Below are 56,725 nucleotides of genomic sequence, written 5' to 3' on the forward strand. Positions count from 1 at the left end.
CAGGATCGTCTCGTTGATCTTCTCGGTGCCGATCCGGATCTGCGCGCCGAGGCCGGACAGGCGGTGCAGATGCCCCGCGGACCGCTCGGTCAGCAGGACGCCGGGCCGGTACAGCTTGCGGATCCGTTTGTCGCGCACCAGCCGTTCGCCCTGCCGGGTGAGCGACGGCCGGGACAGGGCCCAGGTGTAGAGGTCATCGGCCGCGCACGCGATGTCGGTCGCCGCGACGAACAGATGAGCCGTCCGGTCGAACAGCTCTTCTTCTCCGCGAATCAGGGAGATGTCACTGACGAGTTCCACGGCGACAGTGTCCCAACATGCCCCGGCCGCCGTGACGGGAACTTCGCTATTCGCCGGCAGGTGGCAGGGGCGGTCCGGATAATCACGACGAAAGTCGGGATCCGGGCATTAGTCCCCGATGATGTCCCCGTATCGGGTGACTCGCCCCACCCAGGAGGTCTCGGTCAGGGGTCGAGCACGTGAACGGGGTCTGACCTGCGGGCGAACAGGGCGTCCGCAGGTGTCATAGGCATCACGAGTACGCGGCCGGGACTAGGCCAAAAGACTACCCACGCCCTTACGATTCCCCTGTGACCACGCCTGTTGCACTCGCCCTGGCCGTCGGCGGACTGATCGTCGGTGTGGTTTTCGGTTTCCTGATCGCGAGGAGCCGCACCCGCCGCGAAGAGCGGCGACCCGCCGGGCCCACCGTGGCCGAACTGCTCGAACGCCTCGTGCGGTCCAGCAACAACGGCGTCGTCGTGCTCAACAAGTTCGGCGACATGGTCCTGCACAACCCCCGTGCCTACGAGCTGGGACTGGTGAAGGTCAACCAGGCCGATCCACGGGCCCGCAAGGCCGCCGAGCAGGTGGTCGAGACCGACGAGCCGATGGAGATCGACCTCTCGCCGCTGGAGGCGAGGGGCCGTCAGCCCGAGGCCGTCCTCGGTGAGGTCCGCCCGCTCGGCGACGGGTTCACCGTGGTCGAAGCCGTCGACCACTCCGAGGCGGCCCGCCTCGAAGCCGTCCGGCGGGACTTCGTCGCGAACGTCAGCCACGAACTGAAGACGCCGGTGGGCGCGATCGCGCTGCTCACCGAGGCCATCCTCGACGCCGCGGAAGACACGGAGGAGGTGCGCCGCTTCGGCGGCAAGATCCTCCGCGAATCGACGCGGCTCGGCCAGCTCGTCACCGAGCTGATCGCGCTGTCGCGGCTGCAGGGCGCCGAGCGGCTGCCCGATCTGAACGTGGTCGAGGTCGACGCCGTGGTCCGCGAGGCGCTCGGCCGGACGACGCTTTCGGCGGAATCCGCCGAGATCACCATCACCACCGACGCGGCCAGCGGCCTGCTCATCGAGGGCGACCGGACGCTGATGGTGACCGCGTTGTCGAATCTGCTGGAGAACGCCGTCGCGTACTCGCAGGCGGGCAGCCCGGTGTCGATCAGCAGACGGCTGGTCGACGGGAAGGTCGAGATCGCGGTGACCGACCGCGGCATCGGCATCGCCGAGGACGAGCAGCAGCGTGTCTTCGAGCGGTTCTACCGCGCCGACAAGGCACGGTCGCGGGCGACCGGCGGCACCGGGCTGGGCCTGGCGATCGTCAAGCACGTGGCCGCCAACCACGGCGGTTCGGTCGGTCTCTGGAGCCGTCCCGGCACCGGATCGACCTTCACCTTGCGGATCCCCGCGCACATCCCCGCCGAACCGGCCGCGACCGTGAAACAGATTCCGCCGGCGTCCCGGCCGGAGAAGACCCCCGAGCGGACACCCCGTCTCGTGGCAACAGGGCAAGAAAGCCCCGACCATGGAGGAAACCTGTGACGAGGGTTCTCATCGTCGAGGACGAAGAGTCGTTCGCCGATCCGCTCGCGTTCTTGCTCCGCAAGGAGGGCTTCACCGCCGCCGTCGCCGTGACGGGGCAGCAGGCGCTCGAGGAGTTCGACCGCAACGGCGCCGACATCGTCCTGCTCGATCTCATGCTCCCCGGCATGAGCGGCACCGACGTCTGCAAGCAGCTCAGGCAGCGTTCCGCGGTGCCGGTGATCATGGTGACCGCACGAGACAGCGAGATCGACAAGGTCGTCGGGCTGGAACTCGGCGCCGACGACTACGTCACCAAGCCGTACTCGGCCCGTGAGCTCATCGCGCGGGTGCGTGCGGTGCTGCGCCGCGGCGGCGAGCCGGGCTCCGAAGGCGATCTGGCACCGCTCGTGCTGGCCGCCGGGCCGGTGCGCATGGACGTCGAACGGCACGTCGTGACCGTCGACGGCGAGGAGGTCTCCTTGCCGCTGAAGGAGTTCGACCTGCTCGAATACCTGCTGCGCAACGTGGGCCGCGTGCTCACCCGCGGGCAGCTGATCGACCGGGTGTGGGGCGCGGACTACGTCGGCGACACCAAGACGCTCGACGTCCACGTGAAGCGCCTGCGGTCGAAGATCGAACCGGACCCTGGATCGCCCCGGCACCTGGTCACGGTGCGTGGCCTCGGCTACAAGTTCGAGACGTGATCCCTCTGTCGCGCTGACGAAGATTTCGCCGAGGGGGCGTCCTGCACTCGCCCCGTCACGTGGGTGGGCAGGCGCCCCCTTCGTCGAAATTCCCGTGGGTCTTCGGCCCGAAAAGGCGCGCGACGGTGAAGTCTCCGTCCGGCGCGGGACGCCCGTGGCGAGACCGCGTCGACGGTTGTTGCGATACAGATCACGGTTACGGTTTCGTGACCTGACGTGGGGACGGGTACCGTAGTCGCTCGTGCGCCTAGGGGTCCTCGACGTCGGTTCCAACACCGTCCACCTGCTCGTGGTCGACGCCCACCGTGGCGCCCACCCGACCCCGATGCATTCCGAGAAAGCCGTCCTCCGGCTCGCGGAGCAGATCACCCGCAACGGCGACCTGAGCCGTACGGGTGCGGACAGTCTCGTGCGGGCGGTCGAATCGGCGAAGGCGGCCGCGGTCCGGCTCGGCTGCGAAGAGGTCATGGCGTTCGCGACCTCCGCGGTCCGCGAAGCCAAGAACGCCCCGAAGGTGCTGGCGAAGGTCCAGGAACAGACCGGCGTCGAACTGAAGGTGCTTTCCGGGATCGACGAATCCCGGCTCACCTTCCTCGCCGTCCGCCGCTGGTTCGGCTGGTCGGCGGGAAAACTGCTCGTACTCGACATCGGCGGCGGCTCGCTGGAGATCGCGATGGGCCGCGACGAGGAGCCGGATCTGGCCGAATCGCTGCCCTTGGGCGCCGGCCGGACCACCAGGACCCGGTTCCAGCACGACCCGCCGACCCGCTCGGAGCTCATCGCGACTTCGGCGTGGCTCGAAGAACAACTCGCCCCGCTCGCGAAGAAGGTCGCCAAATTGGGTGAACCCGATCGTGTCGTGGCGACGTCGAAGACGTTCCGGTCGCTCGCCCGGCTGACCGGAGCGGCGCCGTCGGCCAGCGGGCCGCATGTGCGCCGTACCCTGACCGACACCGCGTTGCGCCAGCTCATCGCGTTCATCTCCCGGATGACCGCCCATGACCTGGCTCAACTGGAGGGGGTCAGTACGGGCAGGGCGCATCAGCTGGTGGCCGGCGCGCTCGTCGCGCAAGCCACCATGCGGGCGCTTTCCCTGGAAGAACTGGAGATTTGTCCGTGGGCGCTGCGAGAAGGTGTCATCCTTCGACGGCTGGACCATTCGAACGGTGCGGACGAGACTGTGGGCGGCAGCGCCCGACTGGACTTAGTCGACGGAGAACGGGCACGGTGAAGAGGTGACGGAAATGCGGATGACGGTGGATAGCGCGCGCGACGCCGCCGATGCTCCGTCGCGTGCCGGTTCGCAACGGCCGGAGCGCGCATTGGACAGCACGGTATGACGGACGAGACAGAGAGCGGCCGGCCACAGAAGACCGTGGCGGAGCTGCTCGCGCAGCACGGAGCCCAGCCGGAAGGCGGGCGCCGCAGGCGACGCCGTGCGGCCGACGACGAGGACGAGGCCCCCGAGCCCACTCGCGGAAGGCGCGCGCCGTCGGTGAGCGACACCGCGCCGCAGGCGATCATCGACCGGGTGTCCGGCGACACCCCGCCGCCGCCCAACCGTCCGCCGCGTCGTACGCGCCCCCAAGATTCGGGCGGGCGACCGGTTCCGCAGCCGCAGCAGGACTCCGGCGCACGTCCGGTCCCGCCGCCGCACCAGGACTCCGCGCCGCTGCCGGTGCCGCCGGACGTCGCGTCCACCCCGACCCGGCAGACGGCGCCGGTGCGCCCGCCGCAGGAGCAGAGCGGCTATCAGCAGCGGCCGCCGCAACCGCCGCAGCAATCCGGTCAGTTCGCGCGGCCCACCCCGCCGCAGGAGCAAAGCGGTTACCAGCAGCGGCCGCCGCAACAGTCGGGTCAATTCGTCCGGCCGGCTCCGCCGCAGGAGCAGTCCGGCTACCAGCAGCGCCCGCCGGACTCCGAGGGCCTGCCCCCGCGTGGCCGACCCCGCCCGGCGGGCCCGGAGGAGACCCGCGGCGTGGTGCCGCCGGTCCGTCGTCGCCCCGAGCCGACGGCCGGACCCCCGGCAGCACCCCCGTCGGGACTGTCCGCGAGACTCGACGGCGGCCTTGATGGTCCCGGTGGCCTCGATGGTCCCGGTGGTCCCGATGCCCCCTCCGAAGACGTGCAGGATCAGCCGGGCCCGATGGCAGGCGGCGGTTTCGCGACGCCGCCCGCCCAGCCGGCGCGACGCCGACGTCCGCCGGCGCGGCCCGCCCAGCCCAAGGCCGAGCCGAGCACCGAGCAGTTCGCCGCGGTCGGCGACGAACCCGCGCCCGAACCCGAGGCGCCCGCGCCCGTCGAGCCGGCGGCGCCGCCCGCCGGGCTCGCCGGATGGCGCAAGCGCAGGCAGAAGGTGCAGTCCGAGGAGACCGAGATCGGCGGGATCCCGCCGGTACCGCCCCCGGTCGCGCCCGTCGGACCGGACGCCGGCCCCGAGCCGGACCCGTTCGACGGGGGCCCGCCCACCATGGGTTCTTCCCACCCGCCCCACCCCGCGCCGATGCCGTTCGTGCCGCCCCACTCGCTGGACGACCGCGAGCGGCAGGACAACCTCGACGACTACGAGCGCGAGTTCGCCGACCCGGCGTACCCGGACGGCGGCCCCGACTTCGAGCGCGACGACTACAGCTACCGTGCCGACGACTACGAGGACGACTACGAAGACGATCCGGTCGAGGACGTCGAGCGCGTCGAGCACGTTGAGGACGACGAGCCCGCGGCACCGGCCGAGAAGGTCTCGCCGGGCAAGCAGTGGCTGGCGTTGGCCGGTCAGCTCGCCCTCGGCGTGGTCGGTGGCGCGGGCGTCTGGCTGGGCTTCAACTGGCTGTGGGTCGCCCTCCCCGCCGCCGCGCTGGCCGCCGCGGTGCTGGTGATCGTCGCGCTGGTGTGGATCGTCCGGAGGATCCGCAAGGCGGAGGATCTCCAGACCCTGGTGCTCGCGGTGCTGGTCGGACTGGTGGTGACGGTCTCACCGGCCGCACTCCTCTTGGTCGCGCGTTAGCGGCCTCGGGAAGAATGCCGGAATGGCTCAGCAGGTTCCGGTCGGCCTTTCGACGGCGTCCGTCTGGCCGTTGCGGGCGGGCACGGCTTTCGAACTGGCCGCCGACCTCGGCTACGACGGCGTCGAGGTGATGGTCTGGGCCGACCCGGTCAGCCAGGACATCTCCGCGCTGCGCCGGTGGTCGCGCCGCACCGGGGTGCCGGTGCTGTCGATCCACTCGCCGTCGCTGCTGATCACCCAGCGCGTGTGGTCGCCGGATCCCGAAGTGCGCCTGCGGATGTCCGTGGACGCGGCCCAGGAGCTGGGCGCGCGCACGGTCGTGGTGCATCCGCCGTTCCGATGGCAGCGCCGCTACGGCGACGCGTTCGGCGACCTCGTCGACGAACTCGAGGAGACCAGCGGCGTCGCGATCGCGGTCGAGAACATGTTCAAGGTCCGGCCGCCCGGTGGCTCGCGGACGTCACGCGTCTCGGCCTTCCGGCCCTCGATCGACCCTACGGACGTAGGGTTTCGCCACTACACGCTCGACCTGTCCCATACAGCGGCAGCCGGGATGGACGCCCTCGCCCTCGCCGATCGGATGGGTTCCGGGCTCGCGCACGTCCATCTGGCGGACGGCACCGGACTCCCGAAGGACGAGCATCTGGTACCCGGACGCGGGATCGAACCCTGCGCCGAACTCCTCGAAAAGCTCGTGAACAGTGATTTTTCCGGACAGGTCGTACTGGAGATCAACACCCGCCGGTCGCCGGGCGCGGCGCAACGCTCGCGAGACCTCGCGGAGTCACTCTTGTTCGCGAGGCTGCACCTAGGCCAGTGACAAAGATCGTCCCCGGGTGCGGAGATTCATTCCTCCCTGCGCCCGAGGCGCTGGTACACGTAAAGTTCCGACCGTGAACCAGCTGCGTTTGTTGATCTCCCGCACCCCCATGGATCGGCTCGTGGCCTGGGTCAGTGCTCGGTGAGCGCGGCCGACGAAACGAGCACCTCCTTCGACGCGGCCTGCGCGACGAGATCACTGGGTGACGGTACTTTCACGGCGGTACTCCGTACCGAATGGTCGATCGGCGGACATCCGCACGGCGGCTTCCTGATGGCCCTGATGGCCAAGGCCGCCCTCACGTTCCTCCACGAACGCGGCGAGCCGCCGTCCGAGCCGCTGGCGATCAGCGCGGAGTTCCTGCATCCGCCCGCGGTGGGGCCGGTGTTGCTGCGCATGGACGTCCGGAAGGTCGGAAGGCGCGCCTCCGTCGTCGCGGTCCTGCTGGAGCAGCGGGGCCGCAGCTGCGTGGAGGCCAGGGTGACCACGGGGCGCCTGCCGATGCGGCGGCCGGAGTGGACCGAGGTCCCGGCCATGCCCGTGGAGCCGCCGCCCGGCGCGGCACCCATGACCGGTGAGACTTCCGAAGGCCTGTTCAACCTCGCGAAGGGCTGCGAGGTCCGGCTCGATCCGGCGAGTGTCGGCTACCTGCACGGCCGGATCGGGGACCCGCCGAAGATCCGGCTGTGGGTCCGGCCGCGGCACGGGCTCCCGGATCCGTTCTTCGCGCTGCTCGCGAGCGACGTGAACCCGCCGGTGGTCTACAACCTCGGCCGGGTCGGCTGGGCGCCGACCGTGCAGCTGACCGCGTTGCTGCGCACCCGGCCGGCGCCGGGCTGGCTGCGGGTGATCGTCGAGAGCCGGTCGGTGCACGAGGCCTGGTTCGACTCGGACGCGCTCGTCGTGGACTCGCAGGGCAGGCTGGTCTGTCAGGCGCGGCAGCTGGCGCTCGCCCCGGCGCCCGGCGGTTGACGGCGGTTTGGCACGCTGGGCGGCATGAGCGAGCTTGCGGGGCGAATCATCGGCACAGTGCCCGCTCATACGACGGAAAGTGACCCGGCACGGGAAGAAGGCATGAGTGTGATCGCGGTTCTGGGTGCCGGGAAGATCGGGGAGGCCCTGCTCTCGGGTCTGCTGCAGGGCGGGCACAGCCCCGCCGACCTGCTGTTCACCGAACGCTATCCGGCACGCGTGGCGGAGCTGACCGAACGCTACGGCGTGCACGGGGTCACCGTCGCCGACGCCGCGCGGCGGGCCGACGTGCTGGTCGTCGCGGTCAAACCGCAGGACATCGAACCGGTGCTGGACGAACTCGCGCCGCTGCTCGGCAAGGAGTCGCTGGTGGTCTCGCTGTGCGCGGGCCTGCCGACGGCCCTGTACGAGCGCAGGCTGGCCGAGGGCGTCCCGGTGGTGCGGGTCATGCCGAACACCCCGATGCTGGTCGGAGAGGCGATGAGCGCGGTCTCCGCGGGCGCGCACGCCACCGCCGAGCACATCGCGGTGGTGAAGGACCTGCTCTCGCACGTCGGGCAGGTCGTCGAGGTGCCGGAGTCGCAGCAGGACGCCGTCACGGCGCTGTCCGGATCCGGACCCGCGTACTTCTTCTACCTGGTCGAGGCCATGATCGACGCCGGGATCCTGCTCGGCCTGCCCCGCGCGCTCGCCGGGCAGCTGATCATCCAGTCCGCGGTCGGGGCGGCGAAGATGCTCGCCGAGTCCGACGAACACCCGGTGCTGCTGCGCGAAGCCGTCACCTCGCCCGCCGGGACCACCATCAACGCCATCCGCGAGCTGGAGAAGCATGGCGTCCGCGCGGCGCTTTTGGCCGCCATCGAGGCCGCCAAGGATCGCTCGACCGAGTTGGGTACCGCCCACGAACCCCGCAATCAGTCACCTACTCGTGCGTCGGTGGAGGACTCGTTCGGGCAGGTTCCCCGCAAGTAGGTGACTGATTGCGGGAGGTCGTGCAGGCCCATCTCGGTGACTCGCGTCGCTTTGACCACATGTGTCCCGCTACTCTCAGGAGAGCACGTGCGTGTCGATACCACAGGTGGGGAAGCCTCGTGGCGCGACACGTGTCGAAGGACACGGTGAATCATGCCGCCGAACAAGAAAGACGACCCGCCTTCAGTGGGTCAAGTCCAGTTCCTGACCGTTGCCGAGGTGGCCACGCTGATGCGGGTCTCCAAGATGACCGTCTACCGCCTCGTTCACTCGGGCGAGCTGCCCGCGGTACGCGTCGGGAAGTCGTTCAGAGTGCCCGAAAAGGCCGTCCACGAATATCTCCAAGGCGCGTACTTCGACGTGGGCTGAGGCCCGCTTCACGGAGCACAACGTGCCCGCCCGAGGGCGTCTTCCGGGGCGCGAGTACCCTGGAAGACCGCTCGTGCCTGTGCGCTCCACCCGTTGGACGCTGCGCCGGGCAGCGTGACCGACGACGAAGGAAGGAGCGCTCACGATGGGCTCTGTGATCAAGAAGCGCCGTAAGCGCATGTCGAAGAAGAAGCACCGCAAGTTGCTGCGCCGGACGCGTGTTCAGCGTAGGAAGGCCGGCAAGTAAGACACAGCCGGTGAATGGCCCGTCCAGTTCCTGGACGGGCCATTCCCATTCGGTGGACGGTTTCCGTCCGTTCGAGTGAGACGTGCGTCCCCTCCGCGAGCGGCTGGTTAATAGCATGTAAGCGCTGCGTCGACCACCCCTGATGAGCGGTAACATCTCAAGGGCAGCCGCGCGATGCTTCCCTTGAGTGCAGGTAGGCGCACACTCGGTGGATCACCTCGCGTTCAAGGTCATCAGGACCCCGTGATCGAAGTCCGAGAACCGCCCAACGCCGCAGGGAGTCCTATGTCGTCGAACATCGTGCTCGTGACCGGGGTCGGGGGAGACCTCGGCGGGAAGCTGCTCGCGAGACTCGGCAACAATCCGGAGTTCGAGCGGGTGCTCGGCGTCGACACCACGCCTCCGCAGAAGTCGGTCCTGCAGCGGATGGGCCACGCCGAATACGTCCGTGCCGACATCCGCAACCCGCTGATCGCCAAGGTGATCAGCACGGCCAAGGTCGACACCGTGGTCCACGCCTCGTGCACCGCGCATCCGGCCGGTCCCGCCCGCCGGACGGCGCTCAAAGAGGTCAACGTCATCGGCACGATGCGGTTGCTGGCGGCCTGCCAGCGCTCGCCACTCGTGCGCAAGCTCGTGGTGAAGTCGACGGCCGCGGTGTACGGCGCCGGAGCGCGCTCCCAGGCCGTCTTCACCGAGGATTCCGAGCTCATCCCCACCTCCACCAGCGGCTACGCGAAGGACGCCGTCGAGATGGAGGGGTACGTCCGCGGGCTCATGCGCCGCCGTCCCGACATCACGACGACGCTGTTCCGGTTCGCCCATATCATCAGCCCCGACATCGACACCGTGCTCTCGCGCTACTTCGCGCTGCCGGTGGTCCCGACCGTCTTCGGCTACGACGCGCGGATCCAGCTGCTGCACGCTTCCGACGCGCTGGCCGTGTTGGAGCAGGCGACGCTGAACGACGCACCCGGCGTGTTCAATGTCGGCTCGGAAGGGGTACTCACCCTTTCTCAGGCGATCCGGCGGGCCGGTCGGATCGAGCTGCCGATGCCCAGCGGGGTCGTGCCGTCGGTCGGCAAGGTGCTGCGCGGCGCCAGGGTGGTCGACTTCTCCGCCGACCAGGTGCGGCTGCTGAACTTCGGCCGCGTCGTGGACGTCACGAAGCTCAAGAAGGACTTCGGCTACACCCCGCGCTGGACGACGCGGGAAGCGTTCGACGACTACATCACCGGCCGCGGGCTCCGTCCCGTGGTGGACGGAGGCAAGCTGGCCGGGCTCGCCGGCAAGGTGCTGCTGGCCGCGGCGACCGGACAGGCGACGCACCGATGAGCAGGCCGCACGAGAACGATCCCGAAAACTCTCACGAAGGCGAGGCGGAAGACGTGAGCGGCGCTGAAGCGCAGATCATCCCGTTGCACGGCCCCGGCAGAGAGAAGCCGGACCCGGCCGTCGAAGCGGATCGGGATCTTCGCGAGTCCGAAGTGGCACAAGAGCGGCTGCGGCAGGACCGCCGGGCGGACGCGCCCGTCGTCGAGTTCCCCGGGACGGCGCGGGTCTCGCCCGCCCGGACCCGCCCGGCCGACGCGGACCTCCTCCCGGCCTCGCTCAGGACGGCGCTGGGCTTCCTGCGTGACCGGTTGACCGGTGACTACACCGTCGACGAGTTCGGCTTCGACGCCGAGCTCACCGAAACCCTGCTGTTGCCGCCGCTGCGCGCGCTGTACGAGAAGTGGTTCCGGGTCGACACCTTCGGCGTCGAGAACCTGCCCGCCGACGGCGGCGCGCTGCTGGTGTCGAACCACTCCGGCACGTTGCCGCTCGACGCGCTGATGACCGCCGTCGCCGTGCACGACCACGTCCCCGGCGGCAGGCATCTGCGCGGCCTCGGCGCGGATCTGGTGTTCCAGCTACCGCTGATCGGCTCCTTCGCCCGCAAGTCCGGGCAGACGCTCGCCTGCAACGCGGACGCGGAACGCCTGCTGCGCAAGGGAGAACTCGTCGGCGTCTGGCCGGAAGGGTTCAAGGGCATCGGGAAGCCGTTCTCCTCGCGGTACAAACTGCAGCGGTTCGGCCGCGGTGGGTTCGTGTCCGCCGCGCTGCGGACCGGGGTGCCGATCATTCCCGTGTCGGTCGTCGGCGCGGAGGAGATCTACCCGAAGGTCGGCGACCTCAAGCTGCTCGCGCGGGTGCTGGGCCTGCCGTACTTCCCGGTGACGCCGTTCTTCCCGCTGCTGGGCCCGCTCGGCGCGATCCCGCTGCCGACGAAGTGGAGCATCGAGTTCGGCGAGCCCTTCCGCACCGACACCTACGACGCGGACGCCGTCGACGACCCGATGCTGGTCTTCACGCTGACCGATCAGGTGCGGGAGTCGATCCAGCAGTCGCTCTACAAACGCCTTTCGCAGCGGAAGAGCGTGTTCAAGGGCTAGGCACTGATTACGCCGAAAACCGTGAGTCGCGCTTCAGGGTCATCGAGGGTTGGGCGAACATGGCGCGATGGAGTCGGCGCCGGAAGCGAACTCGCCCGCGGCACGGGGTGCTCGACTGTCCATAAGGGACAAGTGTCGAGCTGAGAGCGCACTCGCGTGATCAGACTCGTAACTCGCGTGATCAGGGCCGGAACTCGCGTGATCAGACTCGTAACTCGCGTGATCAGGGCCGGAACTCGTGTGATCAGGGCCGGAACTCTCGAGTTCCGGCCCGAGGCAAGTTTCGACGAGGGCTGACGCCCGCCGCAATTAGTCACCTACTTGCGGGGGCACGGGCGCGGGCGGGGCCGCGATCACCGCAAGCAGGTGACTAAGTGCGAAGAGGGGGTCAGCGGCGCCGGTACGCCATGCCGGCCGCGACGGCGCCGGCCACGGCGCCGACGCCCAGTACCGAAGGCACGCCGATCTTCGCCGCCTTCCGGCCGGTCCGGAAGTCGCGGATCTCCCAGCCGCGTGCCCGCGCGACGTCGCGGAGACCGCCGTCGGGGTTCACCGCCACCGCGGTTCCGGCGACCGACAGCATCGGGACGTCGTTCTGCGAGTCCGAGTACGCGGTGCAGCGCTTGAGATTCAGCCCTTCGCGTGACGCCAGTGCCCGCACGGCGTGGGCTTTCGCGCGGCCGTGCAGCAGGTCGCCGACGAGACGGCCGGTGTAGACGCCGTCCTTGGTCTCCGCGACGGTACCCAGCGCGCCGGTGAGGCCCAGGCGCCGCGAGATGATGGCCGCGAGTTCGATCGGGGTCGCGGTGACGAGCCAGACGCGCTGCCCGGCGTCGAGGTGCATCTGCGCGAGCGCGCGGGTGCCGGACCAGATCTTGTCCGCCATCAGCTCGTCGTAGATCTCTTCGCTGATGTCGGTCAGTTCCCGCACGGTGCGACCGGCCACAAAGGACAGTGCGCGCTCGCGGTGGGTTTTGATGTCCTCTTTGTTCTCACGGCCGCCGAGCCGGAATTTCACTTGCTGCCAAACGAATCCGGCCAGATCGGCGGAGGTGAAGAACTTGCGTGCGGCCAGCCCGCGGGCGAAGTAGAAGATCGACGCGCCCATCATCATGGTGTTGTCGACGTCGAAGAACGCGGCCGCCGTCAGGTCCGGCGGAGCGGGCGGCGCGGGCGGTTCGAGGGCTTCGGCGGACGCGGTGGCCATGGCGGCCTCGGCCGACGCCTCACCCGCGAGCTCGGCCAGCCGTTCGAGCTCTTGACTCTTGTCCCTGCCCCGCCAAACTGACACGCACACCGCCTCCGGAATCCCAGGTGCCTATGCACAGCGTAGCGAGCGCTCGACCGGTTCGTACCAGGTGTGGCGCCTCCCTCGTCTACAGAGCGTCAGCCGATGACTATCGGCGGTAACCCCGGGATGAGCGGCGGAATCGAGAGCAGCGGCGGCTGCGGGGTGACGGTCGGCGTCGGCACGGACGGCGGATTCGTGGGGCCGGGGGTGGGCACCACGGGTGGCGGCGTGCCGCCGGTGGACGGCGCGAGCGGTCCGGTCGGGGCGGCGGTGTCCGCGGCGGACGACGGCGGCACCGACGTCGGCGATGGCGACGAACCGGCCGGGGCGGACGACGGCGGGGGCGGCGACACCGGCGGCACGACCGCGTGGGGCGAACCGGGATCGCGTACGCAGTCGCCGTCGGCCGGGACGGCGCCCAGTTCGTCGGCGGAGCCCGTGGTGATCGTGTAGCAGACCAATCGCGAGCCGAGATCCGTCGTGCGCTCCTGGACCTTGTCGAGGAGGCTTCGTGCCGCGGCGAACTTGTCGCGGGCTTCGGCGGGCGCCTGCCCGACCTGGACACCGAGCCGATCGGACTGCTGCTGCGCCCAAGAGCGGAGTTCGGTCAGCCGCGTCTGGCCGCCCTGGTCGGTGACGATCGCCGTCAGTTGCGAGACCCCGGCCCGCAGATCCGTCTCGAAATCGGCGAGTCCGGTGAAATACGCGTCGGTGGGCGCGGCCTGCCGGGTCAGTTCGGCGAGCTCGCCGACGCGGCCCGCGGCGAACTCCAGATGCTTCTTCGCCTTGTCCTGCTCGTCGAAGGTGAGCCCGAGCGCGGCCGATTCACCCGTTCGCTTGATGCCGTAGAGCGGGTCGCCCGGCAACGCGTCCTTGGACAACAGCAGCGTGATGCCGCCCAGCACCAGTACGAGCGCGGCGGCGGCCGCGGCGAGGTTGGCGACGACGTGACCGCGACGCTTCGGCGCGGCCTCGGCCTCGGCTTCGGCGAGCCGTCCGGCGATCTCGTCGCGGATGCGTTGCCGGGTTTCGGCGTCGGGAGCGCCGCCGGCGCCCAGTTCGCGCAGGCCACCGACGAGGGCGAGCTCGTGGGCGAACTCGTCGTCCGCCGGGGACGCGGTGCCGTCGACAAGGTCGGCGAAGCGGTCACCGTCCGCCCGCTCCCGCGCGAACCATCCCGGCACGCCCACGGCGAAGTCTCCATCTGCTCAGCCCGGTCCTGACACCGGTCTGGCTGGGAAAACGAGCGGGGACGCCCAAGGGTTACGGCAAGGCCCGGTGGGGGATGAATATTAGCCCGATGCCACAACGCGAAGCGTTTCCGGTGAGAGGGTGGTGAGTATATCGGCGGGTCAACGCAGTCCCGTGGGCAGAAGTTGCGCCAAACGGCGTACCGCGCGGTGCTGAAGGGCCTTGATGGCGCCTTCGTTGCGTTTCATGATCGCCGCGGTCTCGGCGACCGAGAGTCCCTGCATGAACCGCAGCACGATGCACTCGCGCTGGTCCTCGCCGAGTTCGGCGACGCACCGCAACAACTCGGCGCGGGTCGCGCGGCTGATGGCCTGCTGCTCCGGCCCGGCGACGGCCTGCACGCCGACGTTGCCGATCGGGGCCCCGTTCGGCTCGGCGACCTCGTCGGTGACGACCTCGAGGCGGAACCGGCTCGACTTCACGTGGTCGAGGATGATGTTGCGCGCGATCGTGACGAACCAGGCGCCGACGTCCCGCCCCTGGTAGCTCACCGACGTGATGCGGCGCAGGGCGCGAAGGAAGGTCTCGCTGGTGACGTCCTCGGCGAGATCCCGGTCGCCGAGGCGGAACAGGACATAGCGGTAGACGACGTCGACGTAGCGGTCGTAGAGCCGTCCGAAAGCGGAGGTGTCGCCGCCCTGCGCGGCGCTGACCAGTTCCCAGGCCTCGGCCTTCGCGGCTTCGGCGGCGGCGTCCGGAATTTCGCCGTCCTTGGGCCGGGCGGACGGAGCCGCAGGGAAACCGGCCCGGCGGAGTATGTGGCCCGCCACCATGGAGACGGGGTTCGGCACGGGAAAGGTCACGGTGCACCTCCCGTTCCGGACAGGGAGTACCGGCCCGCATGTCCCACCGCCGCGTGGGCCTGCAAGATCTGCACGTCCGGACTCCCTTTCTCACCATCGAGTGATCAACACCACTCGACGATGTCCAGCAGCATACGTGTAGTTACCGCGAAGTAGGTAGCGGTGCCGGGGTCACGGAACCGCGACGAAGGCGAGTGCCCCCCATGACGGTGGCCGAGATGACAAACTGGCAACGCCGTTCATCCCAGGGAAGAGGTTCGCAGTTGAGTGCGGAGCAGGTTGCCGAAGGAAGCGTGCCCACCTTGCTCGTCGAGGCCGCCCGCCAGTGGCCCGGCAAAGCGGCGGTCAGGGAGACCGGGGGTGGGGCCGCACTGACTTGGGCGCAACTCGACAACGCCGCCCACGCGCTGGCCCGCGCCCTGCTCGACGCGGGAATCGAGCGGGGGGACAGGGTGGCGTTGCGGCTGCCGACGTCGGCCGCGTTCGCCGTCTCCCTGTTCGGCGCGCTCCGGGCGGGCGCGGTGGTCGTCCCGATGTCGCCGCAGACTCCCGCGGCGGAGCTGAACGGACTGCTGGAGCACAGCGGCACGCGGCTCGTCCTCGAACGTGAAACGACCGAAGAACTCCCCGAGGGAGTGACGAGCCTCTCACCCCCTGTTACCTCGGATGGAGTAGCCGAACCGGTCGACGCCGCCGGGTCCGGAGAGGACATAGCGGTCATCTCATACACCTCCGGTACGACCGGCCCCCCGCGCGGCGTCATGCTGTCGCACCGTGCGCTGTTGGCGAACCTCGACCAGCTGAGCCGGATCGTCCCGCCGCCGCTCGCGCACGGCGACCGCGTGCTCATCACCATCCCGTTGTTCCACGTCTACGGACTGGGGCCGGGCCTGCTGCAGACCACGGCGGTCGGTGCGACGGCGATCCTGTCCGAACGGTTCCTCGCCGAGCGGACGCTGGCCGACTGCGCCGAGTACCGGGTGACCTCTATCGCCGGGGTACCCACGATGTACGCCGAGTTCGCCGCGATGGATCCCGAAGAGCTCGGGCGGGGCCTCTCCACCGTCCGGCGGATGACCTCGGGCGCGGCGCCGCTGCACCCCAAGATCCTCACCGCGCTCCGCGGCGCCACCGGACTCGACGTCTACGAGGGCTACGGCCTCACCGAATGCGCGCCCGTGGTCACCACGACGCTGGTCACGGGCTACCCGAAACCGGGTTCGGTCGGGCGGCCGCTGCCCGGCGTCGAGCTCCGGCTGGTCGACAGCGACGGCGGCACAGGATCCGTTCCGCTGGACCCGGACGACCTCGGCGACGCCTTCGACTCCGGCGGCGGCACCGGTCTGGTGTCGATCCGCGGTGCGAACCTGTTCTCCGGCTACTGGCCCGACGGCTCGCACGGTCCCGGCGAGGACGGCTGGTTCCGCACCGGCGACGTCGGCTACCTCGACACCGACGGCGACCTGCACCTGGTGGACCGCGCCAACGACCTGATCATCGTCAACGGCTTCAACGTCTTCCCGCACGAGGTCGAGAACGTGATCTCCATGCTGGACGAGGTCATCGAGGCGGGCGTCGTCGGCGTCGTCGACGAGCGGACCGGCGAAGCGGTGAAGGCCGTCGTCGTCCCCGCGCCCGGCGCTTCGCTCTCGGAGCAGCAGGTCGTCGAGCACTGCGCGGAACACCTGGCCGGGTACAAGGTGCCGCACACCGTCGAGTTCGCCGAGTCCCTGCCGCATTCGGCCACCGGGAAGCTGCGCAGAATGCGACTGCGCTGATGAGCCCCCGGCGGGAAAGCGTGCTTCGGACCGGGTAAGGATGGACGTATGGCGCACTACGTGACCGTCATGACCCGCACGGGTTGCCATCTGTGCGAGGTCGCGGAACAGGACATCGAACGGATCTGCGGTGAGCTGGGCGTCGCCTGGTCGGCGCAGGACGTCGACAGCGACCCCGAATGGCGGGCCGAGTACGGCGACCGCGTGCCGGTGATCCTGATCGACGACGCCGAACACGGCTACTGGCGGGTCGAAGAGGACAGGCTCCGGAAGGCACTGGCGTAACACACTCGTAAGGGGCGATCGGCCGACCTTCCGGCCCTTCGGCTCCGAAGATGGAGACGTGGACGACGAACGCAGGCTCAGCTTCCCGCAAGCCGCACTGACCGGGCTCCTGGCACTGGCGGCCGCCCTCGGCGTGGGACACCTCATGGCGGGCTTCGTCGGGTACACGGCTTCGCCGTTCGTCGCGGTGGCGAACTTCGTCATCGACCACAGCCCGCACGCCGTCGTGGCCTGGGCCGAACAGACGCTGGGGACCTGGGACAAGGTCGTCCTCAAGGTCGGTGTGGCCGTGGTGCTGGTGCTGTTCGCGTTGCTCGCCGGACAGCTCTCCCGCCACAGGCCGTTACCGGGTCAGGTGATCGTCGGCCTGCTTGGCGCGGCGGGCGTCGCCGCCGTCTTCGTGCGCACCGACCTCGGGCAGATCGCGCTGCTGGCGCCCGTGGCCGCCGTGGTCGCCGGGCTCACCGTGTTCACGTGGCTGCACCGGTTCTTCCTGCCGAACGTGCTGTTCGACGTCCGCGAGGGGGAGGGGCCGGACCGGCGGAAGGTGCTGATCACCGGGGCCTCGGTCGTGGCCGGGGCCGGCGTCGCCGCGCTGACCGGCCAGCTCGTCGGGACCAGGAAGAGCGCGGAGGACTCGCGTGCCGCCGTCGGCAGGCTCGTCGCGGCGAGGACGGCCCCGCCGATCCCGCCCGACGCGGACTTCGCGAAGCTCGGCACCCCGCCGTATCTCACTCCTCCGAAGGATTTCTACCGGATCGACACGGCGCTGGTGGTTCCGCAGGTTCGCACCGAGGAGTGGAGCCTGCAGATCCGCGGGATGGTCGATCGCGAAGTCACCTATCGGTATGAAGATCTCCGTTTGCGGCCGCTGATCGAACGTGACGTCACCCTCTGCTGCGTGTCCAACGAGGTCGGCGGCCCGTACCTCTCCAACGCCCGCTGGATCGGCATCGACCTGCGGGATCTGCTGAACGAAGCGGGCGTGAAACCCGGCGCCGAGCAGCTGTTCGCGACCAGTGTCGACGGCTGGACCTGCGGAACCCCGGTCGAAGCCGCCCTCGATCCGCGTCGCGGCGCGATGCTCGCCCTCGGCATGGACGGCGAGCCGCTCCCGATCGAGCACGGCTTCCCCGCGCGGATCGTGATCCCCGGGCTGTACGGCTACGTGTCCGCCACGAAATGGGTGACCGAGCTGGAGATCACCACCTGGGAGGAGCGCCAGGCGTACTGGCTCGACCGGGGCTGGGCCAGGGAAGCACCGGTGAAGACGCAGTCGCGGATCGACGCGCCCGGCTCGGCGGTGAACGCGGGCAAGGTCGTGGTGTCCGGGACCGCGTGGGCGCAGCACACCGGCGTCGCGAAGGTCGAGGTCCGGGTCGATCAAGGGCCGTGGCAGGAGGCTGTCCTCTCCGCCGAGACGTCGAAGGACACCTGGCGGATGTGGTGGACCGAGGTCGTGCTCCCCGCCGGCCGGCACGAAATCGCCGTGCGGGCCACCGATCAGGCGGGCCGCACCCAGCCGCAAGAGCGCGCCGGAACCGTTCCCGACGGCGCCACCGGCTGGCACACGGTGTTTTTTGACGCGCGCTGACGCGGTGCCGCAGGTCGGTGACCACAACGGGTCTCCCCAAGGGCGCTCTGCGCCCGGCGGAGACTTCACCTCGCGCGCCTCTTTTGGCCGGAGGCCACGGAAGCGTTTTGCAGGGCGCCGTCCTGCTCGACGTGAGTTGCTCCGGGTGTGCGCCCTGCGGGACGTTTCCCTCAGCGCGCGACATTGAACACAGCTGGACCTGTGACTTTGTGCCTGCGTTCACAAGTGGCTACCGTAGATATGTCGCCTCCGAAAGCGCCCGGCATCGAACCGGACTCAGCGCGGCGGGTCAAGAGCCGATTTCCGGGTTCGGGCGAATCATGTCGTCAGCAGGACCAGAGGAGCGGACAAGCGTGGTGTCGCAACGAGGCCGGCGCACCCGGGTGACACCGGACGCCGACAACGCGCCCACCGCGGAGATGCCCGCCGTCGAGGCCACCGCCGAACCGGAAGCGGTCCGCGCGAAGTCGATCCCCGAGGCCGCCGTCGCCCGCCTCGCCGTCTACCTCCGCGTCCTCTCCGGGCTGGCCGAACAGGGCGCGACGACGATCTCCAGCGAGGAACTTTCGCAGGTCGCGGGCGTCAATTCCGCGAAACTCCGCAAGGACCTGTCCTACCTGGGCTCGTACGGCACCCGCGGCGTCGGCTACGACGTCCAGGTGCTGGTCAGCCAGATCGAGCGGATCCTCGGCCTGACCCGCAAGCACAAGGTCGCCGTGGTCGGGATCGGCAACCTCGGGCACGCGCTGGCCAACTACGGCGGCTTCCCGGGACGTGGGTTCCCGGTCGAGGCGCTGTTCGACCTCGACCCGGATCTGGTCGGTGTGCCGGTCGGCGGCCTCCCGGTCTCGCATCTCGACGAGATCCCCAAAGTCTGCGCCGAACGGCAGATCTCCATCGGCGTCATCGCCACTCCGCCCACCGCCGCGCAGTCGGTCTGTGACCGCCTTGTCGCAGGTGGGGTGCAGTGCATCCTGAATTTCGCCCCGGTGGTGCTGCAGGTTCCGGCACATATCGAGGTGCGCAAGGTGGATCTCGCGGTCGAACTGCAGATCCTGTCGTTCCACGTCGCTCGCCGCGCCGATCTGGCCGCTAACGGCAACGGCGGAGGGGACAGTGGCCCCGGAAGCGCCGAGACTGGCAGCGTGAACGGCCACGGTAACGGAATGGTGGTGCGCTGAAATGAGCGTGTTGGCGGTCGGGCTCTCGCACCGCAGTGCCGAGCTGAACACTTTGGAACGGGTCGCGGTCCCCGCGACCGACGTGACCAAGGTGCTCCACGAACTGCAGCAGGCCGAACACGTCAGCGAGGCGATCCTCGTCTCGACCTGCAATCGTATCGAGGTCTACGCCGTCGTCGAGACCTTCCACGGCGGCCTGAACGACGTCTCCGACGTCCTCGCCCGCCAAGCCGGGATGCGGCCCGCGGACCTCTACGACTCGCTGTACGTGCACTACGCGGGCGCCGCGATCGAGCATCTGTTCTCGGTCACCTCCGGCCTGGACTCGATGGTCGTCGGCGAGACGCAGATCCTCGGCCAGATCCGATCCTCCTACGCCACCGCGCGCGAGGCGGGCACCGTCGGCCGCACCCTGCACGAGCTGATCCAGACCACGCTGCGGGTCGGCAAACGCGTCCACACCGAGACCGGGCTCGACCAGCTCGGCGCGTCGGTCGTCTCCGAGGCGCTGGCCGCGGCCGGGGACATCGCGGGCAAACACGCGCTGATCGTCGGCGCCGGTTCGATGGGCGCGCTGACCGCTTCCCAGCTGCGCAAGTCCGGGATCGGCGAGATCACCATCGCCAACCGCACCGAGGCACGGGCCGCCCGCCTCGCCGCCGCGAGCGTCGAGCAGGGAGTGCCCGCGAAGGCCGTCCAGATGAGCGGGATCGCGGACGCGGTCGCCGAGGCGGACGTCGTCGTCTGCTGCACCGGCGCGCAGGCCGCGGTGTTCACCACCGAGCACGTCCCGGCCCGCGCCGGACGCCCGCTGGTCGTCTGCGACCTCGGCCTCCCGCGCGACGTCGAGCACGAGGTCGCCGAACTGGCCGACGTCACCGTGGTCGATCTGGAGACCATCCAGCGCCGCATGCGCGACAAGGGCACCCCGACCACCGAACGGCAGACCGCGAAGGCCACCGGCATCGTGCTCGACGAGGTGCGCGAGTACCTCGCCGGGCAGCGCAGCGCCGAGGTCACCCCGACCGTGACGGCGCTGCGGCGCCGGGCGGCCGAGGTGGTCGACGCCGAACTGCTGCGGCTGGACAACCGCCTGCCGGACCTCGAAGCCGGGGTTCGCGAGGAGGTCGGCCGCACGGTCCGCCGAGTGGTCGACAAGCTGCTCCACGCGCCGACGGTGCGGGTCAAGCAGCTCGCCGCCGAGACGGCCGAGACCGATTACGCCAACGCGCTGCGCGAACTGTTCTGCCTCGACCCGCAGGCACCCGCCGCGGTGACGAGTCCTACCGCACCAAAGGGTGACGGTGGCGAACGCGGTCCGATCCCGCCTTCGGGAAACGAGCCGTCGCGCGCGCTTCGGCCGGGGGCCCCGCCATCGCGACGGCGGGGCGCCGAGTAATGACAAGCGAGTTCCAAGAGCAGGGGCGCCCTGGTGGCGCGATCGCGGTCGCGCGCCGCACCGCGAAAAAGGACGAGTGATCATCCAGTGAGCAGAGTCATCCGCATCGGGACGCGCGGCAGCAAACTCGCCCTCGCGCAGACCGGCACCATCGCCGACGCGTTGCGCGCCACCGGCGCCGAGGTCGAGCTCGTCACCGTGACGACGCCCGGCGACAAGTCGTCCGCGCCGATCCCGACGATCGGGGTCGGCGTCTTCACTTCCGCGCTGCGCGAAGCCTTGCTGCGCGAGGAAGTCGACGTCATCGTGCACTCGTACAAGGATCTCCCGACCAAGCCGGAGCCGGGCATCACGCTCGCCGCCGTGCCGCCCCGCGAGGACCCGCGTGACGCGTTGATCGCCCGTGACGGGCTGACTCTGGGCGAGCTGCCGCCGGGTTCGACCGTCGGCACCGGCTCGCCGCGGCGCACCGCGCAACTGCGCGCGCTCGGTCTCGGTTTGGAAATCGTGCCGATCCGAGGCAATATCGACACCCGCATGCGCAAGGTGACCGACGGAGAGCTCGACGCCGTCGTCCTGGCGCGTGCCGGACTGGCCAGGATCGGCCGGGCGGAGGAGATCACCGAGACCCTCGACCCGATCCAGATGCTGCCCGCGCCCGCGCAGGGCGCGCTGGCGGTGGAGTGCCGGACCGGCGACGTGGACATCGAGCACCTGCTCGGGGCATGCGTCGACGACGAAGGCACCCGCGCCGTGGCGACCGCCGAGCGGGCGTTGCTCGCGGCGCTGGAAGCCGGGTGCAGCGCACCGGTCGGGGCGCTGGCGGAGATCGTCGAAGACCTGGACGCCGAAGGACGGGTCGTCGAGCGGATCTCGCTGCGGGGCACCGCCGCCGTCGAAGAGGACGGGAACACGGTCGACATGGTGCGCGCTTCCGCGCTCGCCGACTTCCGCGATGCTGAACAACTCGGCCGGACACTGGCCGCCGAACTGCTCGACCTGGGGGCCGGCGCACTGTCCGGCCCCGTCCAGTGAGTCAGAACGTCGAAGGTAGGGCCGCGCTCGACTGCGGCCGCTCAAGAGGAGAACGCACAGATGACCCCCGCGCGTAAGACCACCGGGCGAGTCGCCTTCGTGGGCTCGGGCCCCGGTGACGCCGGTCTGCTGACCGTCCGCGCTCAGGAGCTGCTCGCCAAGGCCGAGGTCGTGGTGACCGACCCGGACGTCCCTTCGGGCGTCTTGGCTTTCACCGCCGAAGGCGCCGAAGTGCGCCCCGCCGTCGGCGAGGCCACTGAGGTCGCCAAGGACCTGGTGAACGAGGCCAAGGCCGGACGGCTGGTGCTCCGGCTGATCGCCGGTGACCCGCTGACCCAGCCCGCCGTCGTCGCCGAGGTGCAGGCCGTTTCCCGGACCAGCGCCGTGTTCGACATCATCCCGGGCGTCTCGCCCGGCGCGGCCGTCCCGGCGTACGCCGGTGTCGCGCTCGGCGGGACGCACACCGAGGTCGACGTCCGCGGCGACGTCGACTGGGCCGCGCTGGCCGCCACCCCCGGCCCGATCGTGCTGCACGCGACGTCGGCGCACCTGGCCGAGGCCGCGTCCGCGCTGACCGAGCACGGGCTGGCGCCGACCACCCCGGTCGCGGTGACCTCCAACGGCACCATCAACACCCAGCGCACCCTGGACACCACGCTGGCCACCGTCGCGAACGAAGCGGGCGAGCTCGTCGGCCCGCTCATCGTGACCATCGGCCAGGCCGTCGGCCAGCGCTCGAAGCTGTCGTGGTGGGAGTCGCGCGCGCTGTACGGCTGGAAGGTCCTGGTGCCGCGCACCAAGGAGCAGGCCGGTGAGATGGCGGAGCGGCTTCGCGGCCACGGCGCCACCTCGCACGAGGTCCCGACCATCTCGGTCGAGCCGCCGCGCAGCCCCGCGCAGATGGAGCGTTCGGTCAAGGGGCTCGTCGACGGCCGCTACCAGTGGATCGTCTTCACCTCGACCAACGCCGTCCGCGCGGTGTGGGAGAAGTTCGAGGAGTTCGGGCTCGACGCCCGTGCCTTCTCCGGCGTGAAGATCGCCTGCGTCGGCGAATCGACCGCCGCGAAGGTGCGCTCCTTCGGCATCATCCCCGAGCTGATCCCGGAAGGTGAGCAGTCCTCGGAGGGTCTCCTCGCCGAGTTCCCGCCGTACGACGACGTCCTCGACCCCGTCGACCGTGTGCTGCTGCCGCGGGCGGACATCGCCACCGAGACTCTTTCGGCCGGCCTGCGTGAACGCGGCTGGGAGATCGACGACGTGACCGCGTACCGCACGGTGCGTGCCGCGCCGCCGCCCGCCGAGACCCGCGAGATGATCAAGACCGGCGGTTTCGACGCGGTCTGCTTCACCTCGTCCTCGACCGTGCGGAACCTCGTCGGCATCGCCGGCAAGCCGCACACCCGCACGCTGGTCGCGTGCATCGGCCCGAAGACCGCGGAGACCGCCGTGGAGTTCGGGTTGCGGGTCGACGTCCAGCCGGAGAAGGCCGACGTCCCCCACCTGGTCGACGCGCTCGCCGAGCACGCCGCCCGGCTTCGCGCCGAAGGTGCGCTCCCGCCGCCTCGCAAGGCGAAGCGGGCCCGCCGGTCCTGACCTTTCGCAGGCCGAGAACGCCCCCTCACTCCCGCGGTTCTCGCGGGGGGAGGGGGCGTTTTCATGCCCTGATGAAACCTCGGCGGCCGGGCGGCGGCAGACGCTAGCGTCGGGTATCCACCGGACAAACACTGGGGAGTGATCATGAAGTCACTGGTTCACGCCGCGCGGATCGGTACCGCTGTCGGGGTTTTCGCCCTCGGTTTCGTCGGTCTCGCGGGCAACGCCGCCGCGGTGCCGTCCACCTCGTTCGAAGTCTGCAGTCCGCTCGGTTGCGCGGTACAGAGCGTGCGGGGGGCAGCCGAGAACGTCGGAGGTCGCATCCGGGTGGTGGCGACCGTCTCCGACAGCGCGCCCGCCGACACGCTGATCGCGCGGTTCGTCTTCACCGGTTCGACCACGGAGGTCCAGAACGTCCTCGTCGACGACGACACACGGACCGTCACCTTCACGTCCGGGGCCTTCCAGACGAACCTGACCGTGTCGGCCTGTGGTGGCGGCGGGTGCACCACGAAGCCCATTCCGCTGTAAGGCCACGATGAAGTACATGGAGGACCCCTTCCTGTACCCAGGCGCAAGGATGGGGTCCTTCATGTACTGAAAAGGCGTGAAGGCCGCGTGTCCCGGCGTGGGGTGGCCATTCACGAGCGGTTCAACTGAAGAACTTCACGACCTCCGTGTACGCCAGGTACGCGAACATCGCCAGGCAGATGCCCAGCAGTCCGTTCGAGAGCCACCGTGAACGGCCCTCCCGCGGCACCCGTGAGGTGTTCAGCAGCACCAGCAGGGTCGCCGCCAGGAACGGCATGAACAACGCGCCCAGCACGCCGTAGATCACGGTGAGCTGGAAGGGCTGGTCGAGGAACAGCAACGCCATCGGCGGGAAGGTCAGCCACAGGACGTACCCGCGGTACGCGACGCTGCGCTCTCCGGCCTTCTTCTCGTACTCCTCAACGCTTTCCGTCGTGTTCGCGGGAAGCCGCAGAATGCGCCACCAGTCCGCGAAGAGCAGGCTCACGCCGTGCCAGACGCCGATCACCGACGTGAACGAGACCGCGAAGAAACCGATGAGGAACGGGATCCGCGCCCACTGCCCGTAATCCGCGGCGAGGGTGTCGCCGAGGAACAACAGGCCCTTGTCGCCGGAGATGACCTTCTGGCCCAGCAGCAGTTCCGCACCGACGATCAGCATCGCGAGCACGAAGATCCCGGTCATGACGTAGCCGGCGGCGTTGTCGGTGCGCATGATCGGCAGCCACTTCGCCGAGCGCCAGCCCTTCGCGAGCGTCCAGTAGCCGTATGCCGCCAGGGTGATCGTGCCGCCGACGCCACCGACCAGGCCGAGGACGTAGACGAGCGAGCCGTCGGGCAGGGTCGGGACGGCGCCCTTGACCAGTGCGGTGAAGTTCGGCACGACGAGGATGGCGGTCCCGACCACGGTCACGAACATGACCCCGGTGAGCACCGTCATCAGTTTCTCGATGATCGCGTAGCGCCCGAACCACACCAGCGCGAAGCCGAGCAGGCCGCAGAGCATCGCCCAGTACCGCACCGAAAGCGCGGGGAAGAGCGCGTTCAGCGGCAGGCCCGACGCGGACATCGCGGTGGCGCCGTAGACGAAGCCCCAGATCACCGCGTAGATCCCGAAATAGATCAGCGCCCAGATCCCCAGCGTCCGCCAGCCTGCCAGGATCGTCCGGCCCGAGGTCAGATGCCAGCGGCCGACGGCTTCGGCCAGCGCGAGTTTGAAGATCGTGCCGACGAGTACCGCCCACAGCAGCGTGTACCCGAAGCGCGATCCGGCCACCATCGTCGCGACGAGGTCGCCCGCGCCGACCCCGGTCGCCGCGGCCATGATCCCTGGCCCGACCTGGCGCAGCCGTGCGCGCCGGCCGACGGGCGGTTCTTCCGGTCGGCCGGTCACCGTTGCACTCGACATGCCGGGAAAGGTAACCCACGTCACACGGCGGAGGAATCGGGCGAAGCCGGCTTTTAACCGTCCCTTAGGGAAGGTGCGCCCGTGCGGCCCAACGAGGTTGCGGACCGCGTCTCGAGCGGGCGGGAGTACCGTCGTGAGGGTGTTTCCCGAACATCGTCCCCGCAGGCTCCGTACTACTCCGGCCATGCGCAGGCTGGTCGGTGAGACGACGCTGCGGCCACGTCAGCTGATCCTCCCGATGTTCGTGGCGGAGGGCATCGACACGCCGCGCCCGATCGCGAGCATGCCCGGCGTCGTCCAGCACACCCGCGACACGCTGCGCAAAGCCGCCGTCGACGCGGTCGGCGCCGGGGTCGGCGGCCTCATGCTGTTCGGGATCCCGAAGACGCGGGACGCCCAGGGCTCCGGCGCGATCGACCCGAACGGCATCCTCAACGTCGCCCTGCGTGACCTGAAGGCCGAACTCGGCGACGCGACGGTCCTGATGGCGGACACGTGTCTCGACGAGTTCACCGACCACGGCCACTGCGGCGTACTCGACGCGGACGGCGGTGTCGACAACGACGCGACCCTGCGCGTGTACGCGGAAATGGCGCTGGCGCAGGCGGAAGCGGGCGCGCATCTGCTCGGGCCCAGCGGCATGATGGACGGCCAGGTCGGTGTCGTCCGCGCCGCGCTCGACCGCGCCGGGCGCACGGACACCGGCATCCTCGCCTACTCGGCGAAGTTCGCCAGCGCTTTCTACGGGCCCTTCCGTGAGGCCGTCGACTCGCAGCTGAAGGGCGACCGGAAGACCTACCAGCAGGATCCGGGCAACGTGCGTGAAGCGTTGCGCGAGATCGAGCTGGACATCGCCGAGGGGGCCGACTTGATCATGGTCAAACCCGCGCTGTCCTATTTGGACGTCATCAGGGCGGCCGCCGAGGCGTCGCCGGTCCCCGTGGCGGCGTACAACATCTCGGGTGAGTACGCGATGGTCGAGGCCGCCGCGGCGAACGGCTGGCTGGAGCGCGAGCGCACGATCCTCGAGGTGCTGACCTCGATCCGCCGAGCGGGAGCGGACACGATCCTCACCTACTGGGCCGCCGAAGCCGCCGGTTGGCTGGACTAGGCTGCCTCGCGTGAGCGACAGCGAAACCGGCGAAACGGACGACGAGCGCCGCAGGCGGGGACGGGCGCCCGACCCGATCCTGCCTGGTCAGGAAGCGCCGAAGCACGTCGTGCCGAAGCCCGTCGCCATCTCGTTCTGGTTGTGGATCGCGGCCGGTCTCACCCTGATCGCCGGGCCCGCCTACCTGTGGATCGGCAGGCAGACGGTGATCGACACGTACCTCAAGCAGAACGCCGAACAGCGGGACCCCGGGCTGAGGGTCGATCCGGCGCGGATCGTCGACGGCGTGGACGGGCTGATCCTGAACCTGTTCGTCGGCGCGATCACGTTCGCCGTGCTGTTCGCCATTTTCGCCTACAAGGCCCGCGAGGGAACGCGTTCGGCCAGGGCCGTGCTGACCGGCCTCGCGGTCTTCCTCGCCCTCGTCGGACTCTTCGTCCTCGGTGGTGCCCTGTTCGTCGTCATCGCCACCCTGATCGCGGTGATCGCGCTGATCCTGATGTACCTGCCCAGCGTCGCCGACTACTACCCGAAGGTCGGGCGCAAACTGCCATGACGCCGGAGCCCGCCTTCTACGCCGAGCCCGGTGTCGGCTGGACGGCGTTGCTGTGGGCGCCGCTGTTCTCCCTCGCCGGGCTGCTCGCGGAACTGGCGACCGGCGGGCCGGTGCACTGGCTCGCCTGGATCCTGGTCGCGGCGGGGCTGGTGGCGATCACCGTGCCGTGGGTGTACGCGCGCCGCCGGTACCTCTCGCTCGAAGTCACCGCGAACGGCTACCGGCAGGGCAGGGAAACCCTCGAGGCGGCCCGGATCGCCGAAGTCCTCGAAGACGACGCCCCGGTCGGGGCGCGGGTCCTCGGCGGCGGCTGGACGGTCCCCAAGAAGCACGGCGAAGTCGGCTTGAAGCTCGAAGACGGCGTTTTCGTCCGCGCCTGGGCCAAGGATCCGGGCGCCCTCCGCGAGGCTCTCCGGGATTTGGTGCGTGCCCGCACCACAGGGTCATGAGAAGCTGCTCACCGTGATCGACCTTCCCCAGCCGACCGGCGCCGACCTGTGGCCACCGGAGAACGCCCGGCGAGCAGCCCGGCTGCACAAACCCCTGCGTGCCGTGGTGGGAGCCGTCGAACTGGTCCTCGCCGCGCTCGCGGTGTGGGGTGCCTTCGCTTGCTGGAAGGCCGGTGTCGTCCCGGTCGAGATCACCTACGGCGAAACGACGCTGGAATCGCAGCGCTACTTCGGCGGCCCGCTCGCGGGCGCCATCGGGCTCGGTGTGCTGGCCGCGATCCTGGTGGTGGACGCGATCCGCCAGTTCCTGCTGGCCGTCCGGGCCAAGGGACGCAAGCCGAAGGACTAGTTGAGCCAGACGACGGCGGCGTTGACCCCGGTCGAGAACAGCAACCACAGCAGATACGGCACGAGCAGCCAGGCCGCGAGCTTCGACCGGCGACCGAACTCCACCATCGTGACCGGCACCACGAAGTCCAGCACGACGACGTCGGCCAGCGCCAGGACGTGTGCGCCGCCGGCGAAGAACAGCGGCGTCCACAGCAAGGTCAGCAGCAGGCAGACGCCATAGAAGGCGAAGCCGCGCGTTTCGCCGTCGGTGCGCCAGTAGCACCAGCCCGCGACGGCGACCAGGAGCAGCAGGACCGACCACATCGGACCGTAGAGCCACCCCGGCGGCGCCCACGACGGGCGGGCCAGCGCGTTGTGCGTTCCGGAGCGGGTGGCGACCGCCAGCCCGGCCACGATCCCGACGATCGCCGACAGGGCGAGGAACCCGGCCAGGGCCTGCCAGCGCAGGCGGCGGTGGTGGGTCGGCGGTGACGGCACCGTGGACACGTGGATTCCTCCGCGAGGGTTCGACGGGAGGGCTCCCACCCTAGTGGGCCTGGTCACGCCATGCCGCCAAGCGCGAGGACTCGGCGGCGGGTGTCTCGGCGGATTTGCGAGACTGGGGAGGTGACTACCGGAGTCGATCAGTCCAAGGCATGGTTCGAACGAGCGAAGGCCGTGATCCCGGGCGGGGTGAACTCCCCGGTGCGGGCCTTCAACTCCGTCGGCGGCACCCCGCGGTTCATGGTGCGCGGTGAGGGGCCGTACCTCTGGGACGCCGACGACAATCGCTACGTCGATCTGGTGTCGTCGTGGGGGCCGATGATCCTCGGGCACGCGCATCCGGACGTCGTCTCCGCCGCGCGCGAAGCGGCTGTCAACGGACTGTCGTTCGGCACGCCGACGCGCGGCGAGGTCGAACTGGCCGAGGAGATCATCGGCCGGGTCGAGCCGGTGCAGCAGGTGCGCCTGGTCAACTCCGGCACCGAGGCGACGATGAGCGCGATCCGGCTGGCCAGGGGGTTCACCGGCCGGGCGAAGATCATCAAGTTCGCGGGCTGCTACCACGGGCACGTCGACGCGTTGCTCGCCGAAGCGGGCTCCGGCGTCGCGACCCTCGGCCTCCCGACGTCGCCAGGGGTCACCGGCGCGCAGGCGGCCGACACGATCGTGCTGCCCTACAACGACCTGGACGCGGTCCGTAAGTCCTTTGTGGACAACCCGGACTCGATCGCCGCGGTCATCACCGAAGCCGCCGCGGGCAACATGGGCGCCGTCGCCCCGGCCGACGGCTTCAACGCCGGGCTCGAGGAGATCGCGCACGAGCACGGCGCGCTGCTGATCATGGACGAGGTGATGACCGGGTTCCGCGTCTCGAAGGCGGGCTGGTTCGGTCTCGAAGGCGTCGCCGGTGACCTGTACACCTTCGGCAAGGTGATGTCCGGCGGGCTGCCCGCCGCGGCCTTCGGCGGCCGTGCCGACGTGATGGCGAAGCTGGCCCCGGGCGGGCCCGTGTACCAGGCGGGGACGCTGTCGGGGAACCCCGTCGCGGTCGCCGCCGGGCTCGCGACGCTGCGCGCGGCCGACGACGCCGTGTACGCGGCCCTCGACGCCAACGCGAAGCGGCTCGGCGACCTGTTCGGCCGGTCGCTGACCGAGGCCGGGGTCGCGCATACCGTGCAGTACGCGGGCAACCTGGTCAGCGTGTTCTTCAGCGAAGACCCCGTGACGAACTACCTGGGCGCGCAGGCTTCGGAGACCTGGCGGTTCCCGGCGTTCTTCCACGCGCTCCTGGACAACGGCGTGTACGCCCCGCCGAGCGCGTACGAGGCGTGGTTCGTCAACGCGGCCATGGGCGAGGCCGAGTTCGAGATCATCTCCTCCGCGTTGCGCGTCGCCGCCCGCGCCGCCGCCGAGGCGGTCCAGGCGTGAGCGAGATGACGATCGTGCACCTGCTCCGCCACGGCGAGGTGCACAACCCGGACAAGATCCTGTACGGCCGTCTGTCCGGTTTCAAGCTCTCCGAGAGCGGTCAGCGTCAGGCACTGACGGTCGCCGAAGCCGTCGCGACGCACGACATCGCACACGTCGTCGCTTCGCCCCTTCAGCGTGCGCAGGAGACCGCGGCGCCGATCGCCGCCGCGCACCGCCTCGACGTGGAGACCGACGAACGGCTCATCGAGGCCGACAACCGGTTCGAGGGCGAGCGGGTCGCCGTCGGCGATGGGGCCCTTCGCCAGCCGAAGCACTGGCCGAAGCTGGTCAACCCGTTCCGGCCGTCCTGGGGCGAGCCGTACGTCGAGATCGCGCACCGCATGCTCGGCGCGGTCCACCGCGCGCGGCGCGCGGCCGAGGGGCACGAGGCGCTGTGCGTCTCGCACCAGCTGCCGATCTGGACCTTGCGGCGCTTCCTGGAGGCGAAGCGGCTCTGGCACGACCCGCGCGACCGGCAGTGTTCGCTCGCGTCGTTGACCAGCCTGGTCTTCGAGGGCGAGGAACTCGTGCGGATCGTCTACAGCGAGCCCGCCGGCACGACCGACCCGAAGGTGACCGGGGCATGAAGCGACTCGTGGCGGCCGTCGTCGGGCTGGTGCTCGTCGTCACGGGGTGCACCACCGGCAAGGACGCCGTCGTCACCGGCGGTTCGTTCAACTTCGTGTCGCCCGGCGGGAAGGTCGACATCACCTACGACGTCGCGGACCGCCAGCCGTCGCCGACGTTGTCCGGCGACGACCTGATGAACGAGGGCAAGCAGCTTTCCATCGCGGACTTCCCCGGCAAGGTCGTCGTGCTGAACCTGTGGGGGCAGTGGTGCGGGCCGTGCCGCGTCGAGGCGCCGGAGATGCAGAAGGTCTTCGACCGGACCAAGGCGTCCGGCGTCCAGGTGGTCGGCATCGACCTGCGGGACAACGACCGGACCCCGGCGCAGGACTTCGTACGGGACCGGAAGCTGACGTACCCGTCGATCTACGACCCGTCGGGGCGGACGCTGCTGCAGCTCTCGGGCTATCCGCGCAACATCATCCCGTCGACGATCGTGCTGGACAAACAGCACCGTGTCGCGGCGGTGTTCCTGCGGGACCTGCTGGCGTCGGACCTGCTGCCCGTCGTCGAACGCCTGGTCGCCGAACCCGCCTGACCCTTCCCGCGATTCGGCACCTGATTGCGATCCTTGCACGCGCAAGGATCGCAACCAGGTGCCGAATCGCGAGGAAAGGGGCGGGACCAAGGTCCTGACCGGGTGCGACGTAGGTCCCGTTGAGGGCGCCCCGGCGTTTTCACCTCGACCACACTGCCTACGCTCCTTTGCGTGAACGGTGTTACCGAGCTGGCGCTTTCCGGGCCGCTGCTGCTCGCCGCGGCTGTCGCGCTGCTGGCCGGGACGATCTCCTTCGCGTCACCGTGCGTCGTGCCGCTGGTGCCCGGCTACCTCGCGTACCTGGCGGCGCTGGTGGGCGCGGACGCTCCCGCGGTCAGCGCGGACGAGGAGCGCAAGAAGGGCCGGTACGCCGTCGTCGGCGCGGCGGCGCTGTTCGTGCTGGGGTTCACCGTCGTCTTCGTGGTGACACTGGGAACGCTGGTGTGGATCGCCGACACCGTCCAGCTCAACATGGACCTTCTCCAGCGCCTCGGCGGCGTGCTGACCATCGCGATGGCGATGGTCTTCCTCGGCTGGATCCCGGGATTGCAGCGCGAGTTCCGTTCGCACCACGTGCCGCGCGGCGGACTGTGGGGCGCGCCGGTGCTCGGCGCGGTGTTCGGGCTCGGCTGGACGCCGTGCATCGGGCCGACGCTGTCCGCGGTCACCACCCTGGCCAGCGCCACCGGCGGCGCCGCCGTCCGCGGGTACGCGCTCATCCTGGTGTATTGCCTTGGCCTCGGCGTCCCGTTCCTGCTCATCGCGGTCGGTGCCCGCTGGGCCGTCCGCGCGACCGACTGGCTGCGCCGCCACGGCCGTCAGGTGCAGATCTTCGGCGGCGTCCTGTTGATGATCGTCGGCGTCCTGCTGGTGACCGGACTGTGGGGCGACATGATCGGCTGGATCCGGAACACCCTCGTGAACGACCTCAGGCTGCCCTTGTGACCACCCCATACCGCCCGACGCCGCTCAAGCGCGTCTTCGCCTTCCTGCGCAACACCTGGCGCGGATTGACGTCGATGCGCACCGCACTGGTGCTGCTGTTCCTGCTCGCGCTCGCCGCGATGCCCGGCGCGCTGCTGCCGCAGCGGAACCTCAACGTCGCCAAGACCGACGAGTACATCGCCGCGCACGGCTGGTGGGGTGAACTGCTCGACCGCACGCAGTTCTTCGAGGTCTACGGCAGCGTCTGGTTCTCCGCGATCTACCTCCTGCTGATGATCTCCCTCATCGGCTGTCTCGCGCCGCGCAGCCTCGAATACGCGAAGGCGATGCGCGCGAAGCCGGTGCTCACGCCGCGCAAGCTTTCGCGGATGCCGCATCACGTGTCCGCCACGATCGACCGGACCCCCGAGACGGTCATGGAGGACACTCACGCGCTGCTCAAAGGGTGGCGCCGCGTCGAGCACGAAGACGCCGACGGAACGCGAAGCATCTCCGCCGAACGCGGGTACCTTCGCGAGACCGGAAACCTCGTCTTCCACTTCGGCATGCTGGGCCTGATCGTCTTCTTCGCGCTGGGCAAGCTGTTCGGCTACGAAGGCCAGGTCATCGTCCAGGCCGACCACAGCCAGTGGTGCAACTCCGGCATCCTCGGCTACGACACCTTCAACGCCGGGCTGCGCGTCGACGGCACCGATCTCAACGCGTTCTGCATCCGGTTGAAGGACTTCGAGGCGCGCTACACCGAGAGCGGGCAGGCGAACTACTACCACTCGAACATGGAGTACCAGTCCGGCGAAGATCTGAAGACCGGCGTGTGGAAGCCGTACGGGCTCGAGGTCAACTCGCCACTGCGCACCGCGGGCGACCGCGTCTACCTGCTGAACTTCGGTTACTCCCCGAAGTTCACGGTGACCTTCCCCGACGGCACCGTGCGCACCAACATCACTCCGTGGCGGCCCGCCGACGAGCCCACGAAGCTCTCCGAAGGCGCGACGAAGATCGACCAGCCGGGTATCGCGGACCCGATCGAACGCCGCACCCGGCAGCTCGCGATCACCGGTCTGCTCGCGCCGACCGCGTTCCTGCACGGCAACGTGCTGACGTCGTCGCGGCCCGAGGCGAACAAGCCCGCCGTGGCCGTGGACATCTACCGCGGCGACCTGGGCCTCGACGCGGGCCGGGGTCAGTCGATCTTCCAGATCGACCAGTCGCTCGTCGCGGACGGCAGGCTGAAGAAGCTCACCCGGCAGAACCTGGACCAGGGTCAGGAGACCGTGCTGGACGACGGCACGAAGGTCCGCTTCGACGGTGTCCAGGAATGGGTGGCGATCCAGGTCTCGCACGATCCCGTGCAGGGCTGGGTGCTGGGCTGCGCGGTCGTGATGCTGCTCGGGCTGGCGGGATCGCTGCTGGTCAAACGGCGCCGGGTGTGGGTGCGGGTGAGCCCGGCGCGTGAAGGTGAGACGGGTACCGTGATCGAGGTCGCCGGGCTGGCGCGCACCGACCAGGCGGGCTACGGCGAAGAGTTCCAGCGGATCAGCGCCAAGCTGGTCCAGGGGCAGAGAGGCAACTAGAGGTCATGCCGATCAACGAGACGCTGTCCCAGTACAGCGACTACTCCTATACCACCGCGACGGCGATCTACGTCATCGCGTTGATGTTCGCCCTCATCGAGCAGGGTTTCGGCGCGAAGGGCCGCCTCGCGGCGGAGCGCAGCATCCAGCGCTCCCGTGACCTGGTCGGCGCGGGTGGTCCGCCGGCTTACGGGACGCCCGTCGAGCCCTCGCGCGAGATCGGCCGCCCCGAGCGCATCGGCCGCATGGGCGCCGCGCTGCTGGTGCTGGCCGCGCTACTCCACCTGGCCGCGATCGTGCTGCGCGGGCTCGCCGTGCACCGCGCGCCGTGGGGCAACCTCTACGAATACGGCATGGCCACGACCTTCGTCGCCGTCGTGACCTGGCTCGTCATCATGCGGAAGTTCCCGGTCCGCCACCTCACCGGCTTCCTGCTGCTGCCGGTCGTGATCCTGATGTTCGTCAACGGCACCATGCTGTACACGACGGCCGCGCCGGTACAGCCCGCGCTCCAGTCCTACTGGGTGATCATCCACGTTTCCGCGGCGATCATCGGCTCGGGTGTCTTCCTGGTGCCGGGGGTCGCGAGCGTTCTCTACCTCTTCCGTGCCGCCCACGACGACGACCCGGCGAAGTTCGCCAAGTTCGGCTCGAAGTTGCCCGCAGCGGACGTGCTCGACCGCATCGCCTACCGCACCACCATCTTCGCCTTCCCGATCTTCACCTTCGGCGTGCTCTGCGGCGCGGTGTGGGCCGAGGCGGCGTGGGGCCGGTTCTGGGGCTGGGACCCCAAGGAGACCGTCGCTTTCGTGGCGTGGGTGGTCTACGCGGCGTACCTGCACTCCCGTGCCACCGCGGGCTGGCGCGGGAAGCGGGCCGCGCTCATCAACATCGTCGGGTTCTCCGCGACGATCTTCAACATGTTCTTCGTGAACCTGGTCACCTCGGGTCTGCACTCCTACGCCGGGGGCTGACCGCCGCCGCTGCACGCGAGCCGACTACCGTCAATACTGAGGTAACGGGGGAAGACGTGCGCGGAGGAGGAATTCAGCGGTGACCGGACCCAGCGAAGAATCGGCTCCTGGCCACCCAGAACCCACCGAGAGCGTCCCGCCCTCGGAGTTGTTCTCCGAGGACAGGACGGACTCGGCACCGCATCCGAACGCCGGTGGCTTCGAGGCCGAGCCGACCCAGGTCGTCCAGCCCCAGTACCCGCAGCAGGGGCAGTATCCGCAGCAGCAGCCCACTCAGCCGCCGCTGCCGCAGCCGTCGCAGGGCCAGTACCAGCAGCCCTACGACCAGAACCTGCCTCCGCTGCATCCTCAGCAGCAGCCGCCGCAGGCCGCCCAGTACCCGCCTCAGCAGCAGTACGCGCCGCCGCCGCAGCCGGTCCAGCAGCCCGCGGTGCCGGGCCTCCCGCAGCCGCAGGGCAGGCACGCGCTCCCGGACGAACTCGCCACCGCGAGTCTGGTGAAGCCGCAGAAACGCAAGCCGCAGTCGGGCTGGCGCAAGGCCCTGTACGTGGGCACCGGAAAGCTCGTCAACCCGGGGGAGAGTCCCAGGGACACGCGCAAGCGTGAACTGATCGCGCAGATCAACCAGCCGCTGCGCGGGTGCTACAAGATCGCGATGCTGAGCCTCAAGGGCGGCGTCGGCAAGACCACCACGACCACCACACTGGGCTCGACGTTCGCTTCGCTGCGCGGTGACCGCGTCGTCGCCGTCGACGCGAACCCGGACCGCGGGACGCTGTCGCAGAAGATCCCGATCGAGACCACCGCGACCGTCCGGCACCTGTTGCGCGACGCGGACAAGATCACCCGGTACAGCGACGTCCGGTCGTACACCTCACAGGGCGGGAGCCGGCTGGAGATCCTTGCCAGCGAGCAGGATCCGGCGGTTTCGGAGGCCTTCTCCGAGGACGATTACCGGCGCACGGTCAACCTGCTGGAGCACTTCTACAACATCGTGCTCACCGACTGCGGGACCGGTTTGATGCACTCGGCGATGAAGGGCGTCCTGGACGTCGCGGACGCGCTGGTGGTGGTCTCGTCCGGCTCCGTCGACGGGGCGCGCAGTGCGTCGGCCACACTCGACTGGCTGGAGGCGCACGGCTACGGCGACCTGGTCAAACGCTCCGTCGCGGTGATCAACTCGGTCCGGCCGAAGGGTGGCTCCGTCGATCTGGACAAGCTCTCCGCGCACTTCGGCGCGCGGGTCCGCTCGGTCTGCCGCATCCCGTTCGACCCGCACCTGGAAGAAGGCGCCGAAATCGAACTGGACCGGCTCCACGAGGACACCCGGCTGGCCTTGCTGGAACTGGCGGCCACCGTCGCCGACGGCTTCGGCGGCCAGCAGTACCGGCCGATCCAGCCGTAGTCCGACGCCTACTCCTTGTCCTCGTCTTTACCTTTGCGCTGCTGCTCACCGAGCTTGCGCAGGAAGTCGGGGTCGTCGTCCGGGGCCAGCGTCGGTCGCGACGAGGGCACCCCGACGCGCTCGATCCCGAACGCGCGCCACAACACCACGGCGACGGTGAGCGCTCCGATGGCCGCGAGCAGATAGATCATGCTCGGCCCCTTTCCGCGTGGAGGACGTTGCTCAGTCCCACGAGGCTAGCCTCTTTGCCGCGTGCGGGGGGACTCATGGATACCCCAATGTGACGAAGGGCGATTTCCTGCCCTTCGTCACCGGAGTCCCTTTCCGGGGAAATTCCGGGTCAGACCTTGCGCGCGGGCTCGCTGGCGTCGGTGGTCAGCTCGGCGAGGAGCTCGTTCACCTCGGCCTCGCGGAACCGGCGGTGCCCGCCGGGAGTGCGGATCGAGCCGATCCGGCCCGCGGTCGCCCAGCGGGTCACGGTCTTGGGATCGACCCGGAACAGGGCCGCCACTTCACCGGGGGTGAGCAACCTACCGCCCATGGTCGCGGTCATTTTCCGCCTCCTTCACGGTTCCCGTGCTAAACCGGGGGCGGGCCCCATGCCCGTCGTGCCGGGTAGCCAATACGGCAATCGTTGCATCTCACCCGCCAGGTACTCGAACGGTTGTCCAAGAGTAAAGGGCCCTTAAAGGTCAAAACCGACAACCAAGACACACCCCCGTGGCCCCAGGTCTTGTCACGTAGGTACGAAAACGCGCCCTGATCCCGCGAATCGGGCCGTGGCACCTAAGGTGTAGCGGTGGACCAGGTGGATCGGAAGATCATCGCGGCATTACGGGAGAACGGGCGGGCTACCTACGCCGACCTCGGCCGGTCTGTCGGGCTCTCGGCCTCTTCGGTGCACGAACGGGTCGGCAAACTCGAGGCCGCCGGTGTGATCACCGGCTACCACGCCATGGTCGATCCCAGCACGGTCGGACTCGGCGTGACGGCGCTGGTCGGCATCCACCCCACCGACACCGCGACCGAAGACGACGTAGCGGACGCGCTCGGGGCGTTGGACGAGGTCGAAAGCTGCTACGCCGTCGCGGGCAACGAGGCTTTCGTCGTCAAGGTTCGCGTGGCGACGGTCGACGATCTGGAGCGGACGCTCGGCAGGTTGCGGCGGATTCCCGGCGTCGGCCGCACGAACACCACCGTCGTGCTTTCCACCCGTTTCGAAGGCCGGCCCAACAACGCGGGCCTGGAGGACGGCCGCAACGGCAGCGCGTAGCCTGCGTTGATGTGAGCGACAATCAGCTTCCCTGTGACCTGACGCTGTACGTGCTGGCCCGGTTTCTCCTGGTCGGGGTCATCGCAGGCGGGTTACTGCTGGTCAACGTCCCGCTGCTGGTCGCGCTGCTGATCGGTCTGGTCGTGGGACTGCCGCTGGGTCTGCTGCTGTTCCGCCCGCTGAACGCGCGCGTGACCGCCGGACTCGCCCGCCGCAACGAAAAGCGTGCTCGCGCCCGTGCCGAACTGCGCTCCCAGCTGCGCGGCGACCGAGCGGACGGCACCGCGTGAGCCGTCTGCACAGCCGAAGCTGGGTCCGCGAAGCCGTCCGCATCATCGAGGCCGACGCGAACCGCAGCGCCGACACGCATCTGCACGTCTTCCCGTTGCCCGCCGAATGGGGCATCGACCTGTACCTGAAGGACGAGTCCGTCCACCCGACCGGCTCGCTCAAGCACCGGCTCGCCCGCTCGCTGTTCCTGTACGGCCTGGTGAACGGCCAAATCGGGCAGGACACGGTGCTCGTCGAGGCGTCGAGCGGCTCGACGGCGGTTTCGGAGGCGTATTTCGCGCGGATGCTCGGCCTGCGGTTCATCACCGTGGTGCCGCGCAGCACCTCTCCGGAGAAGATCGCGCTCATCGAGTTCTACGGCGGCGAATGCCATTACGTCGACCGCGCGCCGGACATGTACCCGGAGGCCGAGCGTCTCGCTTCGGAGTGCAACGGCCACTACCTCGACCAGTTCACCTACGCGGAGCGCGCGACGGACTGGCGCGGGAACAACAACATCGCCGAATCGGTGTACGCGCAGATGCAGTCCGAGCGGCACCCCGTGCCGACGTGGATCGTGGTCGGCGCCGGCACCGGCGGCACGAGCGCGACCTTCGGCCGCTACGTGCGCTACAAGCGGCACACCACGAAGATCGCCGTCGTCGACCCGGAGAACTCGTCGTTCTTCGGCGCCTGGCAGACCGGGGCGCTCGACTACAGCACCGGCATGCCGTCGCGGATCGAAGGCATCGGACGCCCGCGCGTCGAGCCGTCGTTCGTGCCCGGCGTGATCGACGAGATGTTCCAGGTGCCGGACGCCGCCTCGCTGGCCGCCATCCGCGTGCTGCGCGAACGGACCGGGCACTGGGCCGGCGGCTCGACCGGCACGAACCTCTTCGGCGCCTTCACGCTGATCTCGCGGATGGTCTCGGAAGGCCAGGCGGGCAGTGTCGTCACCCTGCTGTGCGACGGCGGCGAGCGGTACGCCGACACCTACTACGACGACGAGTGGCTGGCGCGGAAGAACATCGACATCGAGCCGTACCTGGACAAGTACCGGGAGTTCCTGGTGAGCGGGAAACTTCCTCCCGAGGCCTAGCCCGACGTGCGCCGAAGGGCTTTTCAGCCCACGTCAGAGGGCGAGAGCGACCGCGGTCAGCACCGCCCACCCCAGCATCGCGAACCCGGTGTCCCGCAGCGCCGGGATCAGCGCCCGCCCTCGCGCGCCGCCGCCGACGGCCTTGACCGACTTCAGCAGCAGCGGCGCGGTCAGCAACCCCAGCAGCGCCCACGGCGTCACGAAGGCGAGCAGCACGCTCACGACGTACGGGATCGCGACCAGCGTCAGGTAAAGCCGCCGGGTGCCGTCGTCGCCGAGCCGGGTGGCGAGGGTGCGCTTGCCGGACTCGATGTCGGTCGGGATGTCCCGGAGGTTGTTGGCGGTCAGCACGCCGGTCGAGAACGAGCCCACGGCGACCGCGCAGCCGAGCGCCGTCCAGCTGAGCTGTCCGGCTTGGACGTACACGGTGCCCAGCACGCCGGCCAGCCCGAAGAAGACGAAAACCGCGACCTCGCCGAAACCGTGGTAGCCGTAAGGCTTTTTGCCGCCGGTGTAGAACCAGGCGCCGAGGATGCAGACCGCGCCCATCGCCAGCAGCCACCACAGTCCGCTGATCACGACGAGGACGAGCCCGAGGACTCCGGCGAGCCCGAGAGCGACGAAGGCCGCCGTCAGGACGGCCTTCGGCTTCGCGACCCCGGAGCCGACCAACCGCAGGGGGCCGACGCGGTTCTCGTCGGTGCCGCGGATGCCGTCGGAGTAGTCGTTGGCGTAGTTGACGCCGACGATCAGGGCCAGCGAGACCAGCAACGCGAGAATCGATCGGGGCCAGGAGAAGCCGTCGAGCGCGACCGCCGCGCCGACTCCGGCGACCACCGGCGCCACCGCGTTGGGCAGCGTCCGCGGGCGCGCCCCTTCGATCCATTCACCAGCAGTCGCCATGTCGCCATTCTGGCCCTGGTCACTACCGGCCGGTATGCGGGGCTCGTCACCTGCCCGAGCCCTCGCGGGCAGGTGACGAGTCGGGCTACTTCAGCTCGTCGATCGTGTCTTCCAGGGTCCAGGTGAGCGTGCCGCTGTTCGGAACGGCGGTCTCCGGTTCGTCCGCCGGCGCGGGCCCGGCCAGTGCGACCAGTCCCAGCGTGACGGCGGTGCAGGCCGATACGGTGCGTGTCCAGCGCGTCATGCCTAGACGTAAACCCGCGGGTGATGACCGTGTCAACAACGTCCCGGTGATCGGTGGAGAATTCACGACCTTCGTAGGAGATTCCGGACGGCCGTCCTGTCGACCTTCCCTGGGCCCCTCAGCGGAAGTTCGTCGGCGAACTCGACCCGCTTCGGAGCGGCTGCCGCACCGGCCTCTTCGCGGCAAGCCGCGCGCAGCGAAGCGACGTCGCAGTCGGCACCGACGACGAGCGCGACGACGGCTTCGCCCCACTCGGGGTCGGGCACTCCGACCACACACGCGTCCCGGATCCCGGGCTGCGCGGTCAAGATCCGTTCGACGGCCGCGGCGGCCACCTTCACCCCGCCGGTGTTGATCATGTCGTCGATGCGGCCGAGGATCTCCAGCCGTCCGTCGGCCGACCACCGGCCGCGGTCGGAAGTGCGGAACCGGCCGTCCTCGAAGGCCTCCGCGGTGAGGTCGGGTCGCCGCCGGTAGCCATGCGCGAGCACGTCACCGGTGACACAGACCCGCTCGTCTTCGAGTTCGACGTGTACTCCGTCCAGGGGTACGCCGTCGTAGACGCAGCCGCTCGCGGTCTCGCTCATGCCGTACGCGGGCACGATCCGCACGCCCGCTTCGGCAGCGCGCTCCCGCAGCTCCGCGGTGGTCGCCGCGGCGCCGACGATGATCGCGTCGAAAGCGCGGGCCGCCGCCAGACCGGGTCCGCCCGCGTCGAGCAGCCGTCCGAGCTGGGTCGGCACGAGCGCGGTGTAGCGCGGCCCGTCCAGTGACAGCAGGGGCGCGGCGGCCTCGGCGAAGTCGTCCGGCCGGAAACCGGGGGCGGGCAGCACGGCGGGCGTCGTCCCCGCCAGCAGCGAGCGGACCAGCACCTGCAGTCCGCCGATGTACTGCGCCGGGGTCGCGAGCAGCCAGTGCCCCGGCCCGCCGAGCCGTGCGTGGGTGGCGCGCGCCGACGCGGTCAGCGCCGACGCCGACAGCAGCACGCCCTTCGGCTCTCCGGTCGACCCGGAGGTGGCGATGACCACCGCCGTCCCGGGCTCGGCCGGGCGCGTCGGCTCCATCGCGTCCCGCAAGGCCTCCGACGCGTAGGGGAGGACGGCCGGGCCGCCGCCGAGCGCCTCGGCCAAGGCCGAGGTCAGCCCGTCGATCGACGCCGGACTCCCGTCCACCTCTACCGCACGCATCCCTCCACCCTACGACCCGCAATTCGGCACCTGGTTGCGATAGCTGCGCGTGCGAACTATCGCAACCAGGTGCCGAATTGCGAAGGGTCAGTAGTAGTAAGGGAAGGCCGACCAGTCGGGAGAGCGCTTCTCCAGGAAGGAGTCGCGGCCTTCGACGGCTTCGTCCTGCATGTATGCCAGCCGGGTGGTTTCGCCGGCGAAGAGCTGCTGGCCGACCAGGCCGTCGTCGGTGAGATTGAACGCGTACTTGAGCATCCGCTGCGCGGTCGGCGACTTGCCGTTGATCGTCCACGCCCAGTCCAGCGCCTCGGCTTCGAGCTGCGCGTGCGGGACGGCGGAGTTCACCGCGCCCATCGCCTGCATCTGCTCGGCCGTGTACTCGCGTCCGAGGAAGAAGATCTCCCGCGCGAACTTCTGCCCGACCTGCTTGGCGAGATACGCCGAGCCGTAGCCGCCGTCGAAGGAGCCGACGTCCGCGTCGGTCTGCTTGAACCGCGCGTGCTCGGCCGACGCGAGCGTGAGGTCGCACACCACGTGCAGCGAGTGCCCGCCGCCCGCCGCCCAGCCGGGGACCACGGCGACGACCACCTTCGGCATGAACCTGATCAGCCGCTGGACCTCGAGAATGTGCAGCCGTCCGGCCCTCGCCGGATCGATCGTGTCGGAGGTCTCCCCGTCCGCGTACTGATACCCGGAGCGTCCGCGAATACGCTGGTCACCACCGGAACAAAACGCCCAGCCGCCGTCCTTCGGCGATGGGCCGTTGCCGGTGAGCAGGACGCAGCCGACGTCCGAGCTCATCCGCGCGTGGTCGAGCGCGCGGTACAGCTCGTCGACGGTGTGCGGACGGAAGGCGTTGCGGACCTCCGGACGGTCGAACGCGATACGCACCACCCGTTTGCCTGAGCGGCTCTCAGCGGAGCGGTGATAGGTGATGTCGGTGAAGTCGAAACCGCCGACCTCGGTCCACAAGGCCGGGTCGAACAGCTCGGAAACCTGGGCGTCATCCACGTTTGGGAGAATAGGACGTGTGGTCGTGAGTCGTAGTGTGAAACCCGAGGTCTGCCGGTGAACCCTTCCACCGCGCAGGCCAGGGTCATCGTCGACGAACTCGTCCGCAACACCGTCTCGCACGTCGTCCTCTGCCCGGGCTCACGCAACGCCCCGCTCTCGATCGCGCTGTACGACGCGGCGGCGGCCGGACGGCTTCAGCTGCACGTCCGCATCGACGAACGCGGCGCCGCCTTCCTCGCCCTCGGCATCGCCGCGCGCACCGGCCGCCCCGTGGCCGTGCTGTGCACCTCGGGCACCGCGGCCGCGAACTTCCACCCCGCCGTCCTGGAGGCGGACCGCGCGGGCGTGCCGCTGATCGTGCTGACCGCCGACCGCCCGCCCGAGATGCGGGCCGCCGGCGCCAGCCAGGTCATCGACCAGCACCAGCTCTACGGCAACGCCATCCGCTACTTCGACGAGCTCGCCGTCGCCGAACGCCGTGCCGGGCAGAACTCCTACTGGCGCGGCCAGATCTGCCGCGCCTGGAACGCCGCGTACGGCGAATGGCGCTGCGGGCCGGTGCATCTGAACATCCCGTTCCGTGAGCCGCTCGTGCCCGACGGCGCCGACGACGAGTGGTACGAGTCACTCGAAGGGCGTCCCGACGGCGCTCGCTGGACCGAGCTGCCCGACTTCGGCGCGCTCCCCTCGTTCGTGGTGCCCTCGGCCCGGTCCGGCCTGGTCATCGCGTGCGACACCGGCGTGCAGGCGGCCAGCGAATGGGCCGAGCTGCACGGCTGGCCGGTCGTCTCCGAGACCGGCGGCATCGGGCTGGCGGGCGCGACGGCGATCTCGTCCGGCGCGTGGCTGCTCGGCGTCGAGGAGTTCATCTCGCGGCACAAACCCGAGCAGGTCCTCTGCATCGGCCGTCCGACGGTGTTCCGTCAGGTCCAGCGCGTGCTGTCCGATCCCGACGTCGAGGTGCTGCTGGTCCGGCCCGATTCGGATTGGCCCGCGCCCGCGCACAACGTCCGCCAGGTCGGCCAGTGGTTCGACGAGCCGACCAAACCGGCCGATCCCGAGTGGCTCGCCAGCTGGCAGCGCGCGGACAAGGCGGCGTCGGCGGCGGTGACCGAGGCGCTGGCCGCCGAACCGTGGCCGAGCGGGCTGCGGCTGGCCACCGAGCTGGTGGACGCGGTCCCGGAGGGGTCGCTGCTGGTCGTGGGTTCGTCCAACCCGACCCGTGACGTCGCGCTCGCCGGACGGCTGCGGCCGGACGTCCTCGTGCACCGCAACCGCGGCGTCGCCGGGATCGACGGCCTGGTGTCGACCGCGATCGGCGCCGCGACCGTCCACAGGGGACATTCGTACGCGCTGCTCGGCGACCTGACGTTCCTGCACGACGCGAGCGGCCTGCTGACCGGCCCCGCCGAACAGCGCCCCGACCTGACGATCGTGGTGCTCAACGACGACGGCGGCGGCATCTTCTCCCTGCTGGAGCAGGGCGCGCCCGAGCACAACGCCAGCTTCGAGCGCGTCTTCGGCACGCCGCACGGCGCCGATCTCGGTGCCCTGTGCGCCGGTTACCGCGTGCCGCACGTCGTCGCCGAGACACTCACCGAGTTCCGCGCGGCGCTCAAGCCCGCGCCGGGGCTGCGAGTGGTGGAGGTCCGGGTGGATCGAACGCGCCATCGCGAGTTGCACGCGCGCCTCCGTACGGCGGTTTCCTCCGCCGTACGCGCTGTCTAGCCGATTTAGATCTCAGTCCAGCCGCTGGGAACCCCTCCTTCGGCCGTGTCTGCGCGATGATCGTCTGGCTACGTTCGAGCGCGCTGACAAATCCCTGGGAGGATTCGCAATGCGCTTGAAGACTCGCGCCGGCTTCGCCGGATTGACCGCGGGCGTCGTAGGGGTGCTGCTCGCGGGCACCGCGTCCGCCGCACCCGCGCCCGGCTCGATCGGCATCGGCGACCCGTACTACCCGCACGCCGGGAACGGCGGCTACGACGTCGGTCACTACGACCTCCGGCTGACCTATCAGCCGTCCACCGACCTGCTCTCCGGTGCCACGACGATCCTGCTCACCGCCACGCAGGATCTCTCGGCGTTCAACCTCGACTTCGGCCTGAAGGTGTCGAGCGTCCGGGTCGGCAACCGGCCCGCGAAGTTCGCGACGTCGACCGACGGCACCGGTGAGCTGACCGTCACGCCGCCGACTCCGCTGAAGAAGGGCCAGACGGCCACGGTCGTCGTCGCTTACGCGGACACGCCGTCGAAGGTGAAGATCGACGGCTTCACCGCCTGGAAGAAGACCCCGGACGGCGCGCTGGCCGTCGACGAGCCGCAGAGCGCGGCCTGGTGGTTCCCGTCCAACGACCACCCCACCGACCTGGCGACCTACGACATCTCGGTCGAGGTCCCGAACGACGTCGCCGCGTTGTCGAACGGCACGCTCGTGCGCAAGACGGTGCAGCGGCCGGGCTGGACGCGCTGGAACTGGCGCAGCACCAAGCCGCAGGCGACGTACCTCACGTCGCTGGAGGTCGGCAAGTTCGAGGTGCACGAGCAGACCACGCCGGACGGCAAGCCGTTCATCACCGCCTACGGCGCCGACCTCGGCGAATCGCTCGGCGCGGCCAAGGCCAGCATCGAGCGGACGCCGGAGATCACCGAATTCCTCGCCTCGAAGTTCGGGCCTTACCCGTTCGAGGCGCAGGGCGGTGTCGTCACCACCGGCATCACCTTCGCGCTGGAGAACCAGACGCGGCCGGTGTACGGCGCCAGGGCCTTCCGGTCCGGCTCCAACACCTCGATCGTCGCGCACGAGCAGGCGCACCAGTGGTTCGGCGACAGCGTCACGCTCGGCAAGTGGAGCGAAATCTGGCTGAACGAGGGCTTCGCCTCCTACGGCGAGTTCCTGTGGTCGGAGGAGACCGGCGAGGGCACGGCCGACGAACTCGCCCAGTACATCTACGACTCCGTACCCGCCGAGGACCCGTTCTGGCAGGTCCTGCCCGCCGACCCCGGTGCGGACAACCAGTTCGACGCGGCCGTCTACGACCGCGGCGCGCTCGCGGTGCACGCGTTGCGCAAGGCCGTGGGTGACGACACGTTCTTCCGGATCCTGCGGACCTGGCAGCAGGTGAAGAAGGCCAAGCCGGCGGTCATCGGAGAATTCGTCGCGCTCGCGGAGAAGATCTCGGGCAAGCCGCTGTACGACCTGTTCCGGACGTGGCTGTACACCAAGGGCAAGCCCGCGGTGAGCCCCAACGGCGCGTCGGCTCTCCGGGCCGCTGTGGCGCCTGTCGCACCCAAGTCGTACCCGCAGATCAAGGCGAACCACGAATTCCTCGCCGAGCGACACGCCCACTGACGGGTAGCGCTACGCTCGCGGCGTGACGGCCAAAACGGAGCGGGTGAGGCACATCGGGTGGTATGCCGCCCTCGTTGTCGCCTCACTCGTCACCGTGCTCGGTGTCTCGCTGCTCTTCGCCGCCATCCGCAACGACAGCGCGATCGAAGCGGAACTCGGGCAGGCGACGGCGCAGGTCGAGTCGGTGGCCTTCGACCGCACGATCATCAACTACGCCACCCCCGACGGCATCATGCACAGCCCGGCCAACGGCGTGCTCTACCCCTCGGGGCTGGCCGCCGGGCAGCTGGTGAACATCGAGTACCACGTCGGCGACCCGGAACTGGCGCGGGTGGCGGGCCGCTCGGCGGCGAACACGCTGCTGCCGCTGGGCAGCATGATCTTCTTCACCTGGCTGATCGCCGGCCCGCTGCTGTGGTGGCTCCGGCGGCAACGGCCGGCTCACCGGCGCTCGCTCGCCGAGTCGTCCGTCTGACCACGCGAGTTCGCCGCCCGATCACGCGAGTTACGCCCTCGATCACGCGAGTTCGCCGCCCGATCACGTGAGTGTCGTGTCCAAGCACGCGAGTTACGTCTCTGATCACGCGAGTTCCGTACCGAATCACGCGAGCCTGCTGTGCGGAACCGGTGAACTCGCGTGATCAGGGGGCGAACTCACGTGCTCAAAGGCGTAACTCGCGTGCTTGAAGGGCGAACTCGCGTGATTAGAGGCGTAACTCGCGTGATCAGGGGGCGAACTCGCGTGATCGGGCGGCGCACTCAGCCGACCGACTCCTGCCACCAGCCCAAGACCTCGTCGGCCACTCCCGGCGCCGCCACCAGCAGCGCGTCGACCGGCAGGGCCGTGTCTTCCCCGTGCCGGTCCAGCACCACGGCGCCGGCCTCGATGGCCAGCGCGACCGAGCCGGCGACGTCCCATTCGCGGTAGCTGTGCAGCACCGCCGCGGCCGCGTGTCCCAGTGCGACCTGCGCGATGGCCAGCGCGGCCGAGCCGAGCACCCGGACCCCGGCGTGCGCGGCGGCGGCCCGTTCGATGAACTGGCCCATCCCCGGCCAGACACCCTTGCGCGTGAGTTCCGTGCAGACGATCGCCCCGGCCGTCCCGCGACGGTCGGTCAGCGTGATCGGCTTGCCGTTCGCTCTGGCCCCGCGGCCGCGCGCGGCGGCGTAGATCTGGGCGCGGTACGGGTCCGCGACCACGCCCACCACCGGCCCCGAAGCGTCGATCAGGGCGAGGCTGTACGCGCACCAGGGGACACCGGCGACGTAGTTGGCGGTGCCGTCGACCGGGTCGACCACCCAGCGGTATTCGGCGACGTCGGCCCCGTGGTCGGCACCGAATTCGCCACCGACCACGGGGATGCCGGGGAATTCCGCGGTCAGCACCCGGCGGGTGTGACGTTCGAGGATCCGGTCCGTGTCGGTGACCCAGTCGAAGGGCGAATCCCGCGGATCGGGTTGGGCGCCGCGGCCCGCGGTCGCGGTGATCACGTCGGTCGCGTCGTTGGCCAGCCGCCCGGCCACTTCGAGGGCCCTCGACACCAGCCCTGGTTCGACGGGCTGAGGCGGCCTTGACGACAGGAGGGTCATGCCTGACTAGTGTGGCCGAGCCTGGTTTACGGAACACGACCTTGAGATGACATGTCGTCTGTTCCGTTTTTGTTGGCGTGGGCGTCACAACCGGGTGCGACAGTGATCCGCGTGCGAGTCGCGATAGTCACCGAAAGTTTTCTGCCCCAGGTGAACGGCGTGACCAACTCCGTGCTCCGCGTCGTGGAACACCTCCGCGACCGTGCGCACGACGTGCTGATCATCGCCCCTGGGCCGGGTCCCGTGGAGTATCTCGGCGCTCCGGTCGTGCGCATTCCCGCCCTCGACTTCCCCGGCGTGAACTCCCTGCCGATCGGCGTGCCGACGCGGACGGTGCTCACCGCCCTTGCCGATTTCAGCCCGGACGTGGTGCATCTGGCGTCGCCGTTCGTGGTCGGCGCCCGCGGGCTCGCCGCGGCCAGACGGCTGCGGGTGCCGTGTGTCGCGGTGTATCAGACCGACATCGCCGGTTTCGCCGCCGCGTACGGTTTCGGCATCGCCGCCCGCGCGGCCTGGCGCTGGGTGCGCCGTCTGCACTCGCGGGCGGACCGCACGCTCGCGCCGTCGACGGATTCGGTGGAACAGCTGAAACTGCATGGGATTCCCCGGGTGCACCGCTGGGCGCGCGGCGTCGACCTCGAGCGGTTCTCTCCGGTCCACGCCGATCCCGCGTTGCGCGCGGAGCTGGCACCGAACGGGGAACTGCTGGTCGGTTTCGTCGGCAGGCTCGCGCCCGAGAAGGAGGTCGAACGGCTGACCGCGCTCGCCGGGATCACCGGGATCCGCGTGGTCGTCGTCGGTGACGGGCCGGAGTTGCCGATGCTGCGCGAACGGATCCCGGGTGCGGCGTTCCTCGGTGCCAGATACGGCGACGAGCTCTCCGCGGCGTACGCGAGCCTCGACGTCTTCGTCCACACAGGACCGCACGAGACGTTCTGCCAGACCATCCAGGAAGCGATGGCGTCCGGGCTGCCGGTGCTGGCGCCGAACGCGGGCGGTCCGAAGGATCTGGTCCTGCCCGGCCGCACCGGGTATCTGCTGCCCGCGGACCGGGCAGGCTTCGCGACGGCGCTGGTGGACAAGGTGGACGACCTGCGCGACGAAGCACTGCGTGCCAGGCTGGGGGAGAAGGCGCGCAAGGTCGTTTCGGGCCGGACTTGGCCCGCTGTCTGCCACGAACTGATCGGCCACTACGAGGCCGTCCAGGGCAAGGTCGCGCGCGCGGCTTGAGCGCACCGCACGGGCTGCTCGTGCGACCCGGCCGCGGCGGGGCGGTCGACGATCGTGCTCCCGCTTTCGCCGGTGCGGTCACGGGAATGCTCTCCGCGTTCACTTGATCACTTTGTATCCATTTTGTACATCGGGCCTTCATCGTCCCCTCACGCCATCGAGCGAGAGGACGGCACGTGAGGTTCGAAGTACTGGGCACGTTCAGCATCTCTTCCGGTTCGCGGTCGGTCCCGTTGCACGGCCGGATGCGGAGAACACTCCTCGGCGTACTGCTGGTCCGGGCGAACACCTCCGTGCCGGTGAACGTGCTCACCGAGGCCCTGTGGGAGAGCAGGTGGGAGCCGCGGGCGGTGCCGAAGCTGCACTGGCACGTCCACAAGCTGCGGCAGGTCCTGCCCGAAGGTGATCGGCTCGGCTTCGACAACGGCGGCTACCGGCTGGAGGTGCACCCCGGCGAGTTCGACGTCGAGACCTTCGAGACGCTGGGGCGCCAGGCGCTGAAGTCCGAGGACCCCGCGCAGCGCGCCTCGCTGATCCGGCAGGCCCTCACGCACTGGCACGGCGCGCCCTACGACGGCCTGGACGTCCCGCTGCTTTCGGACGAGACGATGCGCCTCTCCGAGCACCGCCTCGTCCTGCTCGAAGAGCTCTACCAGGCCGAACTCGACCTCGGGCGGCACGCGAGCGCGGCCGTCGAGCTGGCGGATCTGGTGCGGCGGAACCCGTTGCGGCAGCGTGCCCAGTACCTCCTGATGGACGCTCTTTGGCGGGCCGGGTGCACGTCCGACGCGCTGGCGGCCTACCGGCGGGCGCGCCGGGTCTCGGTCGATCAGCTCGGCCTCGAACCGGGGCCGGAACTGCGATTGCTGGAGCGGAGGATCCTCGCCGGTGAGATCGCGGGGGCCGGTGCGCACCGTGCCCCGGCGTTGCTTCACCGGGCCAGGTGACCCTACGGCGCGTCGCTTTGCTCCCGCTTGGGTGACCTGTCTCAGGACCTCGGGGTTAGGGTTCGAGGCATGTCCCGAGCGAGTCTTGACAAGGATCCGCACGAAGTCGCCGCCATGTTCGACGACGTCGCGGACGGCTACGACCGCGCGAATTCGTTCATGACCTTCGGCTTCGACCGCCGCTGGCGCACCATCACCGGCCGGGTGCTGGACGCCAAACGCGGTGAGAAGGTGCTGGACCTCGCGGCGGGCACCGGCGTGTCCACCGTCGAGTACGCGCGCAACGGCGCCTGGTGTCTCGCGGCGGACTTCTCGGTCGGCATGCTCAGGGCGGGCAAGCACCGCGGCGTCCCCATGGTGGCGGCCGACGCGATGAAGCTGCCGTTCGCCGACGGAAGCTTCGACGCGGTCACCATCTCGCTCGCGCTCCGGAACTTCGTCGACACCAAGGCGGCGCTCACCGAGATCGCGCGGGTGGTCAAACCGGGCGGCCGGCTGGTGATCTGTGAGGTGTCGACGCCCACATTCCCGCCGATCCGGTTCCTGCACCGGAAGTTCATCGCGAAGCTGCTCACCTGGGTCGGCGCGCGGACCTCGTCGAACCCCGAGGCCTACTCCTACCTGGCCGAATCCATGCTGGCCTGGCCGGATCAGCGGACGCTCGGGGAGATCATCGCGAGCGCCGGGTGGACCGAGGTGGAGTGGCTGAACCTCACGTTCGGCGTCGTCGCCATCCACCGCGCCAAAAAGCCATCCGTAACTTCGCCCTCCTCCCCGCCGCCACCCTCGACGGACGGGCTCCGCCCGACTGTAAATTCATAGGCATGACCCGTCGCAACGCAGACCACGACGCCGAAGTCATCGTCGTCGGTGCCGGACCGGCCGGCTCCACCGCCGCCACGTACCTCGCCCGCGCGGGCGTCGACGTGCTGCTGCTGGAGAAGACCGAGTTCCCGCGCGAGAAGGTGTGCGGCGACGGCCTGACCCCGCGCGGCGTCAAGCAGCTCATCGACCTGGGGATCGACACCAGCGAGGAGGCGGGCTGGGTGCACAGCCGCGGCCTGCGGATCCTCACCGGCGAGCTCACGCTGGAACTCGACTGGCCGGATTTGACCAGCTACCCGCCGTACGGCGTTTCGCGGACCCGTCAGGACTTCGACGACCTGCTCGCGAAGACCGCGGTCAAGGCGGGCGCGCGGCTCTACGAGCGCACCACCGTCACCGGTGCCATCACCGGCCCGAGCGGTCGCGTGATCGGCGTCGAGGCGAAGGTCGGCCCGGAGAAGACGCCGGTGAATTACCGCGCTCCGCTGGTCCTTGCCTGCGACGGTGTCTCCGCGCGGCTCGCGCTGAGCGTCGGCATCCAGAAGAACGAGAAGCGCCCGATGGGGGTCGCGGTGCGGCAGTACTACAAGAGCCCGCGCCACGACGACCCGTTCATCGAGGGCCACCTGGAGCTGTGGGACCGCTCGGACCCCCGCGACCCGAAGCTGCTGCCCGGCTACGGCTGGGCGTTCCCCCTCGGCGACGGCACGGTGAACGTCGGCCTCGGCATGCTGTCGACGTCGGCCGCGTTCCGCGGCACCGACTACCGCGCGCTGCTGCGCCAGTGGCTCGACGGAACGCCCGAGGAATGGGGCTACCGCGAGGAGAACGCCATCGGCAAGGTCGGCGGCGCCGGTCTCCCGATGGGCTTCAACCGCACCCCGCACTACCGCGACGGCCTCCTGCTGCTCGGGGACGCGGGCGGCATGGTCAGCCCGTTCAACGGCGAGGGCATCTCGGCCGCGATGGAGTCCGCGCAGCTGGCGTCGGAGTTCGTCGTGCAGGCGCTGGCGCGCCGCGAGGGCCCGTCTCGTGAGCGGGCGCTGGAGGGCTACCCACGCGCCGTCGCTGAGCTGATGGGCGGCTACTACCGCCTCGGCAACGTGTTCGCGAAGCTGATCGGGAAGCCGAAGATCATGCACGCCGCGACGAAGTACGGACTGCGGATCGACTCGATCCTTCCGTTGGTGTACAAGGGACTTTCGGGCTGCTATGACGCCAAGGGCGGGGACGGCGTCGACCGGCTGATCGCCGCGCTCGCCCGCGCCACCCCTTCTCCGCGCTGACGCCGGGCAGAGGCCGCAAGTAGGTGACGAATTGCGTGCAGTCTCCACGTCTGGAGCAGTCACGGGTACTCCGGGCAGTGGTATCGGTCACAGGACAAAAGTGCCCGAACGGGACCGGGAAACCGATCTTGGACGCGACGTCGCAGGTCATCGGTACCGCACGCCGGAAGTAACCGTACTGGCCGTGCGGCCAAGTTAGGGCAGCCTTATAGCACGGGGCCTAGGGACAAGAATGTGAGTCACGTCCTACACTCCCCCTATGCTTTGTGAATCGCTTCACATCCTCGACCGGAGGCTTGTGAACTATTTCACAAGCAAGGAGGCCGTCATGCACGGCCCGTAAGGGTTGCCTAACCCTCGGCGGTGTGACCCAGGTGACTTAGGGTGCCGACCGAGAGAAGCGGTGAACCCCGACTCGAAACCGCAGCGGCGCGGAAAGGATGGCGAAAACCCCGTGCTGATGTTGCCCGTGCAGGCCCAGGCCGACACCCCGACGGTGCCCGCAGTGCCGAATCTCGACATGTACCTCCCCCTGGTCCTCCTGTTCGTCCTCGCGCTCGGCTTCGCAGTGCTCTCGGTGCTGCTCGGCCCGCTCGTCGGCCCGAGCCGGGCCAACAAGGCGAAGACCGCGGCTTACGAATGCGGGATCGAACCTTCGCCGCAGCCGGTCGTCGGCGGCGGCCGGATGCCGGTCGCGTACTACATCACCGCGATGCTGTTCATCCTGTTCGACATCGAGATGGTCTTCCTCTACCCGTTCGCGGTCTCCGCGGACGCGCTGGGCATGTTCGGCCTGGTGGAGATCGTGCTGTTCATCGCGACGGTCGGTTTCGCGTACGCCTACGTGTGGCGTCGCGGCGGCCTGGATTGGAACTAGAAGCATGGGCCTCGAAGAAAAACTCCCCAACGGCATCCTGCTCGCCAGCCTCGAAGGCCTGGTCAACTGGGCACGCAAGAACTCGATGTGGCCCGCCACCTTCGGTCTCGCCTGCTGCGCGATCGAGATGATGACCGTCGGCGGTTCCCGCTACGACATCGCGCGTTTCGGCATGGAGCGCTTCAGCGCGACGCCGCGCCAGGCGGATCTGATGATCGTCGCCGGCCGTGTCACGCAGAAGATGGCGCCGGTGCTCCGCCAGATCTACGACCAGATGGCCGAGCCGAAGTGGGTGCTGGCGATGGGCGTCTGCGCCTCGTCCGGCGGGATGTTCAACAACTACGCCGTGGTGCAGGGCGTCGACCACATCGTCCCGGTCGACATGTACCTCCCCGGCTGCCCGCCGCGCCCCGAGATGCTGCTCGACGCGATCTTGAAACTGCACGCCAAGATCCAGGACGAGCCGATCAACGCCCGCCGGGCCGCGATCCGGGCCGCCAGCGGTGAGCGCACCGAGCTGATCGCCTCCTCGATCAAGTACGCGAAGAAGTGAGCGACGTGCCTGAAGAAACCCCCGAAGAAACCCCCGAACCGGGCGGCGAGCAGTCCAGTGCCGACCGGTCCGAAGGCGGCCTCGAACCGCGGGGCACTCGCCCGGCCGAACCGGTCGTCACCGGTAGAGAGCGCCAGGGCATGTTCGGCGTACGCGGCAGCGGTGACACCTCCGGTTACGGCGGCGTCCGCCTCCCCGCGTACAGCCCGCCCCCGGCGGAGCGACCGTACGGCGGTTGGTTCGACGAGTTCGCCGACGAGTTCTACGCGGCCTTGGCGGACAACAAGGTCCCGGCGAACGCGATCCAGCAGACCACGGTCGACCGCGGCGAGATCACCTTCTACGTCGCCCGCGAGCACCTCGTCGAGATCGCCAAGGTCCTGCGCGACGACACCGGTCTCCGCTTCGAACTGCTCAGCTCCGTCTCCGGCGTGGACTACGGCGTCGACGTCCCGCAGCGGCTGCACTCGGTCTACCACTTCACGTCGATGACCTACCGCCGCCGCATCCGGCTCGAGGTCACCCTCGACATCGAAGACGCGCACGTCCCGTCCCTGGTCGGGGTCTACCCGACGGCGGACTGGCAGGAGCGGGAGACCTGGGACATGTTCGGCATCGTCTACGACGGTCACCCGGCGCTGACCCGCATCCTCATGCCGGACGACTGGGACGGCCACCCCCAGCGCAAGGACTACCCGCTCGGCGGGATCCCGGTCGAATACAAGGGCGCGGAGATCCCGCCGCCGGACCAGCGGAGGTCGTACTCGTGAGCAACTTCGTGCGGGCACGGACATCCCGGCCATGTCGACACCAGCGGAGGTCGCACTCGTGAGCAACTTCCTGCGGGCACGGATTTCCCGGCCATGTCGACACCAGCGGAGGTCGCACTCGTGAGCACCGAAAACCTCTCCGACGTCACGACAGGCACCGCCACCGGCCCCCAAGGCGCGGACAGCACCGACGACGTCGACTACGCCGACTCCCGCGAGACCACCGAAGGTCGCGTCTACACCGTTTCCGGCGGTGACTGGGAAGACCTCATCGAGGACTCCCGCCACGACGAGCGCATGGTCATCAACATGGGCCCGCAGCATCCGTCGACGCACGGCGTGCTCCGGCTCGTGCTGGAGATGGAGGGCGAGACCGTCACCCAGCTCCGCTCGGTCATCGGCTATCTGCACACCGGGATCGAGAAGAACTGCGAGTACCGCACGTGGACCCAGGGCGTCACGTTCGTGACGCGCATGGACTACCTCGCGCCGCTGTCGACCGAGATGGCGTACTGCCTCGGTGTGGAGAAGCTGCTCGGCATCCAGGCCCCGCGCCGTGCCGAGCTGCTGCGCGTGATGCTGCTGGAGATCAACCGCATCGGCTCGCATCTGGTCTACATCGCCACCGGCGGGATGGAACTCGGTGCCACCACGGCGATGACGCTCGGCTTCCGTGAGCGCGAAGAGGTCCTTCACCTGCTGGAGCACCTCACCGGTCTGCGGATGAACCACGCGTTCATCCGCCCCGGCGGCCTCGCCCAGGACATGCCGGACGACTACCAAGAGGTCGTCAGCGCGTTCGTCAAGACGATGGACGAGCGGCTTCCCTTGTACGACAAGCTCTTCACCGGTCAGCCGATCTGGCGCAACCGGCTCAAGGGCGTCGGGTACCTGCCGGTCGACGCCTGCCTAGCGCTCGGTGTCACCGGCCCGGTGCTGCGCAGCGCCGGTCTCCCGTGGGACATGCGCAAGACCGAGCCGTACTCCCGCTACGACGAGTTCGAGTTCGACATCCCGACCTCGACCGACGCGGACTGCTGGGCGCGCTACCTGCTGCGCGTCGAGGAGATGCATCAGAGCCTGCGGATCATCAAGCAGTGCCTGAAGAAGCTCGAGCCGGGCCCGGTCATGGTCGAGGACAAGAAGGTCGCCTGGCCGGCACAGCTCTCGATCGGCAGCGACGGCATGGGCAACTCGCTCGAGCACGTCCGCAAGATCATGGGCCAGTCGATGGAATCGCTGATCCATCACTTCAAGCTGGTCACCGAGGGCTTCAAGGTCCCGCCGGGCCAGACCTACACGTCGGTGGAATCGCCGCGCGGCGAACTCGGCGTGCACCTGGTCTCCGACGGCGGCACCCGGCCGCTGCGGGTCCACGTGCGCGAACCGAGTTTCGTGAACCTGCAATCGATGCCCGCGATGGCCGAAGGCGGCCTGGTGGCGGACGTGATCGCCGCCATCGCCTCGATCGACCCCGTCATGGGGGGAGTGGACCGTTGAGCACCCAGCCCGGAACGACACCGACGCCCGAGCCCGGCACCAGCCTGGCCGAGCGGACCCACATCGCCGCCGGTGGCGACGTCGACGTGATCGCGATCGCGCCGGATTCCGCCGAGGCGGAGGGGATGCTGGAGCACGCGAAGCTCGAAGACATCTTCGACGCCGACACCTACGCCAAGGCACAGAACCTGATCTCGCGGTACCCGCAGTCCCGGTCGGCGCTGCTGCCGATGCTGCACCTGGTGCAGTCGGTGCAGGGATACGTGAGCCAGGAGGGCATCGCCTTCTGCGCGCGGAACCTGGACCTGTCCGACGCCGAGGTCAGCGCGGTCGCGACGTTCTACACCATGTACAAGCGCCGCCCGTGCGGCGAGCACCTGGTCAGTGTGTGTACGAACACCCTCTGCGCGGCCATGGGCGGCGACGCGATCTACAAGAAGCTCCAGACGCATCTCGGCTCCGAAGAGAAGCCGCTGGGGCACAACGAGACCGCGGGAACGCCGAACGAGCCCGGCTCGATCACCCTCGAACACGCCGAATGCCTCGCGGCCTGTGACCTCGCCCCGGTCATCCAGGTCGACTACGAGTACTTCGACAACCAGACCGAGGACAAGGCCGTCGCGCTGGTCGACGCGTTGCGGGCGGGTAAGAAGCCGGCCCCGACGCGCGGCGCGCCGCTGACCAGTTTCAGGGGCGCCGAACTGCAGCTCGCCGGGTTCTTCCCGGAGGACGCGCAGCAGTACCGGACGGACGTCGACGGTCCTTCACAGGCCGTCGAAACCCTGCGGGGCGCGCAGGTCGCGCAGGACCGCGGCTGGACCGCGCCCGCGATGCAGGACGTCCCACTCCCCGAAGTGGAGAAGAAGTGATGGCAGACCCGATCACGCCGGTCCTCACGAAGCGCTGGCTTTCGCCCAACTCCTGGACGATCCAGTCCTACGAAGCCCTCGAGGGCTACACCGCGATCCGCAAGGCGCTCAAGGCCACCCCCGAGCAGATCGTCCAGCTGGTCAAGGATTCCGGGCTTCGCGGCCGTGGCGGCGCGGGCTTCCCGGCCGGCATCAAGTGGTCCTTCATGCCGCCCAACGAGGACAAGCCGCACTACCTCGTCATCAACGCCGACGAGGGCGAGCCGGGCACCTGCAAGGACATCCCGCTGATGATGGCGGACCCGCACTCGCTGATCGAGGGCTGCATCATCGCCTCGTACGCGATGCGCTCGCACCACTGCTTCATCTACGTCCGCGGCGAGGCATTGCACTGCATCCGCCGTCTCAACGCGGCCGTGCGCGAGGCTTACGAAGCGGGTTACCTCGGCAAGAACATCCTCGACTCCGGATTCGACCTCGACATCACCGTGCACGCGGGCGCCGGGGCGTACATCTGCGGTGAGGAGACGGCGCTGCTGGACTCGCTGGAAGGCCGTCGTGGCCAGCCGCGGCTCAAGCCGCCGTTCCCGGCCGCCGCGGGCCTCTACGCCGCCCCGACCACGGTGAACAACGTCGAGACCATCGCCAGCGCGCCGTACATCGTCAACGGCGGCTCCGACTGGTTCCGCCAGATGGGCCGCGAGAAGTCGCCCGGCCCGAAGATCTACTCGATCTCCGGCCACGTCGAGAAGCCCGGCCAGTACGAATGCCCGCTCGGCACCACGCTGCGCGAGCTGCTGGACATGGCGGGCGGCATGAAGGACGGCATCCCGCTGAAGTTCTGGACGCCGGGTGGTTCGTCCACGCCGATGTTCACCGAGGAACACCTCGATGTCCCGCTCGACTTCGAAGGCGCGGCGGAAGCCGGGTCGATGCTGGGCACGACGGCCGTCCAGGTCTTCAACGAGACCGTTTC

The 56,725-nt window shown here is 69.5% G+C and carries 59 protein-coding genes (2 of these 59 only partly in view); 46 read left to right on the forward strand and 13 right to left on the reverse strand.

Annotated features, from left to right (window positions below; all coding sequences use genetic code 11):
- Positions 1-300, reverse strand: partial view of a DNA-binding response regulator gene (locus P3102_RS02280; protein ID WP_276366131.1) — the 5' end (the start) only. 348 nt of this gene lie to the left of the window's left edge; the window shows 300 of its 648 coding nt (coding positions 1-300); the start codon lies at positions 298-300; the stop codon falls past the left edge of the window.
- Positions 301-590: 290 nt separating this feature from the next.
- On the opposite strand from P3102_RS02280, the gene P3102_RS02285 reads away from it, so the two are divergent.
- The 11 genes from P3102_RS02285 to P3102_RS02335 all read left to right on the forward strand — a co-directional run bounded on the left by P3102_RS02285 (position 591) and on the right by P3102_RS02335 (position 11,328).
- Positions 591-1,823 carry an ATP-binding protein gene (locus P3102_RS02285; protein ID WP_276366133.1) on the forward strand — a complete coding sequence of 411 codons (1,233 nt, stop codon included), beginning with the start codon at positions 591-593 and terminating at the stop codon, positions 1,821-1,823.
- Entirely contained in the window at positions 1,820-2,509 is a 690-nt protein-coding gene (locus P3102_RS02290; protein ID WP_125788664.1) for a response regulator transcription factor, read from the forward strand. Before P3102_RS02285 ends, P3102_RS02290 begins: the two co-directional genes overlap by 4 nt.
- Before the next feature lie 241 nt (positions 2,510-2,750).
- Positions 2,751-3,740, forward strand: a complete 990-nt coding sequence (locus P3102_RS02295; protein ID WP_276366134.1) for a Ppx/GppA phosphatase family protein — start codon at positions 2,751-2,753, stop codon at positions 3,738-3,740.
- Between the two features lie 105 nt (positions 3,741-3,845).
- A complete protein-coding gene (locus tag P3102_RS02300; RefSeq protein WP_276366136.1) occupies positions 3,846-5,513 on the forward strand; it encodes a hypothetical protein in 1,668 nt (555 codons plus the stop codon).
- A 22-nt stretch (positions 5,514-5,535) separates the two neighbouring features.
- The gene (locus tag P3102_RS02305; protein ID WP_276366138.1) at positions 5,536-6,333 is read left to right on the forward strand and encodes a sugar phosphate isomerase/epimerase family protein; all 798 of its coding nucleotides are present in this window, start codon (positions 5,536-5,538) and stop codon (positions 6,331-6,333) included.
- A 141-nt stretch (positions 6,334-6,474) separates the two neighbouring features.
- On the forward strand, positions 6,475-7,305 hold the full coding sequence (locus P3102_RS02310) for a thioesterase family protein (RefSeq protein ID WP_276366140.1): 831 nt from the start codon (positions 6,475-6,477) through the stop codon (positions 7,303-7,305).
- A gap of 102 nt (positions 7,306-7,407) precedes the next feature.
- Positions 7,408-8,277 carry a pyrroline-5-carboxylate reductase gene (gene proC / locus P3102_RS02315; protein WP_276371591.1) on the forward strand — a complete coding sequence of 290 codons (870 nt, stop codon included), beginning with the start codon at positions 7,408-7,410 and terminating at the stop codon, positions 8,275-8,277.
- 153 nt (positions 8,278-8,430) lie between these two features.
- A complete protein-coding gene (locus P3102_RS02320) occupies positions 8,431-8,646 on the forward strand; it encodes a helix-turn-helix domain-containing protein (RefSeq protein ID WP_276366141.1) in 216 nt (71 codons plus the stop codon).
- A 145-nt stretch (positions 8,647-8,791) separates the two neighbouring features.
- Complete coding sequence (locus tag P3102_RS02325; RefSeq protein WP_007030867.1) at positions 8,792-8,893, forward strand: AURKAIP1/COX24 domain-containing protein; 102 nt, start codon at positions 8,792-8,794, stop codon at positions 8,891-8,893.
- 285 nt (positions 8,894-9,178) lie between these two features.
- Positions 9,179-10,228: an NAD-dependent epimerase/dehydratase family protein gene (locus tag P3102_RS02330; RefSeq protein WP_276366143.1), complete on the forward strand. Its 1,050-nt coding sequence runs from the start codon at positions 9,179-9,181 to the stop codon at positions 10,226-10,228.
- Positions 10,225-11,328 (forward strand): lysophospholipid acyltransferase family protein, encoded by a 1,104-nt coding sequence (locus tag P3102_RS02335; RefSeq protein ID WP_276366144.1) that lies wholly within the window; start codon positions 10,225-10,227, stop codon positions 11,326-11,328. Before P3102_RS02330 ends, P3102_RS02335 begins: the two co-directional genes overlap by 4 nt.
- A 388-nt stretch (positions 11,329-11,716) precedes the next feature.
- Here P3102_RS02335 and P3102_RS02340 read toward each other — a convergent pair whose 3' ends face one another.
- The 3 genes from P3102_RS02340 to P3102_RS02350 form a co-directional block, all read right to left on the reverse strand.
- On the reverse strand, positions 11,717-12,619 hold the full coding sequence (locus P3102_RS02340; protein WP_276366146.1) for an HAD-IB family hydrolase: 903 nt from the start codon (positions 12,617-12,619) through the stop codon (positions 11,717-11,719).
- Positions 12,620-12,714: 95 nt separating this feature from the next.
- Positions 12,715-13,809, reverse strand: coding sequence for a DUF5667 domain-containing protein (locus tag P3102_RS02345; protein WP_276366147.1), 1,095 nt, complete (start codon positions 13,807-13,809; stop codon positions 12,715-12,717).
- 162 nt (positions 13,810-13,971) lie between these two features.
- The gene (locus P3102_RS02350; protein ID WP_276366149.1) at positions 13,972-14,673 is read right to left on the reverse strand and encodes a sigma-70 family RNA polymerase sigma factor; all 702 of its coding nucleotides are present in this window, start codon (positions 14,671-14,673) and stop codon (positions 13,972-13,974) included.
- Positions 14,674-14,966: 293 nt separating this feature from the next.
- Between P3102_RS02350 and P3102_RS02355 the strand changes: the two genes are divergently transcribed.
- The 8 genes from P3102_RS02355 to P3102_RS02390 all read left to right on the forward strand — a co-directional run bounded on the left by P3102_RS02355 (position 14,967) and on the right by P3102_RS02390 (position 24,069).
- Entirely contained in the window at positions 14,967-16,451 is a 1,485-nt protein-coding gene (locus P3102_RS02355; RefSeq protein WP_276366150.1) for an AMP-binding protein, read from the forward strand.
- A 48-nt stretch (positions 16,452-16,499) separates the two neighbouring features.
- Complete coding sequence (locus P3102_RS02360) at positions 16,500-16,736, forward strand: glutaredoxin family protein (RefSeq protein ID WP_276366152.1); 237 nt, start codon at positions 16,500-16,502, stop codon at positions 16,734-16,736.
- Between the two features lie 58 nt (positions 16,737-16,794).
- Positions 16,795-18,330, forward strand: coding sequence for a molybdopterin-dependent oxidoreductase (locus tag P3102_RS02365; RefSeq protein WP_276366154.1), 1,536 nt, complete (start codon positions 16,795-16,797; stop codon positions 18,328-18,330).
- Positions 18,331-18,749: 419 nt separating this feature from the next.
- The gene (locus tag P3102_RS02370; RefSeq protein WP_276371593.1) at positions 18,750-19,511 is read left to right on the forward strand and encodes a redox-sensing transcriptional repressor Rex; all 762 of its coding nucleotides are present in this window, start codon (positions 18,750-18,752) and stop codon (positions 19,509-19,511) included.
- A 1-nt stretch (position 19,512) separates the two neighbouring features.
- Positions 19,513-20,910, forward strand: a complete 1,398-nt coding sequence (locus P3102_RS02375; protein WP_276366155.1) for a glutamyl-tRNA reductase — start codon at positions 19,513-19,515, stop codon at positions 20,908-20,910.
- 87 nt (positions 20,911-20,997) lie between these two features.
- Positions 20,998-21,945 carry a hydroxymethylbilane synthase gene (hemC, locus tag P3102_RS02380; RefSeq protein ID WP_276366157.1) on the forward strand — a complete coding sequence of 316 codons (948 nt, stop codon included), beginning with the start codon at positions 20,998-21,000 and terminating at the stop codon, positions 21,943-21,945.
- A gap of 60 nt (positions 21,946-22,005) precedes the next feature.
- Positions 22,006-23,538 (forward strand): bifunctional uroporphyrinogen-III C-methyltransferase/uroporphyrinogen-III synthase, encoded by a 1,533-nt coding sequence (locus tag P3102_RS02385; RefSeq protein ID WP_276366159.1) that lies wholly within the window; start codon positions 22,006-22,008, stop codon positions 23,536-23,538.
- 144 nt (positions 23,539-23,682) lie between these two features.
- Positions 23,683-24,069 (forward strand): hypothetical protein, encoded by a 387-nt coding sequence (locus tag P3102_RS02390; RefSeq protein WP_276366161.1) that lies wholly within the window; start codon positions 23,683-23,685, stop codon positions 24,067-24,069.
- 121 nt (positions 24,070-24,190) lie between these two features.
- Here the strand turns inward: P3102_RS02390 and P3102_RS02395 are convergent, their stop codons facing one another.
- Positions 24,191-25,477: an Nramp family divalent metal transporter gene (locus tag P3102_RS02395; protein ID WP_276366162.1), complete on the reverse strand. Its 1,287-nt coding sequence runs from the start codon at positions 25,475-25,477 to the stop codon at positions 24,191-24,193.
- 139 nt (positions 25,478-25,616) lie between these two features.
- Here P3102_RS02395 and hemB point away from each other — a divergent pair, with 139 nt between their 5' ends.
- From hemB to P3102_RS02415, 4 genes are read left to right on the forward strand one after another with little or no spacing between them, the layout of a single operon-like run.
- A complete protein-coding gene (gene hemB, locus P3102_RS02400; RefSeq protein WP_276371595.1) occupies positions 25,617-26,588 on the forward strand; it encodes a porphobilinogen synthase in 972 nt (323 codons plus the stop codon).
- Positions 26,589-26,598: 10 nt separating this feature from the next.
- Positions 26,599-27,144, forward strand: coding sequence for a hypothetical protein (locus P3102_RS02405; protein WP_276366164.1), 546 nt, complete (start codon positions 26,599-26,601; stop codon positions 27,142-27,144).
- Positions 27,141-27,593, forward strand: coding sequence for a hypothetical protein (locus tag P3102_RS02410; RefSeq protein WP_276366165.1), 453 nt, complete (start codon positions 27,141-27,143; stop codon positions 27,591-27,593). The genes P3102_RS02405 and P3102_RS02410 overlap by 4 nt, the downstream gene beginning before the upstream one ends.
- Positions 27,571-27,942, forward strand: coding sequence for a hypothetical protein (locus tag P3102_RS02415; protein WP_276366167.1), 372 nt, complete (start codon positions 27,571-27,573; stop codon positions 27,940-27,942). Before P3102_RS02410 ends, P3102_RS02415 begins: the two co-directional genes overlap by 23 nt.
- Here the strand turns inward: P3102_RS02415 and P3102_RS02420 are convergent.
- On the reverse strand, positions 27,939-28,430 hold the full coding sequence (locus P3102_RS02420; RefSeq protein ID WP_276366168.1) for a TspO/MBR family protein: 492 nt from the start codon (positions 28,428-28,430) through the stop codon (positions 27,939-27,941). The genes P3102_RS02415 and P3102_RS02420 overlap by 4 nt on opposite strands.
- 120 nt (positions 28,431-28,550) lie before the next feature.
- Here P3102_RS02420 and hemL point away from each other — a divergent pair, with 120 nt between their 5' ends.
- The 7 genes from hemL (at position 28,551) to P3102_RS02455 (ending at position 35,960) form a co-directional block, all read left to right on the forward strand.
- Positions 28,551-29,855: a glutamate-1-semialdehyde 2,1-aminomutase gene (gene hemL / locus P3102_RS02425; protein WP_276366170.1), complete on the forward strand. Its 1,305-nt coding sequence runs from the start codon at positions 28,551-28,553 to the stop codon at positions 29,853-29,855.
- A 5-nt stretch (positions 29,856-29,860) separates the two neighbouring features.
- Positions 29,861-30,484, forward strand: coding sequence for a histidine phosphatase family protein (locus P3102_RS02430; protein ID WP_276371596.1), 624 nt, complete (start codon positions 29,861-29,863; stop codon positions 30,482-30,484).
- Positions 30,481-31,062, forward strand: coding sequence for a TlpA disulfide reductase family protein (locus P3102_RS02435; protein ID WP_276366171.1), 582 nt, complete (start codon positions 30,481-30,483; stop codon positions 31,060-31,062). Before P3102_RS02430 ends, P3102_RS02435 begins: the two co-directional genes overlap by 4 nt.
- 171 nt (positions 31,063-31,233) lie before the next feature.
- Positions 31,234-32,007, forward strand: a complete 774-nt coding sequence (locus tag P3102_RS02440) for a cytochrome c biogenesis CcdA family protein (RefSeq protein ID WP_276366174.1) — start codon at positions 31,234-31,236, stop codon at positions 32,005-32,007.
- Positions 32,004-33,581 (forward strand): cytochrome c biogenesis protein ResB, encoded by a 1,578-nt coding sequence (locus P3102_RS02445; protein WP_276366175.1) that lies wholly within the window; start codon positions 32,004-32,006, stop codon positions 33,579-33,581. Before P3102_RS02440 ends, P3102_RS02445 begins: the two co-directional genes overlap by 4 nt.
- A gap of 5 nt (positions 33,582-33,586) precedes the next feature.
- A complete protein-coding gene (ccsB, locus tag P3102_RS02450) occupies positions 33,587-34,555 on the forward strand; it encodes a c-type cytochrome biogenesis protein CcsB (RefSeq protein WP_276366177.1) in 969 nt (322 codons plus the stop codon).
- Between the two features lie 79 nt (positions 34,556-34,634).
- Positions 34,635-35,960: a MinD/ParA family protein gene (locus P3102_RS02455; protein ID WP_276366178.1), complete on the forward strand. Its 1,326-nt coding sequence runs from the start codon at positions 34,635-34,637 to the stop codon at positions 35,958-35,960.
- Between the two features lie 8 nt (positions 35,961-35,968).
- On the opposite strand, the gene P3102_RS02460 is transcribed toward P3102_RS02455, so the two are convergent.
- Both P3102_RS02460 and P3102_RS02465 read right to left on the reverse strand, forming a co-directional pair.
- Entirely contained in the window at positions 35,969-36,151 is a 183-nt protein-coding gene (locus P3102_RS02460; RefSeq protein ID WP_005151794.1) for a hypothetical protein, read from the reverse strand.
- A gap of 149 nt (positions 36,152-36,300) precedes the next feature.
- A complete protein-coding gene (locus P3102_RS02465) occupies positions 36,301-36,513 on the reverse strand; it encodes a BldC family transcriptional regulator (RefSeq protein WP_005151795.1) in 213 nt (70 codons plus the stop codon).
- Positions 36,514-36,759: 246 nt separating this feature from the next.
- Here P3102_RS02465 and P3102_RS02470 point away from each other — a divergent pair, with 246 nt between their 5' ends.
- Genes P3102_RS02470 through P3102_RS02480 form a run of 3 tightly spaced genes read left to right on the forward strand, consistent with a single transcriptional unit; the run spans position 36,760 to position 38,602 of the window.
- Positions 36,760-37,233 carry an Lrp/AsnC family transcriptional regulator gene (locus P3102_RS02470; protein ID WP_276366181.1) on the forward strand — a complete coding sequence of 158 codons (474 nt, stop codon included), beginning with the start codon at positions 36,760-36,762 and terminating at the stop codon, positions 37,231-37,233.
- Between the two features lie 11 nt (positions 37,234-37,244).
- Positions 37,245-37,523 carry a DUF4229 domain-containing protein gene (locus tag P3102_RS02475; protein ID WP_276366183.1) on the forward strand — a complete coding sequence of 93 codons (279 nt, stop codon included), beginning with the start codon at positions 37,245-37,247 and terminating at the stop codon, positions 37,521-37,523.
- Positions 37,520-38,602 (forward strand): PLP-dependent cysteine synthase family protein, encoded by a 1,083-nt coding sequence (locus P3102_RS02480; protein ID WP_276366184.1) that lies wholly within the window; start codon positions 37,520-37,522, stop codon positions 38,600-38,602. The genes P3102_RS02475 and P3102_RS02480 overlap by 4 nt, the downstream gene beginning before the upstream one ends.
- Before the next feature lie 33 nt (positions 38,603-38,635).
- On the opposite strand, the gene P3102_RS02485 is transcribed toward P3102_RS02480, so the two are convergent.
- The 4 genes from P3102_RS02485 to P3102_RS02500 form a co-directional block, all read right to left on the reverse strand.
- Complete coding sequence (locus tag P3102_RS02485) at positions 38,636-39,505, reverse strand: 1,4-dihydroxy-2-naphthoate polyprenyltransferase (protein ID WP_276366186.1); 870 nt, start codon at positions 39,503-39,505, stop codon at positions 38,636-38,638.
- Between the two features lie 85 nt (positions 39,506-39,590).
- A complete protein-coding gene (locus tag P3102_RS02490; RefSeq protein ID WP_276366187.1) occupies positions 39,591-39,749 on the reverse strand; it encodes a hypothetical protein in 159 nt (52 codons plus the stop codon).
- A 62-nt stretch (positions 39,750-39,811) separates the two neighbouring features.
- Complete coding sequence (menE, locus tag P3102_RS02495) at positions 39,812-40,936, reverse strand: o-succinylbenzoate--CoA ligase (RefSeq protein WP_276366189.1); 1,125 nt, start codon at positions 40,934-40,936, stop codon at positions 39,812-39,814.
- Between the two features lie 87 nt (positions 40,937-41,023).
- Entirely contained in the window at positions 41,024-41,947 is a 924-nt protein-coding gene (locus P3102_RS02500) for a 1,4-dihydroxy-2-naphthoyl-CoA synthase (RefSeq protein ID WP_276366190.1), read from the reverse strand.
- Positions 41,948-42,004: 57 nt separating this feature from the next.
- Between P3102_RS02500 and menD the strand changes: the two genes are divergently transcribed.
- The 3 genes from menD (at position 42,005) to P3102_RS02515 (ending at position 45,777) form a co-directional block, all read left to right on the forward strand.
- Positions 42,005-43,678 carry a 2-succinyl-5-enolpyruvyl-6-hydroxy-3-cyclohexene-1-carboxylic-acid synthase gene (gene menD, locus P3102_RS02505; RefSeq protein ID WP_276366192.1) on the forward strand — a complete coding sequence of 558 codons (1,674 nt, stop codon included), beginning with the start codon at positions 42,005-42,007 and terminating at the stop codon, positions 43,676-43,678.
- Between the two features lie 109 nt (positions 43,679-43,787).
- Positions 43,788-45,302: a M1 family metallopeptidase gene (locus P3102_RS02510; protein WP_276366193.1), complete on the forward strand. Its 1,515-nt coding sequence runs from the start codon at positions 43,788-43,790 to the stop codon at positions 45,300-45,302.
- Between the two features lie 22 nt (positions 45,303-45,324).
- The gene (locus tag P3102_RS02515; protein WP_276366195.1) at positions 45,325-45,777 is read left to right on the forward strand and encodes a DUF3592 domain-containing protein; all 453 of its coding nucleotides are present in this window, start codon (positions 45,325-45,327) and stop codon (positions 45,775-45,777) included.
- A gap of 284 nt (positions 45,778-46,061) precedes the next feature.
- Here the strand turns inward: P3102_RS02515 and P3102_RS02520 are convergent, their stop codons facing one another.
- The gene (locus tag P3102_RS02520; protein ID WP_276366196.1) at positions 46,062-46,892 is read right to left on the reverse strand and encodes an inositol monophosphatase; all 831 of its coding nucleotides are present in this window, start codon (positions 46,890-46,892) and stop codon (positions 46,062-46,064) included.
- 159 nt (positions 46,893-47,051) lie between these two features.
- On the opposite strand from P3102_RS02520, the gene P3102_RS02525 reads away from it, so the two are divergent.
- The 10 genes from P3102_RS02525 to nuoF all read left to right on the forward strand — a co-directional run.
- Complete coding sequence (locus tag P3102_RS02525; RefSeq protein ID WP_276366198.1) at positions 47,052-48,122, forward strand: glycosyltransferase family 1 protein; 1,071 nt, start codon at positions 47,052-47,054, stop codon at positions 48,120-48,122.
- 176 nt (positions 48,123-48,298) lie between these two features.
- Positions 48,299-49,069 carry an AfsR/SARP family transcriptional regulator gene (locus tag P3102_RS02530; RefSeq protein ID WP_276366199.1) on the forward strand — a complete coding sequence of 257 codons (771 nt, stop codon included), beginning with the start codon at positions 48,299-48,301 and terminating at the stop codon, positions 49,067-49,069.
- A 69-nt stretch (positions 49,070-49,138) separates the two neighbouring features.
- Complete coding sequence (locus tag P3102_RS02535; protein ID WP_276366201.1) at positions 49,139-49,891, forward strand: class I SAM-dependent methyltransferase; 753 nt, start codon at positions 49,139-49,141, stop codon at positions 49,889-49,891.
- Between the two features lie 2 nt (positions 49,892-49,893).
- Positions 49,894-51,180 carry a geranylgeranyl reductase family protein gene (locus tag P3102_RS02540; protein ID WP_276366202.1) on the forward strand — a complete coding sequence of 429 codons (1,287 nt, stop codon included), beginning with the start codon at positions 49,894-49,896 and terminating at the stop codon, positions 51,178-51,180.
- A gap of 460 nt (positions 51,181-51,640) precedes the next feature.
- Complete coding sequence (locus tag P3102_RS02545) at positions 51,641-52,057, forward strand: NADH-quinone oxidoreductase subunit A (RefSeq protein ID WP_276371598.1); 417 nt, start codon at positions 51,641-51,643, stop codon at positions 52,055-52,057.
- Positions 52,058-52,061: 4 nt separating this feature from the next.
- Positions 52,062-52,610 carry an NADH-quinone oxidoreductase subunit B gene (locus tag P3102_RS02550; protein WP_005151847.1) on the forward strand — a complete coding sequence of 183 codons (549 nt, stop codon included), beginning with the start codon at positions 52,062-52,064 and terminating at the stop codon, positions 52,608-52,610.
- Positions 52,611-52,615: 5 nt separating this feature from the next.
- Positions 52,616-53,380 carry an NADH-quinone oxidoreductase subunit C gene (locus P3102_RS02555; RefSeq protein WP_276366204.1) on the forward strand — a complete coding sequence of 255 codons (765 nt, stop codon included), beginning with the start codon at positions 52,616-52,618 and terminating at the stop codon, positions 53,378-53,380.
- A gap of 93 nt (positions 53,381-53,473) precedes the next feature.
- Positions 53,474-54,880: an NADH-quinone oxidoreductase subunit D gene (locus tag P3102_RS02560; RefSeq protein ID WP_276366205.1), complete on the forward strand. Its 1,407-nt coding sequence runs from the start codon at positions 53,474-53,476 to the stop codon at positions 54,878-54,880.
- The gene (nuoE, locus tag P3102_RS02565) at positions 54,877-55,749 is read left to right on the forward strand and encodes an NADH-quinone oxidoreductase subunit NuoE (RefSeq protein WP_276366207.1); all 873 of its coding nucleotides are present in this window, start codon (positions 54,877-54,879) and stop codon (positions 55,747-55,749) included. Before P3102_RS02560 ends, nuoE begins: the two co-directional genes overlap by 4 nt.
- Positions 55,749-56,725, forward strand: the 5' portion of a protein-coding gene (gene nuoF / locus P3102_RS02570) for an NADH-quinone oxidoreductase subunit NuoF (protein WP_276366209.1). Its footprint extends 304 nt past the window's final position; 977 of the gene's 1,281 nt are visible here — the first part of the coding sequence; the start codon lies at positions 55,749-55,751; the stop codon falls past the right edge of the window. Before nuoE ends, nuoF begins: the two co-directional genes overlap by 1 nt.

Origin of the sequence: Amycolatopsis sp. QT-25, assembly GCF_029369745.1 — a bacterium.
Lineage (GTDB): Bacteria > Actinomycetota > Actinomycetes > Mycobacteriales > Pseudonocardiaceae > Amycolatopsis.

Excerpts from the sequence above, each read along its gene's own strand:
- P3102_RS02325 (WP_007030867.1), top strand. The coding sequence starts at position 8,792 with ATGGGCTCTGTGATCAAGAAGCGCCGTAAGCGCATGTCGAAGAAGAAG.
- P3102_RS02370 (WP_276371593.1), top strand. The coding sequence starts at position 18,750 with ATGCCCGCCGTCGAGGCCACCGCCGAACCGGAAGCGGTCCGCGCGAAG.
- ccsB (WP_276366177.1), top strand. The coding sequence starts at position 33,587 with ATGCCGATCAACGAGACGCTGTCCCAGTACAGCGACTACTCCTATACC.
- P3102_RS02430 (WP_276371596.1), top strand. The coding sequence starts at position 29,861 with ATGACGATCGTGCACCTGCTCCGCCACGGCGAGGTGCACAACCCGGAC.
- P3102_RS02335 (WP_276366144.1), top strand. The coding sequence starts at position 10,225 with ATGAGCAGGCCGCACGAGAACGATCCCGAAAACTCTCACGAAGGCGAG.
- menE (WP_276366189.1), bottom strand. The coding sequence starts at position 40,936 with ATGCGTGCGGTAGAGGTGGACGGGAGTCCGGCGTCGATCGACGGGCTG.
- P3102_RS02465 (WP_005151795.1), bottom strand. The coding sequence starts at position 36,513 with ATGACCGCGACCATGGGCGGTAGGTTGCTCACCCCCGGTGAAGTGGCG.
- proC (WP_276371591.1), top strand. The coding sequence starts at position 7,408 with ATGAGTGTGATCGCGGTTCTGGGTGCCGGGAAGATCGGGGAGGCCCTG.
- P3102_RS02550 (WP_005151847.1), top strand. The coding sequence starts at position 52,062 with ATGGGCCTCGAAGAAAAACTCCCCAACGGCATCCTGCTCGCCAGCCTC.
- P3102_RS02330 (WP_276366143.1), top strand. The coding sequence starts at position 9,179 with ATGTCGTCGAACATCGTGCTCGTGACCGGGGTCGGGGGAGACCTCGGC.
- P3102_RS02460 (WP_005151794.1), bottom strand. The coding sequence starts at position 36,151 with ATGATCTATCTGCTCGCGGCCATCGGAGCGCTCACCGTCGCCGTGGTG.
- P3102_RS02520 (WP_276366196.1), bottom strand. The coding sequence starts at position 46,892 with ATGACCCTCCTGTCGTCAAGGCCGCCTCAGCCCGTCGAACCAGGGCTG.
- P3102_RS02540 (WP_276366202.1), top strand. The coding sequence starts at position 49,894 with ATGACCCGTCGCAACGCAGACCACGACGCCGAAGTCATCGTCGTCGGT.
- P3102_RS02490 (WP_276366187.1), bottom strand. The coding sequence starts at position 39,749 with ATGACGCGCTGGACACGCACCGTATCGGCCTGCACCGCCGTCACGCTG.
- P3102_RS02435 (WP_276366171.1), top strand. The coding sequence starts at position 30,481 with ATGAAGCGACTCGTGGCGGCCGTCGTCGGGCTGGTGCTCGTCGTCACG.
- P3102_RS02375 (WP_276366155.1), top strand. The coding sequence starts at position 19,513 with ATGAGCGTGTTGGCGGTCGGGCTCTCGCACCGCAGTGCCGAGCTGAAC.
- P3102_RS02410 (WP_276366165.1), top strand. The coding sequence starts at position 27,141 with ATGACGCCGGAGCCCGCCTTCTACGCCGAGCCCGGTGTCGGCTGGACG.
- P3102_RS02510 (WP_276366193.1), top strand. The coding sequence starts at position 43,788 with ATGCGCTTGAAGACTCGCGCCGGCTTCGCCGGATTGACCGCGGGCGTC.
- P3102_RS02395 (WP_276366162.1), bottom strand. The coding sequence starts at position 25,477 with ATGTCGAGTGCAACGGTGACCGGCCGACCGGAAGAACCGCCCGTCGGC.
- P3102_RS02305 (WP_276366138.1), top strand. The coding sequence starts at position 5,536 with ATGGCTCAGCAGGTTCCGGTCGGCCTTTCGACGGCGTCCGTCTGGCCG.
- P3102_RS02320 (WP_276366141.1), top strand. The coding sequence starts at position 8,431 with ATGCCGCCGAACAAGAAAGACGACCCGCCTTCAGTGGGTCAAGTCCAG.
- P3102_RS02560 (WP_276366205.1), top strand. The coding sequence starts at position 53,474 with ATGTCGACACCAGCGGAGGTCGCACTCGTGAGCACCGAAAACCTCTCC.
- P3102_RS02535 (WP_276366201.1), top strand. The coding sequence starts at position 49,139 with ATGTCCCGAGCGAGTCTTGACAAGGATCCGCACGAAGTCGCCGCCATG.
- P3102_RS02545 (WP_276371598.1), top strand. The coding sequence starts at position 51,641 with ATGTTGCCCGTGCAGGCCCAGGCCGACACCCCGACGGTGCCCGCAGTG.
- P3102_RS02300 (WP_276366136.1), top strand. The coding sequence starts at position 3,846 with ATGACGGACGAGACAGAGAGCGGCCGGCCACAGAAGACCGTGGCGGAG.
- P3102_RS02360 (WP_276366152.1), top strand. The coding sequence starts at position 16,500 with ATGGCGCACTACGTGACCGTCATGACCCGCACGGGTTGCCATCTGTGC.
- P3102_RS02390 (WP_276366161.1), top strand. The coding sequence starts at position 23,683 with ATGAAGTCACTGGTTCACGCCGCGCGGATCGGTACCGCTGTCGGGGTT.
- P3102_RS02385 (WP_276366159.1), top strand. The coding sequence starts at position 22,006 with ATGACCCCCGCGCGTAAGACCACCGGGCGAGTCGCCTTCGTGGGCTCG.
- P3102_RS02485 (WP_276366186.1), bottom strand. The coding sequence starts at position 39,505 with ATGGCGACTGCTGGTGAATGGATCGAAGGGGCGCGCCCGCGGACGCTG.